This is a genomic window from Enterococcus sp. AZ071 (genome assembly GCF_050499065.1).
GTDB classification, from domain to species: Bacteria; Bacillota; Bacilli; order Lactobacillales; family Enterococcaceae; genus Enterococcus_A; species Enterococcus_A ferrettii.
The window spans coordinates 2,801,233-2,858,903 of sequence record NZ_JBIPAS010000001.1 but is presented as its reverse complement, the minus strand read 5'-3'; the positions used below and the strand labels follow the sequence as shown (position 1 = coordinate 2,858,903).

The 57,671-nt window shown below is 38.0% G+C and carries 52 protein-coding genes (2 of these 52 only partly in view); 30 read left to right on the top strand and 22 right to left on the bottom strand.

The window, feature by feature from the left end:
- On the top strand, positions 1 to 417 hold the final stretch of the coding sequence (locus IGI49_RS14165) for a sensor histidine kinase (protein WP_429964924.1). It extends 747 nt beyond the left edge of the window; only the last 417 of its 1,164 coding nucleotides appear in the window; the start codon falls outside the window, past its left edge; the stop codon is at positions 415 to 417.
- Between the two features lie 318 nt (positions 418 to 735).
- On the top strand, positions 736 to 2,007 hold the full coding sequence (serS, locus tag IGI49_RS14160) for a serine--tRNA ligase (protein WP_429962221.1): 1,272 nt from the start codon (positions 736 to 738) through the stop codon (positions 2,005 to 2,007).
- 110 nt (positions 2,008 to 2,117) lie between these two features.
- Here serS and guaB read toward each other — a convergent pair whose 3' ends face one another.
- The 7 genes from guaB to rsmG all read right to left on the bottom strand — a co-directional run bounded on the left by guaB (position 2,118) and on the right by rsmG (position 9,037).
- Positions 2,118 to 3,602: an IMP dehydrogenase gene (gene guaB, locus IGI49_RS14155; RefSeq protein WP_429962220.1), complete on the bottom strand. Its 1,485-nt coding sequence runs from the start codon at positions 3,600 to 3,602 to the stop codon at positions 2,118 to 2,120.
- A gap of 997 nt (positions 3,603 to 4,599) precedes the next feature.
- Entirely contained in the window at positions 4,600 to 5,307 is a 708-nt protein-coding gene (locus tag IGI49_RS14150; RefSeq protein WP_429962219.1) for a DUF1129 domain-containing protein, read from the bottom strand.
- Positions 5,308 to 5,325: 18 nt separating this feature from the next.
- Positions 5,326 to 6,426 (bottom strand): redox-regulated ATPase YchF, encoded by a 1,101-nt coding sequence (gene ychF / locus IGI49_RS14145; protein ID WP_429962218.1) that lies wholly within the window; start codon positions 6,424 to 6,426, stop codon positions 5,326 to 5,328.
- Between the two features lie 42 nt (positions 6,427 to 6,468).
- Positions 6,469 to 6,654, bottom strand: a complete 186-nt coding sequence (locus IGI49_RS14140) for a DUF951 domain-containing protein (protein WP_207705331.1) — start codon at positions 6,652 to 6,654, stop codon at positions 6,469 to 6,471.
- A gap of 10 nt (positions 6,655 to 6,664) precedes the next feature.
- Positions 6,665 to 7,555, bottom strand: a complete 891-nt coding sequence (locus IGI49_RS14135) for a ParB/RepB/Spo0J family partition protein (RefSeq protein ID WP_207705330.1) — start codon at positions 7,553 to 7,555, stop codon at positions 6,665 to 6,667.
- The gene (locus IGI49_RS14130; protein WP_207705329.1) at positions 7,542 to 8,309 is read right to left on the bottom strand and encodes a ParA family protein; all 768 of its coding nucleotides are present in this window, start codon (positions 8,307 to 8,309) and stop codon (positions 7,542 to 7,544) included. The genes IGI49_RS14135 and IGI49_RS14130 overlap by 14 nt, the downstream gene beginning before the upstream one ends.
- A gap of 11 nt (positions 8,310 to 8,320) precedes the next feature.
- A complete protein-coding gene (gene rsmG / locus IGI49_RS14125; protein WP_207705328.1) occupies positions 8,321 to 9,037 on the bottom strand; it encodes a 16S rRNA (guanine(527)-N(7))-methyltransferase RsmG in 717 nt (238 codons plus the stop codon).
- A 255-nt stretch (positions 9,038 to 9,292) separates the two neighbouring features.
- Here rsmG and IGI49_RS14120 point away from each other — a divergent pair, with 255 nt between their 5' ends.
- Positions 9,293 to 10,171: a shikimate dehydrogenase gene (locus tag IGI49_RS14120; protein WP_429962217.1), complete on the top strand. Its 879-nt coding sequence runs from the start codon at positions 9,293 to 9,295 to the stop codon at positions 10,169 to 10,171.
- Between the two features lie 1,308 nt (positions 10,172 to 11,479).
- Here IGI49_RS14120 and IGI49_RS14115 read toward each other — a convergent pair.
- From IGI49_RS14115 to rpmH, 8 genes are all read right to left on the bottom strand, one after another.
- On the bottom strand, positions 11,480 to 11,707 hold the full coding sequence (locus tag IGI49_RS14115; RefSeq protein ID WP_429962216.1) for a hypothetical protein: 228 nt from the start codon (positions 11,705 to 11,707) through the stop codon (positions 11,480 to 11,482).
- A 357-nt stretch (positions 11,708 to 12,064) separates the two neighbouring features.
- The gene (locus IGI49_RS14110) at positions 12,065 to 13,273 is read right to left on the bottom strand and encodes an MFS transporter (protein WP_429964923.1); all 1,209 of its coding nucleotides are present in this window, start codon (positions 13,271 to 13,273) and stop codon (positions 12,065 to 12,067) included.
- 1,515 nt (positions 13,274 to 14,788) lie between these two features.
- Positions 14,789 to 16,681, bottom strand: a complete 1,893-nt coding sequence (mnmG, locus tag IGI49_RS14105; RefSeq protein WP_429962215.1) for a tRNA uridine-5-carboxymethylaminomethyl(34) synthesis enzyme MnmG — start codon at positions 16,679 to 16,681, stop codon at positions 14,789 to 14,791.
- 11 nt (positions 16,682 to 16,692) lie between these two features.
- Complete coding sequence (gene mnmE, locus IGI49_RS14100) at positions 16,693 to 18,087, bottom strand: tRNA uridine-5-carboxymethylaminomethyl(34) synthesis GTPase MnmE (protein WP_429962214.1); 1,395 nt, start codon at positions 18,085 to 18,087, stop codon at positions 16,693 to 16,695.
- A 335-nt stretch (positions 18,088 to 18,422) separates the two neighbouring features.
- Complete coding sequence (jag, locus tag IGI49_RS14095; RefSeq protein ID WP_207702401.1) at positions 18,423 to 19,154, bottom strand: RNA-binding cell elongation regulator Jag/EloR; 732 nt, start codon at positions 19,152 to 19,154, stop codon at positions 18,423 to 18,425.
- Between the two features lie 63 nt (positions 19,155 to 19,217).
- A complete protein-coding gene (locus IGI49_RS14090; RefSeq protein WP_207702400.1) occupies positions 19,218 to 20,042 on the bottom strand; it encodes a membrane protein insertase YidC in 825 nt (274 codons plus the stop codon).
- On the bottom strand, positions 20,039 to 20,398 hold the full coding sequence (gene rnpA / locus IGI49_RS14085; protein ID WP_207702399.1) for a ribonuclease P protein component: 360 nt from the start codon (positions 20,396 to 20,398) through the stop codon (positions 20,039 to 20,041). Before rnpA ends, IGI49_RS14090 begins: the two co-directional genes overlap by 4 nt.
- A gap of 253 nt (positions 20,399 to 20,651) precedes the next feature.
- Entirely contained in the window at positions 20,652 to 20,786 is a 135-nt protein-coding gene (gene rpmH / locus IGI49_RS14080; RefSeq protein ID WP_002293121.1) for a 50S ribosomal protein L34, read from the bottom strand.
- Between the two features lie 519 nt (positions 20,787 to 21,305).
- On the opposite strand from rpmH, the gene dnaA reads away from it, so the two are divergent.
- From dnaA to dnaB, 12 genes are all read left to right on the top strand, one after another.
- Positions 21,306 to 22,613 (top strand): chromosomal replication initiator protein DnaA, encoded by a 1,308-nt coding sequence (gene dnaA, locus IGI49_RS14075; RefSeq protein ID WP_429964922.1) that lies wholly within the window; start codon positions 21,306 to 21,308, stop codon positions 22,611 to 22,613.
- Positions 22,614 to 22,777: 164 nt separating this feature from the next.
- Positions 22,778 to 23,908 (top strand): DNA polymerase III subunit beta, encoded by a 1,131-nt coding sequence (gene dnaN, locus IGI49_RS14070; protein ID WP_429962213.1) that lies wholly within the window; start codon positions 22,778 to 22,780, stop codon positions 23,906 to 23,908.
- 221 nt (positions 23,909 to 24,129) lie between these two features.
- Positions 24,130 to 24,372 carry a S4 domain-containing protein YaaA gene (gene yaaA, locus IGI49_RS14065; RefSeq protein ID WP_207702396.1) on the top strand — a complete coding sequence of 81 codons (243 nt, stop codon included), beginning with the start codon at positions 24,130 to 24,132 and terminating at the stop codon, positions 24,370 to 24,372.
- The gene (gene recF / locus IGI49_RS14060; RefSeq protein WP_429962212.1) at positions 24,359 to 25,477 is read left to right on the top strand and encodes a DNA replication/repair protein RecF; all 1,119 of its coding nucleotides are present in this window, start codon (positions 24,359 to 24,361) and stop codon (positions 25,475 to 25,477) included. The genes yaaA and recF overlap by 14 nt, the downstream gene beginning before the upstream one ends.
- Positions 25,478 to 27,427: a DNA topoisomerase (ATP-hydrolyzing) subunit B gene (gyrB, locus tag IGI49_RS14055; protein ID WP_429962211.1), complete on the top strand. Its 1,950-nt coding sequence runs from the start codon at positions 25,478 to 25,480 to the stop codon at positions 27,425 to 27,427.
- 14 nt (positions 27,428 to 27,441) lie between these two features.
- Entirely contained in the window at positions 27,442 to 29,934 is a 2,493-nt protein-coding gene (gene gyrA, locus IGI49_RS14050; RefSeq protein WP_429962210.1) for a DNA gyrase subunit A, read from the top strand.
- A 195-nt stretch (positions 29,935 to 30,129) separates the two neighbouring features.
- Positions 30,130 to 30,429: a 30S ribosomal protein S6 gene (rpsF, locus tag IGI49_RS14045; protein ID WP_429962209.1), complete on the top strand. Its 300-nt coding sequence runs from the start codon at positions 30,130 to 30,132 to the stop codon at positions 30,427 to 30,429.
- Between the two features lie 43 nt (positions 30,430 to 30,472).
- Positions 30,473 to 30,982, top strand: coding sequence for a single-stranded DNA-binding protein (ssb, locus tag IGI49_RS14040; RefSeq protein WP_207702392.1), 510 nt, complete (start codon positions 30,473 to 30,475; stop codon positions 30,980 to 30,982).
- Between the two features lie 22 nt (positions 30,983 to 31,004).
- Positions 31,005 to 31,241: a 30S ribosomal protein S18 gene (rpsR, locus tag IGI49_RS14035; RefSeq protein WP_429962208.1), complete on the top strand. Its 237-nt coding sequence runs from the start codon at positions 31,005 to 31,007 to the stop codon at positions 31,239 to 31,241.
- Between the two features lie 106 nt (positions 31,242 to 31,347).
- Positions 31,348 to 33,312 carry a DHH family phosphoesterase gene (locus IGI49_RS14030; RefSeq protein WP_429962207.1) on the top strand — a complete coding sequence of 655 codons (1,965 nt, stop codon included), beginning with the start codon at positions 31,348 to 31,350 and terminating at the stop codon, positions 33,310 to 33,312.
- Complete coding sequence (gene rplI / locus IGI49_RS14025) at positions 33,312 to 33,764, top strand: 50S ribosomal protein L9 (protein ID WP_207702389.1); 453 nt, start codon at positions 33,312 to 33,314, stop codon at positions 33,762 to 33,764. Before IGI49_RS14030 ends, rplI begins: the two co-directional genes overlap by 1 nt.
- Positions 33,765 to 33,856: 92 nt before the next feature.
- On the top strand, positions 33,857 to 35,218 hold the full coding sequence (dnaB, locus tag IGI49_RS14020; protein ID WP_429962206.1) for a replicative DNA helicase: 1,362 nt from the start codon (positions 33,857 to 33,859) through the stop codon (positions 35,216 to 35,218).
- 24 nt (positions 35,219 to 35,242) lie between these two features.
- Here the strand turns inward: dnaB and IGI49_RS14015 are convergent, their stop codons facing one another.
- Positions 35,243 to 35,824 carry an FUSC family protein gene (locus IGI49_RS14015; RefSeq protein WP_429962205.1) on the bottom strand — a complete coding sequence of 194 codons (582 nt, stop codon included), beginning with the start codon at positions 35,822 to 35,824 and terminating at the stop codon, positions 35,243 to 35,245.
- Positions 35,825 to 36,016: 192 nt separating this feature from the next.
- Here IGI49_RS14015 and IGI49_RS14010 point away from each other — a divergent pair, with 192 nt between their 5' ends.
- Complete coding sequence (locus IGI49_RS14010; protein ID WP_429962204.1) at positions 36,017 to 37,309, top strand: adenylosuccinate synthase; 1,293 nt, start codon at positions 36,017 to 36,019, stop codon at positions 37,307 to 37,309.
- A 71-nt stretch (positions 37,310 to 37,380) separates the two neighbouring features.
- Positions 37,381 to 38,247, top strand: a complete 867-nt coding sequence (locus IGI49_RS14005) for a DegV family protein (protein WP_429962203.1) — start codon at positions 37,381 to 37,383, stop codon at positions 38,245 to 38,247.
- A gap of 30 nt (positions 38,248 to 38,277) precedes the next feature.
- Here the strand turns inward: IGI49_RS14005 and IGI49_RS14000 are convergent, their stop codons facing one another.
- Positions 38,278 to 39,186, bottom strand: coding sequence for a LysR family transcriptional regulator (locus IGI49_RS14000; protein ID WP_429962202.1), 909 nt, complete (start codon positions 39,184 to 39,186; stop codon positions 38,278 to 38,280).
- A gap of 150 nt (positions 39,187 to 39,336) precedes the next feature.
- Between IGI49_RS14000 and IGI49_RS13995 the strand changes: the two genes are divergently transcribed.
- Both IGI49_RS13995 and IGI49_RS13990 read left to right on the top strand, forming a co-directional pair.
- On the top strand, positions 39,337 to 41,004 hold the full coding sequence (locus tag IGI49_RS13995) for a malolactic enzyme (RefSeq protein WP_429964921.1): 1,668 nt from the start codon (positions 39,337 to 39,339) through the stop codon (positions 41,002 to 41,004).
- Between the two features lie 22 nt (positions 41,005 to 41,026).
- Positions 41,027 to 41,992 (top strand): AEC family transporter, encoded by a 966-nt coding sequence (locus IGI49_RS13990; RefSeq protein WP_429962201.1) that lies wholly within the window; start codon positions 41,027 to 41,029, stop codon positions 41,990 to 41,992.
- Positions 41,993 to 42,028: 36 nt separating this feature from the next.
- Here IGI49_RS13990 and IGI49_RS13985 read toward each other — a convergent pair whose 3' ends face one another.
- On the bottom strand, positions 42,029 to 43,657 hold the full coding sequence (locus tag IGI49_RS13985) for an ABC-F family ATP-binding cassette domain-containing protein (protein WP_429962200.1): 1,629 nt from the start codon (positions 43,655 to 43,657) through the stop codon (positions 42,029 to 42,031).
- 139 nt (positions 43,658 to 43,796) lie between these two features.
- Between IGI49_RS13985 and IGI49_RS13980 the strand changes: the two genes are divergently transcribed.
- The 6 genes from IGI49_RS13980 to IGI49_RS13955 all read left to right on the top strand — a co-directional run bounded on the left by IGI49_RS13980 (position 43,797) and on the right by IGI49_RS13955 (position 48,118).
- Positions 43,797 to 44,174, top strand: a complete 378-nt coding sequence (locus IGI49_RS13980) for a PTS sugar transporter subunit IIA (RefSeq protein ID WP_207702380.1) — start codon at positions 43,797 to 43,799, stop codon at positions 44,172 to 44,174.
- Positions 44,175 to 44,475: 301 nt separating this feature from the next.
- Complete coding sequence (locus tag IGI49_RS13975; RefSeq protein ID WP_429962199.1) at positions 44,476 to 45,549, top strand: alcohol dehydrogenase catalytic domain-containing protein; 1,074 nt, start codon at positions 44,476 to 44,478, stop codon at positions 45,547 to 45,549.
- 24 nt (positions 45,550 to 45,573) lie between these two features.
- Entirely contained in the window at positions 45,574 to 46,005 is a 432-nt protein-coding gene (locus IGI49_RS13970) for a PTS sugar transporter subunit IIA (RefSeq protein ID WP_429962198.1), read from the top strand.
- Between the two features lie 2 nt (positions 46,006 to 46,007).
- On the top strand, positions 46,008 to 46,481 hold the full coding sequence (locus IGI49_RS13965) for a PTS sugar transporter subunit IIB (protein WP_429962197.1): 474 nt from the start codon (positions 46,008 to 46,010) through the stop codon (positions 46,479 to 46,481).
- Between the two features lie 15 nt (positions 46,482 to 46,496).
- Complete coding sequence (locus IGI49_RS13960) at positions 46,497 to 47,264, top strand: PTS mannose/fructose/sorbose/N-acetylgalactosamine transporter subunit IIC (RefSeq protein ID WP_429962196.1); 768 nt, start codon at positions 46,497 to 46,499, stop codon at positions 47,262 to 47,264.
- The gene (locus IGI49_RS13955) at positions 47,264 to 48,118 is read left to right on the top strand and encodes a PTS system mannose/fructose/sorbose family transporter subunit IID (RefSeq protein WP_429962195.1); all 855 of its coding nucleotides are present in this window, start codon (positions 47,264 to 47,266) and stop codon (positions 48,116 to 48,118) included. Before IGI49_RS13960 ends, IGI49_RS13955 begins: the two co-directional genes overlap by 1 nt.
- Positions 48,119 to 48,315: 197 nt before the next feature.
- Here the strand turns inward: IGI49_RS13955 and IGI49_RS13950 are convergent, their stop codons facing one another.
- Both IGI49_RS13950 and spxB read right to left on the bottom strand, forming a co-directional pair.
- The gene (locus IGI49_RS13950) at positions 48,316 to 49,317 is read right to left on the bottom strand and encodes a hypothetical protein (RefSeq protein ID WP_429962194.1); all 1,002 of its coding nucleotides are present in this window, start codon (positions 49,315 to 49,317) and stop codon (positions 48,316 to 48,318) included.
- A 524-nt stretch (positions 49,318 to 49,841) separates the two neighbouring features.
- A complete protein-coding gene (spxB, locus tag IGI49_RS13945) occupies positions 49,842 to 51,569 on the bottom strand; it encodes a pyruvate oxidase (RefSeq protein ID WP_429962193.1) in 1,728 nt (575 codons plus the stop codon).
- 151 nt (positions 51,570 to 51,720) lie between these two features.
- Here spxB and IGI49_RS13940 point away from each other — a divergent pair, with 151 nt between their 5' ends.
- From IGI49_RS13940 to IGI49_RS13930, 3 genes are all read left to right on the top strand, one after another.
- Positions 51,721 to 52,539 (top strand): ZIP family metal transporter, encoded by an 819-nt coding sequence (locus tag IGI49_RS13940; protein WP_207702372.1) that lies wholly within the window; start codon positions 51,721 to 51,723, stop codon positions 52,537 to 52,539.
- A 288-nt stretch (positions 52,540 to 52,827) separates the two neighbouring features.
- Positions 52,828 to 53,028 (top strand): cold-shock protein, encoded by a 201-nt coding sequence (locus IGI49_RS13935; protein WP_207702371.1) that lies wholly within the window; start codon positions 52,828 to 52,830, stop codon positions 53,026 to 53,028.
- A gap of 386 nt (positions 53,029 to 53,414) precedes the next feature.
- Positions 53,415 to 54,878, top strand: a complete 1,464-nt coding sequence (locus IGI49_RS13930; protein WP_429962192.1) for a helix-turn-helix domain-containing protein — start codon at positions 53,415 to 53,417, stop codon at positions 54,876 to 54,878.
- A gap of 92 nt (positions 54,879 to 54,970) precedes the next feature.
- Here IGI49_RS13930 and IGI49_RS13925 read toward each other — a convergent pair whose 3' ends face one another.
- Entirely contained in the window at positions 54,971 to 55,165 is a 195-nt protein-coding gene (locus IGI49_RS13925) for a hypothetical protein (protein WP_429962191.1), read from the bottom strand.
- Between the two features lie 191 nt (positions 55,166 to 55,356).
- Here IGI49_RS13925 and IGI49_RS13920 point away from each other — a divergent pair, with 191 nt between their 5' ends.
- A complete protein-coding gene (locus IGI49_RS13920) occupies positions 55,357 to 56,046 on the top strand; it encodes an HAD family hydrolase (RefSeq protein WP_429962190.1) in 690 nt (229 codons plus the stop codon).
- The gene (locus IGI49_RS13915) at positions 56,030 to 56,434 is read left to right on the top strand and encodes a DUF4809 family protein (RefSeq protein WP_429962189.1); all 405 of its coding nucleotides are present in this window, start codon (positions 56,030 to 56,032) and stop codon (positions 56,432 to 56,434) included. The genes IGI49_RS13920 and IGI49_RS13915 overlap by 17 nt, the downstream gene beginning before the upstream one ends.
- Positions 56,435 to 56,494: 60 nt before the next feature.
- Here the strand turns inward: IGI49_RS13915 and IGI49_RS13910 are convergent, their stop codons facing one another.
- A protein-coding gene (locus tag IGI49_RS13910; RefSeq protein WP_429962188.1) for a phosphoketolase family protein crosses the window boundary here: on the bottom strand, positions 56,495 to 57,671 show its end. 1,190 nt of this gene lie beyond the right edge of the window; 1,177 of the gene's 2,367 nt are visible here — the last part of the coding sequence; its start codon lies beyond the right edge, outside the window — the gene reads right to left on this strand; its stop codon occupies positions 56,495 to 56,497.

Sequence of the window (57,671 nt, the reverse complement as noted above, 5' to 3'; positions counted from 1 at the left end):
CTAGAAGCTAATAAAAAAAATATACAGATATCTGTAGAAACTTCAGAAAATAGTTTAATTATGGACGGTGATACTGAAAAACTCGTTCGCGTATTTAATAATCTTATCACTAATGCGCTTAAGTACGGTGGTCGTGCTACACGAATTGTAATGCAACTTGAAAAGGCAAATACCGAGGCTATTATAACAGTTAAAAACAATGGTATTCCTATTCCGCGTGAATCTTTGGATCAATTATTTGATCGGTTTTACCGTGTCGATGAGTCCCGATCACAAGAAATTAGTGGTACTGGTTTAGGGTTGGCTATTTCTCAAAATATTGTTAATTTGCATGGTGGTTACATTTATGCTCAATCTAATAAACAATGGACATCCTTCATTATTCATTTGCCTTTGAAAGCTAATCTAGCAAAATAACTTAAAAATTAAAGAACATTGACTTTAATTTTCTTTTTGCTTATACTGTTTATATTCATATCAATGCAGGAAACCAAGTACATAAGTTTGTCTTTTTAGAGAGTTGGTGGACGGTGTAAACCAACAGACAGCTTAAAGAAATCCAGTTTCGGAATCTGTGCTTTTTGAAAGAAAAGCCGGTAGACAGTCGATACTTGTCAAACTAAGGAGCAACCTTTTGGGTTGAACTCGGGTGGTACCGCGAAATAACACACTATTTCGTCCCAAGATTTATGGGATGGAATGGTGTTTTTTATTTTATCTAAGGAGGAAAAAAACATGTTAGATGTAAAAATGATTCGTCACAATTTTGAAGAAGTTAAAGAAAAATTGGCAACCCGCGGGGTAAAAAGTGATATACTGGAACGCTTTATTGATCTAGACGGACTTCGTCGCCAATTGTTAGTAAAAACTGAAGAATTGAAAAAGTATCGCAATGACGTATCTGGTGACATTGCCAAATTAAAACGTGAAAAATTAGATGCTGATAACAAAATTGCTGAAATGAAAGAAGTCGGCATTAAAATAAAAGAGCTAGATGAAGAAGTTGCAGAAATTGATGCACAATTAACTGAAATAGCCACTACATTGCCCAACTTACCACATACTTCTGTTCCAGTCGGAGAAGATGAAGATGATAATGTCGAAGTACGTCGTTGGAGTGTACCACGACAATTTGATTTTGAACCAAAGCCGCACTGGGAAGTTGCAGAAGGGTTAGATATACTAGATTTTGAGCGTGGTGCAAAAGTTTCTGGAAGTCGCTTTGTTTATTACAAGGGTTTAGGCGCACGATTAGAGCGTGCTGTTTATAATTTTATGTTGGATGAACATGTTTATGAACAAGGTTATACAGAGATGATTACGCCATACTTAGTCAATAGCGAGGCAATGTTTGGTACTGGTCAATTCCCTAAATTTAAAGAAGATGTCTTTCAGATTGAAGATCGTGACCTTACATTAATACCTACAGCGGAAGTGCCGTTGACAAATTATTACAGTCATGAAATTTTGGATGGTAAAGAGTTGCCTATTTATTTCACAGCATTATCTCCTTCATTTCGTTCAGAAGCCGGAAGTGCAGGCAGAGATACCCGTGGGTTAATTCGTTTGCATCAATTTCACAAAGTAGAGATGGTAAAATTCAGCGATAAAGAACATTCTTATGACGAGCTCGAAAAAATGACTCACGATGCCGAAATTCTTTTACAGAAACTAAATTTGCCGTATCGAGTGGTCGCACTTTCTACTGGTGATATGGGTTTTTCGGCTGCTAAAACTTATGATTTGGAAGTTTGGGTCCCTGCTCAAAATACGTACCGAGAAATTAGTTCATGTTCAAATTGTGAAGATTTCCAGGCAAGACGTGCAATGATCCGTTATCGTGATGAAGACGGAAAGGTTCAATATACACATACTTTAAATGGTTCTGGTTTAGCCGTTGGTCGTACTGTTACAGCCATCTTAGAAAATTATCAAAATGAAGATGGTTCTGTTACTATTCCTGAAGTTCTGGTACCATATATGGGAAATTTGGAAGCTATCAAGTAATAGACGCAACGAAGAAAATTTAGGATGGGAGCGGCGGCCATCTTTGAATTCATTTATATATAAAAAGAGGGAAGAATTCCAGGAATTCTTCCCTCTTTTTTTCACATTTTTTATTGTTCTACAGAGTAATTTGGTGCTTCTTTAGTAATTTGAACATCGTGAGGATGCGACTCTTTTAATCCGTTTCCACTCATCTGAACAAACTGCGCTTTATCTCTCAGTTCTTTCAAATTTGGTGCCCCAACGTATCCCATGCCTGATTTTAATCCACCAATCATTTGGAAAATAATATCAGAAACACTTCCTTTGTAAGCAACACGTCCCTCAATTCCTTCAGGAACCAACTTATTTGCTTCGTTTACACCACTCTGGAAATAGCGATCACTTGAGCCTTTTTCCATTGCCCCTAATGAGCCCATTCCACGATACGTTTTGAAACGACGTCCTTGATAGATTTCAAATTCCCCCGGGGATTCATCCGTACCAGCCAACATTGAACCTAGCATTACTGCATGTCCACCGGCAGCTAACGCTTTAGCAATATCTCCTGAATACTTGATACCACCGTCGGCAATAATCGCTTTTCCATACTGTCTAGCGACAGATGCAGCATCATAAATGGCCGTAAGTTGAGGAACTCCCACACCTGCTACCACACGTGTAGTACAAATAGAACCAGGACCTATCCCCACCTTTACTACATCCACACCAGCATCATAGAGTGCTTTGGCTCCTTCTGCAGTTGCAATGTTACCTGCAATTAATGTTGCATCTGGAAAATTTGATCGAATCTCTTCAATTTTGCGAAGAACACCCGCGCTATGCCCATGGGCAGTATCAATAACAATCCCATCTACTCCAGCTTCCAGTAAAGCTTCTGTACGTTCAAAGGTATCACTTGTTACACCAACCGCTGCCGCTACTAGCAAACGTCCGTGTTCATCTTTGGCTGCATTCGGAAACTCTATTACTTTTTCAATATCTTTAATAGTAATTAGTCCACTTAAACGACCTTCATCATCGACAATCGGTAATTTTTCAATTTTATGCTTTTGTAAGATTTTTTCTGCATCCTTTAGAGAAGTTCCGATCGGTGCAACCACTAAATTTTCTTTAGTCATAACTTCTGCAATTGACGTTTGAAAATTAGTAACAAAGCGCATATCCCGATTTGTAATAATTCCAACTAATTTCCGATTCTCTAAAGTTTCAACCACGGGTACACCACTAATGCGATAACGACTCATTAGGTCTTCTGCATCTTGAACTTTATGGTCAGGTGTTAAGAAAAATGGGTCAATAATTACGCCACTTTCTGAACGTTTTACCTTACGAACTTCATCTGCTTGGGCAGCAATACTCATGTTTTTGTGAACAACACCTAGTCCACCCTGACGTGCCATTGCAATTGCCATCTTACCATCTGTAACAGTGTCCATACTTGCACTCATCAAAGGAATATTCAATTTAATATTTTTTGCTAGTTGTACACTCATGTCTACTTCATTTGGCAGTACATGACTTTCCGCTGGAATTAATAGGACATCATCAAAGGTTAGACCTTTTTTTGCAAATTTCGTTTCCCAATTAGACATTGTTCGTAACCGCTCCTCTAAATTATTTTTACTGATTAAATTAACAGATGGCTTTAAGGAAGTCAACAACCTCTAGATAAATCCTCATCTAACCTTCACTTTTGGTCCATATAGCTAATTATTCTTACATCAAAATAGCTTCATGCGTCAACTTTTTAAACTACTGCTACTTACTTTCAATGTTACTAATTAAATAATGCCGTGCTTGGTTAGAAAAATCAGCTAAACGTAAATTGACAAAATGTTTACCTAGTTAATAAATACCTTTATCTACATATTTCATCATAAACTTAGGTTTATAAGTCCCAATTTTTTGTTTTTTTCAAGGGTTATCGTAAATATACAATTCTTCATCTGAATATAGCTTTTGACCATTTCTATTTTGATAACTATTAGGAGTCTATATTTTTGATTCCTTTTCCATTATCCTCATCTATAAATAGCATACCCTTCCCTAAAAAATAGTGCATACGATATTTTTATAAATTACTTACTTCTTCTAAAACAGTGATTAAAAGTACATGCATAATATTATTTTTTTACGCACATATGTTCTTTTATTTTAATTATTATTTTTTAACAACCTCTGTTGTGAACGATTTACTAAAAAATTTAGTTATTCATGTTACTGCCCTGAACAATACTTTTCAACAAGAAAAAAGCTCGTTTAAAATAGTCATTTTAATTAGTATGCTAAGTAATTTTACAAATATCGATGTTATTTGTGATTATCTAATCTCTTTTTAGTTAGTTTAGGTTTTTATCACTACAAATAACCATTATGAAGTATTTCTGAAAATTTTCATTTGTATAAAACAACTGATCAAGCTAAAAAAACTCAAACTGTGCACGAAATATACCTGTCACTCATCATTACTACTAATAGTATTATGCTCTGCTCCCCCAGACTGCGTTTGAATTTTAAAAATAGAATATAATGTAAATTATCAATTAAATAAAAAAACACGATCTCCCCAGTTTGGAAGATCGCATTCTTTTATTTTTGTGGTCTTGGTCCAGCTAAACTGCTGACAATACCAAAACGTTTTTTTAAGAAGTAGCGAGCAGCTAGAGCTATACCACCTAACACAGCTAATACAAGTGGATCGATAATCGGATTTAAAGATGACGGTAAGAAGACTGCTCCATTGAAAATTAAAAACCAGACTAATGTCATGGATCCTAAAATCAGAATAGTTTTCCATGTCTTAGGTTTTTTAGACTTATCTGCTCCAGGTTGTTCATATTGATAAACAAACAGATACATGAAATAAAATACTAACCCACCAGTTGCTGATGCGACAACTAGGGCTGTTAGACCGTAAGTAGCTGTTTGTGTTCCACGTGAAACAAACAGAGCCATAGCTCCTGATATAAGCGCCAATAGACCAAATAGAAACATAAAATTGTCTAACCACATTAAAACAGGTTTTGTTGCTAATTCATTTTTGACTGGTTTATTAACGATAGCCTCCAAGCGTTCTGAGACCGTGCCGAAAAGTTGGCGTGCTGTTTTTCCAGTTTTCTGTTCAGCAACTAGAGTTGGTAACATATCGTACAGTGCTTCCTCTTGTTGCTCTATTGTAAAATTTGCTGCTTCTAATGATTTTTTTAAATCAAAGATATATTGCTGATTGCGTTTCGTCAGATGTGATTCTAGCTCACGATTTTCTGTCGCTAGCTCCTGCAACTTTTCTGGTTCCATCTTCTTACCCCTTTCGGCTTAAACATTGAAACGGAATAACATAACGTCGCCATCCTGTACGACATAATCTTTTCCTTCTAATCGAACACGTCCGGCTTCCTTAGCAGTATTCATACTTCCGTATTTATCTAGGTCTTCAAAAGAGACCGTTTCAGCTCTTATGAACCCTCTTTCAAAATCAGTATGAATAATACCAGCTGCTTGTGGAGCTTTCATTCCCTTACGGAAAGTCCAAGCCCTGACTTCTTGCTCGCCAGCTGTGAAATAAGTTGCCAGTCCCAACAGATCGTAAGCAGTCCGAATTAGCTGATCCAAACCTGATTCTTCAACTCCCATTGCTTCTAAGAACTCTTCTTTGTCTTCATCATCTAATTCAGAAATCTGCTCCTCTGCTTCAGCACTAATTATAATTACTTGAGAATTTTCAGTTGTTGCAAAATTGCGTACTTCCTGAACGTAATGGTTTTTATCAGGATCTGCAACTGTTTCTTCATCAACATTCGCTACATACAAAACTGGTTTACTAGTTAGCAAAAACAGACCTTTAACAAGGTGCTGTTCTTCATCATTGAATTCAATCGTACGTGCTGATTTTCCTTCTTCTAAAACAGGTTTGATTTTATCCAGTATGGCTAGTTCAGCTACTGCATTTTTTTCTTTAGTTTTAGCAACCTTTGCAACTCGTGCATAACGTTTGTTTATAGAATCTAAATCAGCTAGCACAAGCTCCAAGTTGATTGTTTCAATATCCTCTATTGGATCTACCCGTCCTTCAACATGAGTGATGTTCTCATTGTCAAAACAGCGTACCACATGACATATCGCATCTACTTGACGAATATGGCTCAAAAACTGGTTGCCCAGCCCTTCTCCCTTGCTAGCACCTTTAACTATTCCAGCAATATCAGTAAATTCAAAAGTAGTTGGTACTGTTTTCTTAGGCTTTACTAGTTCTGTTAATCTTTCTAAACGCCAATCCGGTACTTCAACCATCCCTACGTTGGGGTCAATTGTTGCAAAGGGATAATTGGCTGCTTCAGCTCCTGCTTTCGTGATTGCATTAAATAAAGTTGACTTTCCAACATTGGGTAAGCCAACGATTCCGGCTGTTAAGGCCATTCTTTTCATCTCTTTCTATATAAGATAAGTATTGCTTTATTTCTAGCTTACTTTCTTTTCAAGTATTTTTTTCATTTTTTTCTCAAAATCACGACGAGTCATCATCACAACGTGACCACAATTAACACATTTAATTTTAATATCTGCTCCCATGCGCACAATTTCCCAACGATTAGTTTGGCAAGCATGCGGCTTTTTCATTTCAACAATATCACCTAAATCATACATAGTATTCCTCCTATGCTTCATCAAAATGAATACTTAAAATGTCTAAGATTCGTGTCAAATCATCCGGTGACAAGTACTCAATTTCAATTTTTCCCTTGCCATCCTTTTCAACGATTTCAACACTAGTTCCGAATTTATCCATTAAGCGATCTTCACTTTCTCTTAGATAATACGGTTTTTCCTTGGACAAACGAGGGCCCTTTTTCTTCTCTTTTGTTTTGCCCTCATTGTATTCTGTTACTATTTGTTCTAGTTGACGAACAGTTAAACTTTCTTTCACTGCACGATTAGCCAATTTCAATATTTGATCTTTTTTCTTTAATCCTAGAAGAGTTCTAGCTTGTCCCATTGAAAGGCGCTCATCCTGAACCATCTCTTTTACTAGTTTTGGCAGCGTCAATAAACGTAGATAATTGGCGATATAAGGACGACTCTTTCCTAATCGCACAGCAACATCTGCTTGTGTCAATTTTAAGTTCTTCATCAGCATATCGTAGGCTTCTGCTTCTTCTAAAGGATTCAGATCTTCACGTTGCAAATTTTCCAATACGGCAATTTGCATCATGGCCTCTTCATCAAATTCACGAACAATGGCTGGAATGTTTTCTTTACCTGCTAATTTTGAAGCACGAAAACGGCGTTCACCTGCAATTAATTCATAACCCTTTACTGCTGATTTTCTAACAATAATTGGTTGGAATACACCAGACTGCTCAATCGAATTAGCTAACTCCTGCAGTGATGTCTCATCAAATGACTTCCGCGGTTGATAAGGATTTGGACGTAATTCGCTGAGGGGAATTTCGATAATTTGATCATTTTTCATGTCAACCTCTTCAATTTCTGATAGGTCTTGAAATAACGCATCAATCCCTCGACCTAAACCTTTATTTTTGCTCACGATCTAACACTTCCTTTGCTAGCGTCTGATACACTTCCGCACCTTTTGAACGTGGGTCATAGTCAATAATCGGTTTGCCATGACTTGGTGCTTCAGACAACCGAACATTACGTGGGATAATCGTATCGTAAACTTTCTCTTGGAAATAGCGGCGAACCTCTTCCACTACCTCCGCACCTAAGTTAGTTCGAGCATCATACATGGTTAACAATACACCTTCAATCTCAAGTTCCGGATTAAAGTGTTTTTGAACAAGCCGAACTGTATTTAATAGTTGACTTAGTCCCTCTAATGCATAGTACTCACACTGAACTGGGATCAAAATTGCATCACTGGCTGTAAAAGCATTGATAGTTAAATGACCCAGCGACGGTGGACAGTCAATTAAGATAAAATCATAATCATCACTAACGTCTTTAAGTGCTCCTTTTAAGCGAGACTCTCTTGCCATCATGGAGGTCAATTCAATTTCTGCCCCAGCTAGTTGAAGAGTTGCCGGAACAATAGACAAGTTTTCTCTTTCAGTTTGGATGATTGTTTCCTTAATTGGAACTTCATTAACTAAGACATCGTAAATATCTTCTTTCACGTCTGGCTTTCTAATTCCCAGCCCGCTGGTTGCGTTACCTTGCGCATCGCTATCAATTAAAAGGACTTTTTTTCCAATGAAGGCTAAACAAGCTCCTAAATTAACAGTAGTAGTAGTCTTGCCGACACCGCCTTTTTGATTTGCGACAGAAATAATGCGTGCCATGTACTTTCCTCCTATTTCAATGGTTGCTTATTAGGCATTCCCGGTTTTCGCGGATACTTCTTGGGTGTTTCCTTTTTCTTTTGTATAGTCAAAATATAACGACTACCCCCATCTTTAGGCAAAGAAACATCTTGTTCATAAACTAATTTTCCACCTAAAACAGCAATTGCTTTTTTCGCTTCCTCAAGCTCTTCCTCGCTTTTGGCTGCTTTTAACGCAAAAAAATATCCCTGTTTTTTAACTAAAGGAAGACAAAGTTCAGCCAAGACATTTAGGCGTGCTACAGCACGAGCAGTGACAAAATCAAAAGATTCCCTCAACATCTCTTTTTGAGCAAATGTTTCCGCACGATCATGATATAAAAAAACATCCTCTAATCCAAGTTTCTCTACTAATTCGGTAAGGAAAGTGATTCTTTTATTTAAGGAATCTACGATAGTAACTTGCAATTGCGGACAAACAATTTTCAAAGGAATGCTTGGAAAACCCGCACCTGCTCCCACATCACATAATGATCCGTCAGCTTGAAATTCTTCAGAAAAAAGTAAAGTCAAAGAATCGTAAAAATGTTTTAAATACACTTCTTCTTTTTCCGTAATTGCTGTCAAATTCATTTTTTGATTCCACTCAACAAGGAGTCTATAATAAGCGGAAAATTGCTCCATTTGTGCACTGTTTACTTCCAGGCCATGTTTAGCTAATTCTGCTTGAAATTCTTCTGGCTTCATAGAAAATCCTCTCATATTGTGAAACAGATAAAATGTTTCACAGACTAACCTCTACTTTAACGCAAAATCCCTTTTGATGCAATGCCTTAGCTACGTTTCACAGATTGAATAAAGAAAGTTTTAACCACAAAACAACTAAGCTAGACTTATATAAAAATTCTTTATCTAACTTATCAAAATAAAGCATTAGTACTAATGTGTTCCCTACCGTAAAATGACTATGTAACTAAATATAAAGAAGTGAGGGTACTATTTATGACTGAACGATTAACCGGACACACATTATTGATTGGTTTAATGGCCTATCCAATTCGTCACAGCATGTCTCCTACAATGCATAATGAAGCATTTGCTAAACTAGGTCTTGACTATGCTTACTTAGCTTTTGAGGTTGAAAACGAGCAGCTAAAAGATGCTGTTCAAGGTATCCGTGCTTTAGGTTTGCGTGGTTCGAATGTCTCCATGCCTAACAAACAAGAAATTATCCAATATCTAGATGAAGTTTCTCCCGAAGCCCAACTAATTGGTGCAGTAAATACTGTAACTAATAAAGACGCCAAAGGGTACTTAGTAGGATATAATACTGATGGTATTGGTGCAATGGAAGCCTTGAAAGATGAAGACGTCGAAGTGAAAGATGCTATCATCACTTTGACAGGTGCTGGGGGAGCCGGAACTGCAGTAGCTGTCCAAGCCGCTTTTGAAGGAGCTAAAGAAGTTCGCATCTTCAATGTGAACGATGGTGTTTTTGAGAACGCTAAAGAAACAGCAAAGAAAATTAATGAACACACTCAATGTATTGCAACTGCAACTGACTTGGTCGATCAAGATGCATTCAAAAAGTCTATTGCCGAAAGCTCTATTTACATTGATGCAACTGGCGCCGGAATGAAACCGTTAGAGGACGTTAGCCTAATTGAAGATCCAACAATGATCAGACCAGATTTAGTAATTTTTGATGTGGTATACTCTCCAAGAGAAACAAAATTATTGAAATTTGCTAAAGAACATGGTGCTAAAAAAGCAATTAATGGTTTAGGAATGATGCTTTATCAAGGAGCTGCAGCCTTCAAATTGTTTACAGATGAAGATATGCCTGTCGCTTATATTAAAAACTTACTTTTTAATGAATAAATAACTCTAATTAGCTTTAAGTGCACAGGAATGATGATTCTTGTGTACTTTTTTATCTTTCGCAAAATAAAAATTTCCAACTTTTTTTGCATAAATATACATAATTATTTTAATGGTCAACCCCCTGTTGTATAACAAATCTTTCGAATTGAGTTTGCCATATCAAAGTTACATAATTTTATACTTACACTCTTTTTATTCCCCTAAAAAATTTCACGATATTATCAATCAAGTACCGACAAAAGACAATTAATATAGTAGTCTCTACTTTTTTATACAAAAAAAGCCTGTCTAGCGTTATTTTGTATAAGCAAATGTTTCACATGAAACACTTTCTAATCTATATTGTTTAATACAAAATTACTAAACAGAGAACTACAGTTCAATTTTGCGAATAATAAGGCATGTGGTATATTGTTGATTTTTACTACAAGATGCTTTTCTATTAAAAACGATAAATTTCCACATATCACAGGTACAAGGAAGAGTAATTAATTAAGTAAATTGGAATTTTAAAATACAAACACTCACTACAACTTTACTACTTGAATAGCTAACAGATAATCTTCATTCCTCATGAACCCGTTCGAAGATACCCGCAAATACCGATATATAATACTTTTTTACATATTTTAATCAATCATCGTCATCCTTTCTAAAGTTAGTCCAGAAGCACCTTTGAAAAACCGGTTTTAAAATAACTCCAAACATGCATTAACATGCATTTAAATAACATTAAAACACAATATTTTCTTTGTGCTAAACTACTGAAAAATTATTGCGATTTAAGTGTTTAATAAGGCCTTCACATAAAAATCAATAGTTTTTAATTAATACTCTCGTACCAATAATTCAAACGCGCAGTTCATAATGTTAATCTTTAGTCAACTCAAGCTTTTTGATTTGAAATAATGATTAGATTAAAATTCAACTAAACTTTTTCGCTTTTTACACAATTTTTGTTTAGTGATCCTATTTTCTTTCTAATTCAACAGAAGTCTTACTATTTCTTATAATAACAAAAGATTTTAGCCTCTGTAATATATAAAATTCAAAAGAAGAATTCCTGCACAAATAACTGCTAGCAAACTCAAGCTTTAGTAACAAATGAAAGAAAAAGGTATTGTGTAAAAAAAAAATTAAGCACAGCAATTTGCTGTTACCTGAATATTCGTACCAGTAAAACTTTATCTTTTTTTTAAAATTCATTTTTAATGTTTCATGTGAAACAATTGAAGGTTTAGATAAAAGTTTAAATAACGCACTAGTTAGTGTTAAAGAACAAAAAAGTTTTGAATCACTCTCGTTTTATTCAATGATTTTTTTTATTTTGAATGCATTAGTCGTTTCTTTTGATTCTTCTTGATCGGACAAATCAAATAATATATGTTCACCCTTGACAGGGTCTTCTACAATTACTAATTTACCTGCTGACTTACGCTGATCTTTTACAATTTGGGCCTCTTTAATCAGCTCTTTAGGATCTTTTTTAGCTGCTATTGCATTTCCTAAATTAAAAAAAACAGTCTCTTCCATACACTATTCCTCCTCTGTATACTTAACATTATCAAAATATCAGCTACCTTTTTACTTAATATTCATCTTCCTTAACAAAATAGTGTCCGCTCAATATATCTATTATAACCTTTTAATTTGTGCTGATGCCAATTCAAGTCTTACCAGTAAAAGATTTATTTTGATCACTTAAATTTACAGAATAGGCATCCTTATTGTTCTCAAAAAAACTTAAGAATCAATCTTAGGCTTTTATACAAAAATAGAAAAGCTAGAAACTTCGATAAAAGATTTCTAGCTTTAGATTTTAGCTGCCCTTACAGACCTCTCCATTTGAAAAAATCTCTTACAATAGAAAATCATGCATTAAAAATCTTCTTAATCAGAACCATCGAGCATACTTTCTCCTTGTAACTGTTTATCGTAATTTTTTGCTGGAACAATGAGCCAATTTATAATGGCACACAAGATAATACCGAGTCCTGCAATGACAAATACATTTTCTACACCAATGCGATCTGCTATTGGGCCTGTGAAAATTAAACCCAATGATGCTAATAAACTCAATAAAGCCATCACTACACCCATGATTCTTCCAATCTGATTGACTGGAAAGCTCTGCTGGATCATAGCCATTAATAAGGAATCAAAAAATGGAGCAGCTATACCTGTAAAAGCACTCAAAATCATAAACCAAACCAATCCCGATTGATTTGACGGCAACAGACCACCAGCTGCGAACGTGATACCAATCACTAGATAAGAAATTAGTAAAGGCTTCATTCGATCCTTCCAGTTTCCAAACACGCCAATAATTGATCCGCCCACCAACATGCCAACTGAATAAATCATTTGAACCAATCCTGCGTTGCTGACCGTCCCATCAAAATAGCCCATGGTCATTAAAGGATACATGCTGGCTGCTGGCATAATGAAAATGGAAGACAAAGCGCCAATCAGCACAATGATCCATAAGCCATTTTTACTTCGAAGGTCTTTGATCCCTTGTTTCGTCTCTTCAAGCGCAAGCGTATTCCCAGAATGCTCCGAGGTCTTCGGTATTTTTACAAAAATCAATAACAGCAGACCTAATAATGCACCTAAAACGTCCAAAAGTAACAATAGATGCAATGGCATGAGCGCAAAAAGAAACGCCCCAATTCCTGGAGCAATGATTCGATTGGCGGATTGAACCATGCCTAATTGCCCATTCACTTTTGTCAATTCTTTTCTTGGCGCAAGGGTTGGTAGAATGGCTAGAATCGTCGGTGTTTGAAACGTTTGAGTTACCGCTCGGACAAATAGAGAGATAAAAATCAGCCAAAATGGGAATGTTCCTGTAACGATTCCTGTAACAGATAGAATAATCGCAAATAAAGCCGCAATTAAATCCGGAATAATCAACAGTCCCTTTTTATTCAAGCGATCCACATAGGGGCCTACGAAAGGACTCAAGACAATCATAGGCAGCATACCTAATAATGTCGCAAAGCTTAGCATCGTTGCAGACCTGGTTTGTTCAGTTAGATACCAGATGATTGCATACTGAACGGTCATACTCGTGATACCCGTTAAAAATTGACTCATTAAAAATAAATGAATATTTAAGAGCCATTGACGCTTCGTGTTACTTTTTTTCAAGGTGAAACCCTCCTAAAATTAAAAATCGGATTCGCCTTCACGCAAGTGTTATCAACGGTTCGATTGAAACCGTTAGTTATGGATGTCTAAAAGAGAGTAGTCAAATAAAGCACACAAAAAGCTAGGATCTCTCCTAGCCCTCAATGGTATTATTCAACTGACACTCGATATAAGCAAGTTCATATGAATGATGATTGAGAATGTAAGAATATCTATAGACACGCCAAATAAACGCTTGCTTATCGGCTATTAAATTCATCTAGTTAGACATTGTTACGCTCAAAAATACAACCCCGTTCATCTAATAAACTTTGCTCAACTCTTAAATTCTTCTCAGTAAATATACTATATTTTCTTTATTAATGTCAAGGTGCGTTATTTAGACTCTCAACTTTCTATGATTTTTAAAGTTTCTCACCGATTTTTACTAGTATTCAACCAAACTTCTCTTTGAATATTTTAGTTATTTATTGAATCCCGTAATTTACTAAGAAAGAGAACGTATCCTCGCATTATTCTCACTCTTTCTAATTTAAAGCACATCATTTACTTTGAATTGAAACCTTTCATATTTTATAACAAATAATACCCTCAGAATTTGATACATAAAACTCTTCAATCGCATATTTCATTTTCAAATAAAAATAGATTTTCAATGTCGTTCCTTAACTAAAAGAAATATCCGTCATTCCATTAGCTTTCAGAAGGTATGACTTGCGATAAAAAATAAACAGAGAAAAAAACTAGAAACCTCGATAAAAGGCTTCTAGCTTTAGATTTTATTTTTATCCAATAGACCTTTTTATATACAACGATGTTATTTAATAGATCCAAGTAGGTATTTTTATCAAGCTATTTCAATCTTTATGCGGTTATAAAATCCAGATAAACGCACATAACTCCACCTAACATCACTGACCATCAACGCCAATATCCATGTCCTCTAATTGTCCTATCTTATAGTATTTTATGTGCCAATACTATCAAACTATTATGAACTCAAACAAAAAATGTAGTGATCTTGTCCAAAAAACATTGAAAATTGTATTCTTCATGAAAAGCTACGTTTAGGCATCCGAGATAAAAATTTTAGTAAAAGTATAGTCTTTGTAATGCTGTTTTGAAAAGTGAAACCCAATACTTGTATAAATCATATGCTAACAACGTGAGGAAGAAAGTAGCAAATCACTTTTCAGACATGAAGATTATCAAAGTACATGACTTTAGAAAAACGAATACATCGCTTCTTCTTGAAAGTGGTGCTACTATCAAAGACATATCTCAATGACTTGACCACGAGCCCACAAAAATAACGACCAACATCTACATTATAGTAACTCAGACCAAGCAAGATGAAATGTCCGCTAATCTTGCTAAATATATGGTTTTTTAAAACGTATGGCATTCAATCACTTTTGAGTGTTTCACATGGAACACAGGAATAGCTTGGTATCAAGTTATTCAGGCTTTTACTTTAGCTATTTTCCCTTGTTCAATGTAGACCATTAATATACTAATATCTGCGGGATTTACGCCACTTATTCGACTAGCTTGTGCTATTGTTCTAGGTTGAATTTTTTTCAATTTTTGACGAGCTTCTGTTGCTAGACCATTAATTGCTTCATAATCAATTCGGTCAGGAATTTTTTTGGCTTCCAGACGTTTTAACTTTTCTACCTTTTCCATTGCTTTTTTAATATAACCTTCGTATTTAATTTGAATTTCTACCTGCTCAACTTCTTTAGCAGTTAATCCATCGTTAGAAGGTATAAATTGCAGAACTTCATGATAAGTGATTTCTGGACGTTTCAAAAAATCAGCTGCTAGAACACCATCTTTTAATTCAGCACTACTCTTTCCGCGTAAAAAGCTTTGAACCTCTGGTGTTGGTTTAATACGAATCTTTTGCAAACGACTAATTTCTTTTTCAACATTTGCTTTTTTGACTAAATATCGTTGGTGTTGCTCCTCATTAACCAGTCCAAATTTATATCCAAATTCTGTTAAACGAAGGTCAGCATTATCATGCCGCAATATCAAACGATATTCTGCTCTTGATGTTAATAAACGGTAAGGTTCGTTCGTACCTTTGGTTACTAGATCATCGATCATTACGCCAATATACCCATCACTACGCTTCATGATAAATGGTTCTTTGCTTTGGATTTTTAAAGCTGCGTTAATTCCTGCAATCAATCCTTGTCCAGCAGCTTCCTCATAGCCGCTGGTACCATTAGTTTGTCCAGCAGTATAAAGGTTTGCAACAACTTTTGTTTCTAATGTTGGTCGCAATTGATGAGGTGCAACCATGTCGTATTCAATTGCATAACCTGTACGCATCATTTCAGCCTGTTCCAGGCCTTCAATTGAATGCAAGACATCATTTTGTACATCTTCAGGTAATGAAGTTGAAAGTCCTTGCACGTATACTTCTTCTGTATGCAATCCTTCTGGCTCTAAAAATAATTGGTGACGGTTTTTATCAGAAAAACGAACAATTTTATCCTCGATAGAAGGGCAATATCGAGCACCTACCCCTTCCACTATTCCTGTAAACATTGGTGCTCGATAAAGATTTGCTTGAATAATTTCATGACTTTTAGGATTAGTATAAGTTAACCAACAAGGTACTTGATCTTGGTTATATGATTCATCTGGCGTTTCATAACTAAAATGATTAGGCGCTTCGTCTCCTGGTTGTATTTCAGTTTTAGTGTAGTCAATGGAACCTGATTTCACCCGAGGAGGTGTCCCTGTTTTGAAACGATGAATTTCAAAACCTAATTCCTTTAAACTATCCGCTAGCTTAATTGACGGTTGTGAATTATTGGGTCCAGAAGAATATTTCAATTCACCAATAATAATTTCACCTCGCAGGGCTGTTCCAGCTGTAATAATGACTGCTTTAGCAGAATGTATTGCACCAGTGGCTGTCACTATTCCTTTACAAATTCCATCCTCCACTACTAAGCGATCAACCACACCTTGTTTCAGAGTTAAATTTTTTTCTTTTTCAATAGTATGTTTCATTTCTTCAGCATATGCATGTTTGTCTGCTTGAGCTCTTAAAGCACGCACTGCTGGACCTTTGCCAGTATTTAGCATGCGCATTTGAATGTATGTTTTATCAATGTTTTTACCCATTTCTCCGCCTAATGCATCAATTTCACGGACAACAACTCCTTTAGCAGGACCTCCAATAGATGGATTACAAGGCATAAAAGCTACCATTTCCAAATTAATTGTAATTAACAGAGTTTTTGATCCCATACGAGAAGCAGCTAATGCTGCTTCCGAGCCAGCATGACCAGCTCCTACTACTATTACATCATAAGCTTCTGCTTGATATTCCATATCTCTCTCCTTTATTTTCCTAAACAGAATTGACTAAACAATTGAGTAATTAACTCATCTTGAACACTATCTCCGACAATCTCACCTAAATAGTCCCAACAACGCGTCATATCAATTTGAATAAGATCGACGGGCATACCAGCCTCAATTCCACTTTGAACCTCTTTAAGAGCCTGTGAGGCGTTCTCCAGCAGTGCAATGTGCCGAGTATTAGAGACATATGTTGCGTCTTTCTCACCAGTTTTTCCACCAAAAAACAAGGCAGCAATTGCTTCTTCTAATTGATCCAAACCATCTTGCTTTAAAACAGATATTGCCAATAATTCATCTTCTTCAGTTAGCCGTTTTAATTCATCACGCTCCAATTTAGAAGGAATATCTGTTTTGTTCAACAATATAATCCGTTTTAAATCTTGAGTAGTCTCCAGCAGCTTGTAATCTTCTGATGTCAGATACTCACCTTGGTTTAATACCAGCAAGATCAAGTCTGCTTCGCTTAACGCTTTACGGCTTCGCTCCACTCCAATACGTTCAACAATATCTTCTGTTTCACGAATCCCCGCTGTATCAACTAATTTAAGCGGTACACCACGGACATTGACATATTCTTCGATCACATCCCTGGTAGTTCCTGCAACGTCGGTAACAATTGCTTTTTCCTCATGCAACAAGTAATTCAATAAACTTGATTTGCCCACATTTGGACGTCCAATGATCGCCGTGCTTAATCCTTCTCGTAATATTTTTCCTTGTTTAGCATTAAGCAGTAATGCATCAAGTTGCTGACCTACTTGAGCCGCTTTTTCTACTAATAATCGCGCAGTCAATTCTTCAACATCATCATATTCAGGATAATCTATATTTACTTCAACCTGAGCTAAGGTTTCAAGGATTTCTTGACGCAATTGACGAATTAATCTAGATAAATTACCATCTAATTGATTAATAGCAACATTCATCGCCCTATCTGTTTTTGCACGGATCAAGTCCATGACTGCCTCAGCTTGAGATAAGTCTACTCTTCCATTTAGAAATGCGCGTTTGGTAAATTCTCCTGGTTCCGCCAAACGAGCTCCTTCACGCAGCATTAACTGCAGCAATTCATTAACTACCACAATACCTCCATGACAGTTAATTTCTACAACGTCTTCTCTAGTGAAAGTTTTTGGGGCTCGCATAACACTAACCATAACTTCATCAATCAGTTGTTGATTATTCGGGTCCACAATATGTCCATAGTGGAGAGTATGACTAGCTACTTTCTTCAGTGTCTTTTTACCACTCTGAAATACTTTATCGGCAATCTCCACTGCTTGATCGCCACTTAAACGAACAATGCTGATAGCCCCTTCCCCAGGAGGGGTAGAAATAGCTGCAATTGTGTCAAATTCCAAGATCTCTGCCACAAAAAATCCTCCTTAAATACACAAAAAAAGTGCCCACTCCACCCCTTTATATAGGGGTGGACTTAGCACTTTGACTGCTGTCTCTTTATACTTGTGCTAGATTAGCACATTTTATTTTCTTTTTCAAGTTGAAAAAACCCCCGCCACGACGAGGGTCATATCAAAGTAGACACAATTCTGTCGTATACCTTGATAAGAATGATTTCTACCACAATATACTTGCTTTCCAGTTCTTTGTCAATCAGTTCTGAAGGATTTAAATGAGAAACTGTTGAAATCATCTCTTTTAAGTCACAAAAAAACCGTATCACAGGGACACGGTTATCTATTATTTATTAAAAGTATTTTTTTGCAGGTTCTACCACCAGATAGCGATAAGGCTCTTCACCTTCAGAATGTGTCTTGATGTACTCATCATAACTTAATGCTGAGTGGATCATCTTGCGTTCAAAAGCCGGCATTGGTTCTAAAAATACTGGTCGTCCCGTTTCTTTGACTTTTTCTGCAGTACGTTTAGCTAATCTAACAAGTACTTCTTCACGTTTTTGGCGGTAATTGCCTACATTAACTACCACTGATAGTTTATTTTTTGCTACTCGATGAACAAATACCTGTGCTAAATACTGCAAAGCATTTAATATTTTTCCATGTTTACCAATTAACATCCCTTGCTTATCTGTTTCCAAGTTTAAAATCATTAAGCCATTGTCTCCACGATCAACCTTGACTAAAGCAGGAACCCCCATTTCTTTAGTTACCTCAGTTAAGTAAACAGCTAATTGTTTTAAAGCTTCCTCATTATCTAATTCCGTTAGAGTATCAGATAAATCGACTTCAGCAATTTTTTCTCTCACTACTGTTTCTGTCACAACTTCTTCTACAGCTTCGCTGATTTCTTCAGAAACAGTTGGTTCAATAGAAACTTGCGCATTCTTTTTACCAATTCCTAAAAAACCTTTTTTTCCTTCACCCAAGATGTTGATCTCTACTTCATCTTTTGTTAACCCTAGAACATCTAATCCATGCTTGATTGCTTCGTCAATCGTTGCACCTTCATAAACAGGCATTCACCATTACCTCCTTGTTCTATTTCTTGGCCATGTATCAAACTATTTTCTGATATAAAGGCTCTATTTCTTACGTTTTTTCTTCTTAGGATTCTTTGCCCTTTCCAATGCTCGCTCACGCTGACGAATCCGTTGTGCTTCTTCTGCTCTTTCCTGACGAATTTTAAACGGGTTGTTTAAAAGTAGTGTCTGTACCGTTTGGAAAGCATTTGATACCACCCAATAAAGTGATAATCCACTAGCCAAATTCATTCCCATAACAAAAATCATTACTGGCATGAAGAAATTCATAATTTTAGTCGTCGGATTCGATTCCAGTTGACTCATACTTGACAAGTACGTACTAGCAAAAGTAAAAATAGCCGCTAAAATAGGCAAAATAAAGTATGGATCTGGACGGCTCAAATCTAACCACATAAACTGCCCTTGTCTTAGTGCTGGGATACGCAAGATTGATTGATATAAGGCAATCATTACTGGCATCTGAACTAACAGCGGTAGACACCCTGCATAAGGATTTACATTGTGTTCAGCGTACAGTTTTTTTGTTTCTGCTTGAAGTTTGGCTTGTGTCTCTTGATCACGAGATGCGTATTTTTGTTGAAGCGCTTTGATTTTTGGTTGCAAATCTTGCGTTTTACGCATGCTTTTAGTCTGGAAGTGCATCAATGGCATTAAGATAACCCGAATAATCAGAGTAAATAATATAATACCAATCCCGACATTGCCAAAGGATAACCCCTTAATCGCCTCACCAAAATAATAGATAATGTAACGACTCCAAATGCCGGTACTCGTTGAATCTACGTCACCGGTACCACAGGCAGATAGCAAAACTACCAGCGAAAGTAATCCTGCCATTAAAAGTATTCGATTGTATTTCTTCACTTAATTCTGTTCCCTTCCTCATTCAATATTTTTGCTAACTTTAGTACGTGTATCAAATTAGAGCGCACTTCTTCATAGGAAAGACTTTTTATTGCTGGGCGAGCAATGACTATAAAATCAAGTCTAGGATCAATTGTTGGCGATAATTCTTGCAGAACTGCTCGAATAAGCCGCTTTACACGATTCCTGTTCACAGCATTCCCTACTTTTTTACCTACAGAAAGTCCCACTCTAAAATGGGTTTGATCAGAAGGTTCTAATCGATAAACTACAAATTTGCGATTGGCAAAGGAAGTTCCCTCCTGAAAAACTCTTTGAAATTCTTTCTCTTTTTTTACACGGTATGCTTTTTTCATTCAGCTTCCTTCGTTTCTTTAAATCTATACTTATCAATAATACCATACTTCAAATTAAGGATTCACCTCATTTAAATGAAAAAAGAAAAATAGATCCTTTTGCATAAAAAAAGCTCCACGAACAAGTTCGGCTTTTTCGCTTAAGATCGATAAAGCTAGTTCGTGAAGCTAGACATCTTTAAACTTACTATGTATTTAGAAGTTTATTCGGCCATTTTCATTAAAAAGAAAAAACCACTGGACCGGCAGTGGTTTAAGCAGAAAGTACTTTTCTTCCTTTACGGCGACGGCTAGCTAAAACACGGCGGCCATTTTTTGTGCTCATACGTTTGCGGAAACCATGAACTTTCTGACGTTTACGTTTATTAGGTTGATAAGTTCTTTTCATCTATTCCACCTCCATTACCAACGATACATAGACATACTTTAGTAGTATAACGACTTACATAGTAGTTTGTCAATCAGAAAAAAATAAAAAAATATTTAGTTTATCCACATTTTTTGGGGATAAGTTCTCATTGGTTGGGGATAATTTTTTCTCAAAAATATACCCTCCAGTTTTTTCTCGAATTTTTCCCCAGAATATTAAATGATGAATAAGTTTTCCACACGGTGGATAAGTGTTGTGCATAACTCCTTTAAACTTTATAAAATCAGCCTTTGTTTTCTATTCATTTTGTGGAAATACTCGTGGATAATTTTGAAATCTTTGCCTTATCCACATTCCTGTGGATATTTTTTTTCAACAAAGAGGATATCTTTTCTATTAGTTATACACGTTGTGGAAAATGAGAAGAAAAAAACGCCACAGTTTTTGCCTGTGGAAAACTTTCGTAAAAAATGATAAAGTAAGACTATCTGAATTTTATTAAAGTAGGAGGCGAATTATTTGACCTCATTAGAAGATATCTGGCAGGAATTAAAAGATAGCTACAAGAAAGAATTAAATCCTGCTAGCTACGATGCTTGGGTCGACACTGCCAAGCCTTTGTCTTTTAACAACAATCAAATAACCATTGAAGTCACCAGTGATTTGCATAAAAAGTACTGGGAAAAACATTTAGCTGCAAGAATTGTTGAAATCGGCTTTAAATTAACAGGGGATGAGATTATGCCGGCATTTGTCACTCCAGACGAAGCTCCGGTCTTTATACCTGTGACAAAACCGGCCACACCCGCAGTTGAAGTAACAAAAAAGGCCATGCTCAATCCTAAATATACCTTTGACACCTTCGTAATTGGTAAAGGAAACCAGATGGCTCATGCCGCTGCACTTGTAGTTGCTGAAGAACCAGGATCTATTTATAATCCTTTGTTCTTCTATGGAGGGGTTGGATTAGGAAAAACTCATTTGATGCATGCGATTGGTCATCAAATGCTCTCCATTAATCCACAGGCAAAGGTTAAGTATGTCTCAAGCGAAACCTTCGCTAATGATTTCATTAACTCAATCAAAAACAAAATTTCTGAAGAATTTCGGCAAGAATATCGAAATGTTGATTTGTTGCTAGTTGATGACATTCAGTTTTTTGCGGAAAAAGAAGCTACTCAAGAGGAATTCTTTCATACCTTTGAGAATTTATACAATGATAATAAACAAATCGTTTTAACTAGCGATCGTTTACCGAATGAGATACCAAAACTCCAAGAACGTTTGGTGTCGCGTTTTGCTTGGGGATTGTCAGTTGACATTACTCCACCAGACCTCGAAACACGAACAGCCATTTTACGGAAAAAGGCACAAGCAGAAAATCTTGAGATTCCTGATGATACGTTGAGCTATATTGCAGGACAAATTGATTCGAATATTCGTGAGTTAGAAGGGGCACTTGTTCGCGTACAAGCTTTTGCGACCATGAATAATGCAGATATAACTACAAGCATAGCAGCTGACGCACTGAAAAGCTTAAAAGGTACTGGCAACACGCAGTTGTCCATCACGCAAATCCAAGAAGAAGTTGCTAAATACTACCATATTCAAGTAAAAGATCTAAAAGGAAAAAAACGAGTAAAAGCCATTGTTGTACCTCGACAAATAGCTATGTATCTTTCGCGAGAAATGACCGATAGTTCGCTACCTAAAATTGGTGCAGAATTTGGCGGGAAAGATCATACGACTGTCATCCATGCTCATGAAAAAATTGCTCAATTAATAAAAAATGATACCAGTATTCAGCAAGAAGTAGCTGAAATCAAAAATTTGTTATTGAACTAGTCTGTGGAAAAACCTTGTAAAAAAAGAGAGAGTTTTCCACACCTTTTCCACAAGCAAGAAAGCCAGAAATAAAAGCTTTTCGTCTGTTTTCCACAAGATCCACAGCACCTACTACTTTTATTACTTAGTACTATAAATAAATATATATAAAAAGGAGTTTCCTTATGAAATTTACAATTAATCGCTCACGCTTTATACAAGAACTAGCAACTGTCCAAAGAGCCATTTCTACCAAAACAACTATTCCTATTTTAACTGGTGTAAAAATTGTTTTAACTGATGAAGGTTTGAACTTAACAGGGAGCAATGCAGATATCTCTATTGAAACCTTTTTAGCAGCCGATGATGAAAAAGCTCAGATTCAGATTGAATCGACGGGAATGATTGTTTTACAAGCGCGTTTCTTCAGTGAAATTATCCGTCGTTTACCTGAAAATACATTTACTTTAGAAGTGTTGGACAACTACCAGGTATCTATTACTTCTGGAGCAGCTGAATTTACGGTCAACGGATTGGATGCAGATAATTATCCACATTTGCCGATTGTGGAAGAACAAAATCAATTAAAATTACCTGTCCACATGTTAACAAAATTAATTGGCGAAACGGTCTTTGCTGTTTCTCAACATGAAAGCCGTCCGATTTTAACCGGTGTTCATTTCATGTTAGCTAATAATCAATTATTATCTGTTGCAACAGACTCGCATCGAATGAGTCAAAGAATTGTACCTGTTGAAAATGCAACTAGTGATTTTGATATCGTTATTCCTGGTAAAAGTTTAGTCGAACTTTCACGCTCATTAACGGACGAGGAAGCAGAAGTGGAAATTAGTATTATGGAAAATCAAGTACTTTTCAAAACGCCGACTATGTATTTTTACTCTCGTTTGTTAGAAGGAAACTATCCGGATACTAACCGTTTAATTCCGACCAGTTTTAATACAGAAATTACTTTTTCAGTTCCAACGCTATTAGCTGCTATCGAACGAGCATCTTTATTGTCACACGAAGGAAGAAATAATATTGTTCGTTTAGCGATTGAATCTGATTCTGTAATTCTCTATGGGAATTCACCAGAGATTGGTAAGGTAGAAGAAGAGCTTGCTTATGAGAAGGTAACAGGAGATCCATTAGAAATATCCTTCAATCCTGATTATATGAAAGACGCGTTGCGAGCGTTTGGTGACATGAGTATGACTATTCGGTTTATTTCACCAATTCGACCATTTACTTTAGAACCAAGTGAAGGCGAAGTATCATTTATTCAATTAATTACTCCTGTACGTACAAACTAAATTGAAAAGTTTCATAATTCTTTTTGAAAAATTTAGAAAGAACTAAAATGAGTGTAAAAGGTCTTAAAATCGATTTTAAGACCTTTTTTTCTTTTTGGACTAAAACTTTAAAATTAGAACAAAGCTTCTTAAAACGGAAAATACAACGAGTTCATTTGTTTTCTGACTAAAAAAAGAGTATAATATAGTAGTGTCTCTGAAATGAAAATGAGGGATGAAATGTGAAACAACAAATAGTTTTAAAAACTGAGTATATGACGCTCGGCCAGTTACTTAAAGAGATAAACTTAATCTCTAGTGGTGGGCAAGCTAAATGGTATTTAGCGGAGCAAACTGTATTCGTAGATGGTGAACCGGAGAATCGCCGTGGACGGAAACTCTATCCAGGCATGATGGTCGAGATACCTGAGATGGGTACTTTTTTTATGGCTAAAAATGGGAATACTGAAGATGAAATTGAATAAGCTTCAGCTAAAAAATTATCGGAATTATCAAGAGTTATTTTTGGAATTTCCTAATAGTCTAAATGTTTTTTTAGGCGAAAATGCACAGGGAAAGACCAATTTGTTAGAGAGTATCTATGTACTAGCCTTAACAAGGAGTCACCGTACCAACACCGAAAACGAGTTGATTGGCTGGCACGAAGAGTTTGCACAGATAAAAGGTCGTATATCTAAGGGAACTAGTGAGACAGAATTAGAGCTGTTGCTAACAAAAAAAGGTAGGAAATCAAAAGTCAATCACATTGAACAGAAACGATTAAGCAGCTACATAGGCCAACTGAATGTCATCTTATTTGCACCTGAAGACCTTTCACTAGTGAAGGGAAGTCCCCAACAAAGACGCCGTTTTATCGATATGGAATTAGGTCAGATTAGTCCGCTCTATCTTTATGACTTAGCACAATATCAAAAGACGTTGAAACAGCGAAATCTCTATCTTAAACAATTAGCCGAAAAGAAACAGAAGGATGAAATATATCTTGATGTACTGACTGAACAGTTGGTTGAATTTGGAAGCAAGGTGTTAACTAATCGTTTGCAATTTATTAAACGATTGGAACGTTGGTCGAATGAATTGCATACGCGAATAACTAATCAAAGAGAACATTTAGAGATTGAGTATGTAAGCAGCTTCTTACTTGAAAGTGGGCAATCAGACGACATCCAAAAGATATTTTACGGTGAATTGCAGAGAAACCGCAAGCGAGAAATTTTTAGAGGGACAACCTTAATTGGTCCTCATCGAGATGACTTGCGCTTTTTAGTTAACGGACAGAATGTTCAGACTTATGGTTCACAAGGACAACAGCGGACAACTGCTTTAAGTGTTAAATTAGCAGAGATAGACTTAATGAAAGAAGAAACGGGAGAATATCCTTTGTTGCTTTTGGATGATGTGATGAGCGAATTGGATGATAATCGTCAAATACACTTATTAGAAACGATTGAAGACAAGGTTCAAACTTTTTTGACAACCACCACCTTAGAACACGTAAAAGGAAAGATGACGGTACATCCGGATATCTTTTATGTCCAGCAAGGACAGATAGAAAGGAAAGAAACCTAAATGACAGAAGAAGAAAAGAGTTTACGAGAACGAGCTCAGGAATATGATGCTAGTCAAATTCAAGTACTCGAAGGTTTAGAAGCCGTTCGTAAACGTCCTGGGATGTACATTGGTTCCACAAGTACAGAAGGATTGCATCACTTAGTTTGGGAAATTGTTGATAATTCAATCGACGAAGCATTAGCTGGATTTGCTACTAGCATTTGTGTAATGGTTGAAAAGGACAATAGTATCACTGTTAGTGATGATGGACGAGGAATCCCGGTAGATATTCAAGCTAAAACAGGACGTCCAGCTCTCGAAACCGTGTATACAGTTTTGCATGCCGGAGGAAAATTTGGCGGCGGCGGGTACAAGGTTTCTGGTGGTCTGCATGGTGTAGGGGCTTCGGTGGTTAATGCCTTGTCCAGCAGTTTGGATGTACGAGTTTTCAAGAATGGTAAAATTTATTACCAAGAATATCGTCGTGGTGCTGTAGTGGATGATTTAAAAATTATCGGCGACACAGAAAAGCATGGAACGACTGTTCACTTTGTACCAGATACAGAAATCTTTACAGAAGATACGGAATTTAATTTTGAAAAATTGGCAACAAGAGTACGCGAGTTGGCGTTTCTAAATCGTGGATTAAAAATTTCAATTGAAGATTTGCGTCCAGAAAAGCCAATTTTAAGAGAATATTTTTACGAAGGCGGAATCAAGAGCTACGTTGAGCACTTGAATGCCAACAAAGCTGTTTTATTTGAAGAACCAGTTTTTGTTGAAGGAGAACAGCAAGATATTACTGTAGAAGTTGCTATGCAGTATACCGATGGCTACCACACGAATATCTTGAGTTTTGCGAACAATATTCACACGTACGAAGGCGGAACGCATGAATTTGGGTTCAAAACAGCTTTGACCCGTGTAATTAATGACTATGCTCGGAAACAAAAAATTATGAAAGATAACGATGAAAATCTTTCTGGTGAAGATGTTCGTGAAGGATTAACGGCAGTTATTTCAATCAAGCACCCAGAACCGCAGTTTGAAGGACAAACCAAGACAAAATTAGGAAACTCAGAGGTACGTACGGTAACAGATCGTTTATTCTCAGAAAGTCTATCAAAGTTCTTAATGGAGAATCCATCCGTAGGCCGTCAAATTGTTGAAAAGGGAATGCTGGCTGCTAAAGCAAGATTGGCTGCTAAACGCGCTCGAGAGGTAACACGTCGAAAAGGTGCGCTAGAGATCAGCAATCTTCCAGGTAAATTAGCCGATTGTTCTAGTAATGATCCAGAACGCTGTGAATTATTCATCGTTGAGGGGGATTCTGCTGGAGGATCTGCAAAACAAGGGCGAAGCCGAGAGTTCCAAGCAATTTTACCAATCCGTGGGAAAATCCTAAATGTCGAAAAAGCTTCGATGGATAAGATCCTAGCCAATGAAGAGATCCGTTCGTTATTTACAGCAATGGGGACAGGATTTGGTGCTGATTTTGATGTATCGAAAGCCCGCTATCACAAGTTAGTTATTATGACTGATGCCGATGTCGATGGTGCTCACATTCGTACGTTATTGTTAACTCTGTTCTATCGTTACATGCGTCCAATTGTTGAAGCAGGTTATGTGTATATTGCTCAACCACCGTTATACGGAATTAAGCAAGGTAAGAACATTACGTATATTCAACCAGGAAAAAATGCTGAGGAAGAGCTGCAGCTAAAATTATCTGAACTTCCTGCTTCGCCAAAAGCGAATATTCAACGTTACAAAGGGTTAGGTGAAATGGATGATCATCAATTGTGGGAAACAACAATGGATCCAGATAATCGTTTAATGTTGCGGGTTAGTGTAGATGATGCAATTGAAGCAGACCAAGTATTTGAAATGCTTATGGGTGATCGTGTAGAACCACGTCGAGCATTTATTGAAGAAAACGCTCATTACGTTAAGAACTTAGATATTTAGTGAGGAGGATCGATTTGGAAGATAGAAGAGAAAATATCCATGATGTCAATCTGACCAGTGAAATGCGAGAATCCTTCATCGACTACGCCATGAGTGTTATTGTGGCTCGGGCTTTGCCGGACGTTCGTGATGGCTTAAAACCTGTTCACCGAAGAATTTTATATGGAATGAATGAACTGGGGGTAACTCCAGATAAACCTCATAAAAAATCCGCTCGTATTGTAGGGGATGTGATGGGTAAATATCATCCTCATGGTGATAGTGCGATTTATGAATCAATGGTTCGGATGGCACAACCTTTCAGCTATCGTAATATGCTGGTAGATGGTCACGGGAACTTTGGTTCGGTCGATGGTGACGGTGCCGCGGCAATGCGGTATACAGAAGCAAGACTTAGCAAAATTGCTATGGAAATGCTACGGGATATTAATAAGGATACAGTAGATTATCACGGAAACTATGATGATAGTGAACAAGAACCAGATGTTTTGCCTGCTCGTTTCCCTAATTTACTTGTTAACGGTGCTACTGGTATCGCAGTTGGTATGGCGACTAATATTCCTCCACACAATTTAAGAGAAGTAATCGAGGCAATTGGCTTATTGATGGATAATCCTGATGTAACTACTCAAGAATTGATGGAAGCTATTCCTGGACCTGACTTCCCAACCGGTGGTTTAGTTATGGGTAAATCGGGTATCCGTCGAGCATATGAAACTGGAAAAGGTTCGATTACGGTTCGAGCTAAGATCGAAATTGAAGAGCAAAAAAATGGAAAAGAACGCATCATTGTGACTGAGTTGCCATACATGGTTAACAAAGCTAAATTAATTGAGCGTATTTCCGAACTTCACCGTGATAAGCGAATTGAAGGAATTACTGATTTACGAGACGAAACTTCTCGGGAAGGCATGCGGGTAGTTATCGAGGTCCGTCGTGATGTTAGTGCGTCAGTTATTTTGAATAACTTATACAAATTGACTTCATTGCAAACGTCTTTTAGTTTCAACATGCTGGCAATAGAAAATGGTGTCCCACGTATTCTGAATTTGAAACAAATTTTAGAAAACTATGTGGCGCATCAAAAAATTGTCATTACCAGACGAACTAAATTCGAGAAACGTAAAGCAGAAGCTCGTGCGCACATTTTGGAAGGTTTACGGATAGCTTTAGATCACATTGATGAAATCATTGCGATCATCCGAGGATCAGAATCCGATGAGATAGCCAAGAGCACGTTAATCGAGCGTTTTGAATTATCCGATCGACAAGCACAAGCAATCTTAGACATGCGTCTACGTCGTCTGACAGGCTTAGAGCGAGAGAAAATTGAAAATGAATACCAAGAGCTTCTAAAATTTATAGAGGACTTAGATGACATCCTAGCACGTCCTGAGCGAGTGATAGAAATCATTCGAACTGAATTAGAAGAAGTATCTTCTAAATTCGGTGATCCTCGTAGAACAGAACTACTGGTAGGTGAGGTGTTAAGCCTAGAAGATGAAGATCTAATTGAAGAAGAGGATATTGTTATCACTTTAACGAATAACGGCTATATTAAGCGAGTGGTCTCTAGCGAATTTAGAGCACAACGTCGTGGTGGTCGGGGCGTTCAAGGAATGGGAATTCACGATGATGATTTCGTTAAAAATCTGATTTCATGTTCGACGCACGATACATTGCTATTCTTTACTAACACAGGAAGAGTTTATCGTGCTAAAGGTTACGAAATTCCAGAATACGGTCGAACAGCTAAGGGAATTCCGATTATTAATCTGCTGGGCATTGATTCTAGTGAAACAATCCAAGCAGTCATTGCGGTTACTGGAGAAGCATCGGATGGACAATTTTTATTCTTCGTTACGAAGAATGGAATTGTTAAGCGAACAACTGTTACAGCTTTCTCTAATATTCGCAGTAATGGTTTAATTGCTATTGGTCTGAAGGAAAATGACGAGTTAGTTAATGTTCTATTCACAGAAGGCGAGGAAACAATTATTTTGGGAACTCACAATGGCTATTCAGTTACTTTTGCTGAAAAAGCTGTTCGTGACATGGGCCGTACAGCTAGCGGAGTACGAGGTGTACGTTTGCGAGAAGACGACTATGTCATTGGATCCGCTGTGTTGAAAGAAGATCAAGAAGTTCTAGTAATTACTGAAAAAGGCTACGGTAAACGAACTAAAGCAGCGGACTATCCTGTGAAAGGCCGAGGCGGTAAGGGTATTAAGACGGCTAATATCACTAATAAAAATGGTCAGCTTGCTGGTCTTGCTACGGTTAATGGTGATGAAGATATCCTGTTGATTACTGACAAAGGTGTCATTATTCGATTTAACGTGGCAAGTGTCTCTCAAACAGGCCGGGCAACTTTAGGTGTCCGCTTAATGAAGATGGAAGATAATACTAAGGTTGTTACTATGGCAGTTGTTGAAAATGAAGCTGAAGAAGCTGAGGACGAAACAGTTGATGTTGTAGAAACAAATACCGAAGAAACAAATGAATAAATTTCGAAAGACTGAGAATTTTCTCAGTCTTTTTACGTACTTTATGGTAAGTAACAAAGAGATTAAAAGAAACAATTGATTTTTGCTGGACGATTATGTATAATGATTATTTGTGAGTAGTCTATATTTTTTAGATCGCTCTCCTTGCTCTTAGCAAACTAAGAGCCTTATAGTCCATAGGGAGGTGAAAAATCAATGGAAAATACGAAGTATGAAATCACATACATCATTCGTCCCAACATTGATGAAGAAGCAAAATCTGCTTTAGTAGAACGTTTCGATACAATTTTGAAAGATAATGGTGCAGAAATTATCGATTCAAAAGATTGGGAAAAACGCCGTTTCGCATATGAAATGAACGGATTCCGTGAAGGTGTCTACCATATCGTCAATGCAACTGCTCCAGCATCAGCCGGTGCAATCAACGAATTTGATCGTCTAGCAAAAATCAACGACGATATCGTTCGTCACATGATCGTAAAGATTGAGGAGTAATTGTTTCACGTGAAACAATTGACGAGAAAGGAGCTGGCTTTACTTGATTAACAATGTTGTATTAGTTGGTCGCTTAACAAAAGATCCAGATTTACGTTATACTGCAAGTGGTACTGCAGTTGCTACTTTTACTTTGGCGGTGAATCGTAATTTTACCAATCAAAGTGGAAATCGCGAAGCAGATTTTATCAATTGTGTTATTTGGCGTAAATCAGCAGAAACACTAGCAAACTATGCTCGCAAAGGAACTCTATTAGGTGTTACTGGACGTATCCAGACACGTAATTATGAAAACCAGCAAGGGCAAAGAGTATACGTTACTGAAGTAGTTGCGGATAATTTCCAACTGCTTGAATCACGTAATGCAAGTGAACAGCGTCAACAAAGTCCTAACTTTGAGGGCGGTGGAGCGCAAGGATCCAATAATAGCTTTGACAACAACTTTGAACAATCTTCTCCGTCAGCTAAAAACACGATGCCTGACTTCGATCGTGATTCGGATCCATTTAGTGGATCTTCGATCGACATTTCAGATGATGATTTACCATTCTAACAATTGATAGGAGGGAAACGGAATGGCACAACAAAGAAGAGGTCGTAAACGTCGCAAAGTAGATTACATTGCAGCAAACCATATTGAATATATTGATTATAAAGATATCGAATTACTGAAACGCTTCATCAGTGAACGTGGTAAAATTTTACCTCGTCGTGTAACAGGTACAAGCGCTAAAAACCAACGCAAAATCACTGTAGCAGTTAAACGCGCACGTATCATGGGATTATTACCATTTGTTTCAGAAGAATCATAATTTAAAGACTTCCTTTGGGAGTCTTTTTTTGTTTCACGTGAAACATTCAGGAATTCGCTTGCTGGCAGTGATTGTGATAAAATTAAGTCTGTCAGGAGGAACATAGATGAGAAAGAACACGAAGTTTACGTTGTCTCTTTTCTTCTTTTTTTTATTATTGTTGATTCAACTAATGGCAATCTTTTTCTTGCCTCTTAATTATGTATCTGCTGCTATTGTTGTTTTTATCGATTTGCTATTGCTGGTTCAAATAGTATTGCAGCATCGTCGGTTACAAATTAGCAATCATCAGAAAATTATGCAAGCTTCCAGAGTAGCAGAAAAAGCTCTGGATTACGTATCAGAGGATATGCCCGTGGGGGTTGTGTCCTGGGGGACGGATTATCAGTTTGTTTGGATGAATCCTTACATTACGGATAAGGTTAAGAATCTCTCCTTTGCGGATCAACAAGACATGATTAATGAGTTAATTCAGCGAGATGAAAGAGGGAAGAATGTTTATAAGATTAAGGATACCTTGTATCATTTTCAACTGAATAAAGAGAAGCAGTTGGTTTATCTAATCGACATTACGAAAGAAGTCGAACTTGAAACGAAAGAACAAAATCTGCAAGCAGCCGTAGGACTTTTGTCAGTAGATAATTATGATGATGTAATTGATCGAAAGGATGACAAGGAAATCTCTTACTTGGATTCATTTATCACAACAGTCATTTCAGACTGGATGGATTCGTATCAAATATTTTACAAACGTATCAATGCGGAACGTTTTTTCTTTTTAGCCCGCTATGAGGACTTGGAAACGATGATTGATAATAACTTTGACTTGTTGGAAAAAATTCGTGTAGCTGCTGAAAAAGAAGGTGTTTTGATCACTATAAGCATGGGAATTAGTTATGGTAATCAATCATTGGAAGTTATTGGTGATACGGCACAGAATAATTTGGATATTGCATTAGTACGTGGTGGAGACCAAGTTGTCTTGAAAGATGCTGAGGAAAATGCGAAACCAGTATTCTACGGTGGAAATTCAACAAGTGCTGCTAAACGCACTCGAGTACGCTCTCGAGCCATGTCGACAGCATTAAGAAATGTTTTCAATGAAACGGGCAATGTATATGTGATGGGCCATCGTTTTCCAGACATGGATGCTATCGGAGCATCTTTTGGTGTTTCTTGTTTAGCTCGTTTCCATAATAAGAAGGTTCGAGTGGTTATTGATGAACAGGAGACCATTCCTGATGTAGATCGTTGTTTAGAAGAGATTCACAAAGATGGTGAATTAGAGGATTTGCTAATTTCACCTGCTGAGGCGATTAAACAGCGCAAAGCGGGTGATTTACTAGTAATGGTGGACTATCATCGTCCCTCTTTATCCATCTCACAAGATCTGTATGAGCAATTTGATAATGTTGTAATTATTGATCATCATCGACGTGGGGAAGAGTTTCCCAGTAAGCCATTACTAACTTACATTGAGTCTTCGGCTTCTTCAGCATCAGAGTTAGTTGCGGAATTGGTTCAATTTGAAAGTAAAGAAAATCGAAAAATGACAAAGATGGAAGCAACTCTATTATTAGCAGGAATAACCGTGGATACGAAGAATTTTTCTATTCGAACAACGTCACGTACTTTCGATGTTGCCAGCTATTTGAAGACTTGTGGAGCCGATGCTTCTTTAGTACAATATATTTTAAGTACAGATATTAAGTCTTATCTTGAAATTAGTCAGCTGGTTGGCGAAAGTGAATATGTGCGGGAAGACATTGTAATAACTGCTGGAAGTGAGACCAAAAAATATGATAGTGTGACTGCTGCCAAAACGGCGGATACTTTATTATCGATGGTAGATATAACTGCTGCTTTTGTTATTATCAAACGAAATGATGGTGTAATTGCTATCAGTGCTCGTAGTACTGGGACTATAAACGTCCAAAGGATTATGGAAGCAATGGGTGGTGGCGGTCATTTCACTAATGCAGCTGTTCAGTTAACGGATACAACAGTGGCTAAAGCGAGACAGCAGCTTTTAGCAACAATTAATGAACAATTGTCGGGAGGAGAAGAATAATGAAAGTAATTTTCTTAGAAGATGTAAAAGGAAAAGGAAAAAAAGGGGAAGTAAAAGAAGTTCCCACAGGTTATGCTCAAAACTATCTGCTTAAAAATAATTTGGCTAAAGAAGCGAATAAAAGCAGTATCTCGGCATTGTCAGCTCAAAAGAAAGCCCAAGCAAAGAAAGATGCTGAAGTATTAGCTGAGGCAGAAAAGTTGAAAGAATTTTTAGCTAAAGAGGATACAGTGGTGGAGTTGAAGGCCAAAGCTGGTGAAGATAGTCGCCTATTTGGTTCCATCCCATCAAAACAAATTGCTGAAGGCTTGAAAAAACAATATGACTTGAAATTGGATAAACGAAAAATTGAATTAGACAATCCGATCCGAACATTAGGATATACTAAGGTTCCTGTAAAGCTTCATACTGAGGTAAATGGAATAATCAAAGTTCACGTTAGTGAGGAATAGATGAGGCTGAGACGTATTTGTCTCAGCCTTTATTGTATTTCTCAGTTTTATTTTGTAAAATAGGTGGACGAAGAATTTTAGGAGCGAAAAACATGAGTGAAATGTTACAAGATCGGATCCCGCCACAAAGTGTTGAGGCAGAACAAGCAACATTAGGCTCGATATTTTTAGATACAGATGCATTAATTACTGCGATGGAATTTATACAACCAGAGGATTTCTATCGCCGTGGTCATCAGGTTATCTTCCAAACGATGATAAAATTGAACGACCGCAATGAAGCAATTGACGTAGTGACGGTCAAAGAGCTTTTGGAACAAGAGCATCTATTAGAAGATGCAGGTGGTTTAAGCTATTTGTCTGAATTGGCTTTAAGCGTACCAACGGCGGCTAACGTTGGCTATTATGCGAAGATTGTTGAAGAGAAATCTTTGTTGCGCAATTTAATTCAGGCCGCTACCAACATTGTTACTGAAGGTTTTGAACAGGGAGATGATGTTCAAAATATCTTAGATACCGCTGAGCGTAGTATTATGGAAGTTTCTGAGCGACGAAATAAGAGTGGTTTTTTGTCGATTGCTGAAGTGTTAAATACCGCAATCGAAAACATTGATCAGCTGGCCCGGAACGATGAAGAGATTACTGGAATTCCCACAGGTTATGCGGCATTAGATAAAATGACTGCTGGATTACAGGCAGAAGAACTAATTATCTTAGCGGCTCGCCCTGCGGTGGGTAAGACTGCCTTTGCTCTAAATATCGCCCAAAATATTGGTACGAAAACGGATCGTTCTGTTGCTATTTTCAGTTTGGAAATGGGAGCTGAGTCACTGGTTAATCGGATGCTTTGTGCAGAAGGGTCAATCGAAGCTAGTCATTTGCGAACGGGCCAATTATCAGAAGAAGAATGGCAAAATTTGATTGTAGCGATGGGCAGCTTGTCTCGAGCAAATATTTTTATTGATGATACACCAGGTATTAAGATATCGGAAATACGCGCGAAATGTCACAAGTTGGCAAAAGAGAAGGGGAACTTAGGATTAATTCTAATCGACTACCTGCAGCTGATTGAAGGAACTGGACGAGAAAATCGGCAACAAGAAGTTTCGGAAATTTCCCGACAATTGAAAAAGCTGGCCAAAGAATTGAAAGTACCAATCATTGCTTTATCACAGCTTTCCCGTGGTGTTGAGCAACGTCAAGATAAGCGACCAGTACTAAGTGATATCCGGGAATCTGGTTCGATTGAACAGGATGCGGATATTGTGGCTTTCCTGTATCGTGATGACTACTATGAACGTGAAGGTGACGAGGAAGAGGATATGAGCGCCAATCGTAATGTGATTGAGGTTATTATTGAAAAAAACCGGAGTGGAGCTCGTGGTACTGTGGAACTGCTGTTTATCAAAGAATACAATAAATTTTCGTCGCTTTCACCAAGAGATGAATTTTAAAGCACCTGTCGAAAAACAGGTGCTTTATTTTTTATGTTCTTCTAATTCGTTAGATAAATTATCCAATTCGGACTGCTTTTGTGAAAGGACTTTTTGATCTTCACGAATCATAGCTTTAATCTCTGATTTGGTTGGTTTAAAAAGAGTGTTAATCCCAACAGCTATCGTAGTGCCAATAAAGGTATCAATGATTCGACTGAGAGCAAAACCAAAGGATTCACCATAAGAAACGCTGAGTGAAATGAGTATAGTGGCTGATATGGCCGCAACTATTCCACTGTGCTCATGCAGCAACTCGCAAATCAGTACCACCAAAACAATGAAAAATGGCAGTAAAAAAATTTCGATATCGAAATTTGCATGATCAATTTCGGTAATAAAAAAATAGAGAAGAGCCATTCCCCCTCCAATTATATTACCAGCGATGGTGTTTCTTCCTGTTTTAATTGTAGCATGCAAATCGCTAGACATTAAAGGAGCCACTGCGGATAATGAGGCCACAATGGGAGCACCGCGGTCACTGAAATGAAAGATAAGAATACATATGGCAACGGAGACAGCGATCTTAACTGCTCGAATCAAGGTATATTTATGAATAGTTTTCATGTTTGTTTTCCTCCCTTGTTATTGTGACAAGGTTAAGAAAAATTGGCAAGTAAAGCCCTTTATCCAAAATAATGTTCGTGATTTGACGATAAATAATAAAATAAGAATTTGAATATTCGAATTTACATTGAAAAACGGACCGTTTATTGGTACAATGGTTCAGGATTAAAAAAATTAAAACGAGGTGTTCAGATGTCATCTGTAGTAGTGGTAGGCACGCAATGGGGCGATGAAGGAAAAGGAAAGATTACTGATTTCTTAAGTGAAAATGCTGAAGTCATTGCTCGCTATCAAGGTGGAGACAACGCAGGACATACCATCAAATTTGATAATGAAACATACAAATTGCACTTGATTCCTTCTGGTATTTTCTACAAAGAAAAAATCAGCGTAATCGGTAATGGTGTGGTAGTCAATCCAAAATCTTTGGTTGAAGAATTGGCTTACTTACATGAACGGGGAGTAACCACAGAAAATTTACGTATCTCTGACCGTGCGCATGTGATTTTGCCTTACCATATTAAGTTAGACCAATTGCAAGAGGATGCTAAGGGCGAGAACAAGATCGGTACAACCATTAAAGGGATTGGACCAGCTTACATGGATAAAGCTGCTCGTGTAGGAATTCGGATCGCTGATCTGTTAGATAAAGAGATTTTTGAAGATCGCTTAACCATTAACTTAGAAGAGAAAAATCGTCAGTTCGTGAAGATGTTTGATTCGGAACCAATCGACTTCGATTCTATCTTTGAAGAATACTATGAATATGGTCAACAAATTAAACAATATGTAACGGATACCTCAGTTATCTTAAATGATGCACTTGATCAAGGCAAACGTGTTCTCTTTGAAGGAGCACAAGGGGTTATGCTGGATATTGACCAAGGAACCTATCCTTTTGTTACATCATCTAATCCCGTGGCCGGTGGTGTAACCATAGGAAGCGGTGTTGGACCAGCAAAAATTGATAAAGTCGTGGGTGTATGCAAAGCTTATACTTCTCGTGTAGGTGATGGACCGTTCCCGACTGAATTATTTGACGAAGTTGGGGGACAAATCCGTGAGGTCGGCCGTGAGTACGGGACAACGACTGGACGACCTAGACGTGTCGGCTGGTTCGATTCAGTTGTTATGCGTCATTCGAAACGAGTTTCAGGAATTACTAATCTATCTTTGAATTCAATCGATGTTTTGAGCGGATTGGAAACTGTAAAGATTTGTACAGCATACGAACTGGATGGTGAATTAATTTATCATTATCCTGCAAGCTTGAAGGAATTGAATCGCTGCAAACCCGTCTATGAAGAGTTGCCAGGCTGGAGCGAAGATATTACAGGCTGCCGCGATTTGGCTGAATTGCCAGAGAACGCTCGCAATTATGTTCGTCGTGTTTCAGAATTAGTTGGTGTTCGTATTTCTACGTTCTCTGTGGGACCAGATCGTACACAAACCAATATTCTTGAGAGTGTTTGGGCGCAAATTTAAGGGTTCTATTGGAACAAACAACTAGTTATTTAGTATAATAAAACTTACTAAAGGTGTTAGGAGGATAAATAATGTATCAGATTCTAACCGATTCCTGTTGTGATGTTCCTTATAAGTTATTGAAGGAATTAAATGTTGATTTTATTTCAATGTATATTGATGTTAATGGACAAGAGATCGCTGATGACTTAGGTAAAAGTTTTGATATCAATGCCTTTTATCAGGAAATTGCAGAAGGTGCATTGCCTACAACCTCTCAGGTAAATGTAGGAAGGTATACTGAATTTTTTAAACAGTATGCACAGCAGAATATTCCAGTTTTGTATGTTTGCTTTTCATCAGGATTGAGCGGTTCTTATCAAAGTGCTCTACAGGCTGTTGAAATTGTTAAAGAAGATTTTCCTGAAGCTGAAATTCATGTGTTTGATTCCTTGGCTGCCAGTGGTGGTGAAGGTCTGATGGTATATGAAGCTGCTCAGAAGCAGCAGGAAGGCCTGTCTCTAGCAGAATTATTAGCTTGGCTTGAAAAAAATCGTCTGACTTATCAGCATTGGGTAACCGTAAATGATTTAAATCATTTACAACGGGGAGGAAGACTTTCCAAAACTAGTGCAGCAATTGGCGGCTTGATGAATATCAAACCAATTATTGGCGTGGATACACAAGGCAAACTGCGAACGCTGGAAAAAATTCGAGGACGCAAAAAAGCTTTGCAGCACATTGCTGACAAAATTGTTGAGAATACAGGTACTCCCAATGAGCAGGTTATTTTCATCAATTCCAGTGGTGATTATGATAGTGCTAAGGAAGTGAAACGGCGAATTGAAGAGCAAATTCAGCCTAAAGCAATTGAAATTTTTCCATTGGGTCCAACAATTACCAGCCATACTGGTCTAGGGTGTATCGTTGCATTCACTAGAGGGCCGCTTCGACAATAGTTAATAACTTTGGCTTCACAAATGTCTTGATTACTCAAGAATTTGTGAAGCTTTTTCTACGTTTGAAAATTCGCGAATGATTCGGCTGATTTGATTGCGGTAATTACTTTGCAGTAGATTGTCGCGTTGAACTAAAGAAATCAAAAAATCTGGCTGCGGCTGATCTTCAATCGGTATGCTAATTAAATGATCATCGGTATTAATCGCTAATTCAACTAAAAAACCAATTCCCACTTGTTCTCGGATCATCCCTTTCAGAATATTCAAATTACTGCTTTGGTAGATAATTTTTGGTTCAAAATGTGCTTGCTGACTGAATTTTTCAAAAGCGACTGGGTGGACATAGTGTTCATTCAATAGAACAAAAGACTCGTGTTCCAATTCGCTAAAGGCAACACTTTTGCGCTGAGCTAACGGATGCTCAGGACTAACGATAATTGTGAAATTCTTTTTAATCAGCAATTCGCTGAAAAGCTCGGGATCACGAATCGGTTCGGTGGAACCTAGCAGGGCCATGTCAATCTTTCCTCGCTTCAGCAACATATATAAATCCTTCGATCCGCCATCAATTAAATTCACATGTTCCATCAAATCATTTTTGAAGAGAAAGGATGAAAGCTTAGGAAAGTAATAATTGCCAATAATCGGCGGTAAACCAAATGCTACTGTTTCCTCTTTCAACCGATCAATTTCTCGAATCGCTACAGAGAGTTCCTTTAACATATTGCTGACATGTTTCGATAAAACCATTCCAGCTTTAGTAATGATTATGGAGCGGTGGGATTGATCTCGCAGGATTAATTCTGTACCTAGTTCCTTTTCTAATCGTTTAACGGCATAGGTGACTGTTGGCTGACTTACATGGAATGCTTTAGCAACTTTGGTAAAGCTTTTGTCATGGACTAAACGTTGGAAGTATTCTAAGTCTTTAAGATTCATCGTAAACTCCTTTAGTCATATAAATAATATTTATCATAATCCTAATTTTTGACTATGACAAGCCAGAGGGTGTACCTTGTTAATGTAATCAATAAGGATGTCGCTTTGAGTTAGTTAATAGCTTTTAAGTAAGAAGTGAAACGGCATAGGATACAAACTACAAGGAGGAATTCAAGTATGAAAGGGATCGAAGTTTTAAATAACCCATTTTTAAATAAAGGAACGGCCTTTACCAAAGAAGAAAGAAAACAATATAGTCTAGAAGGTATGCTGCCTTCACAAGTTCAAACACTAGAACAACAATCTGTGCAAGCATATGGCCAATATTTGAGTAAAACAACTGATCTTGAAAAACGTATTTTCTTAATGAATATCTTCAATACAAATCGCACATTGTTTTACAAATTAATGAGTCAACACGTGGTTGAATTTATGCCAATTGTATATGACCCAACAGTGGCAGATTCAATTGAACAATACAATGAACTGTTTGTAGAACCTCAAGATGCTGCATTCTTATCTATCGATGATCCTGACGCAATTAAAGCAAGCTTACAAAACGCAGCAGCTGGACGTGACATTCGTTTGATCGTCGCTACTGATGCGGAAGGTATTCTAGGTATCGGTGACTGGGGTGTTAATGGTGTTGATATCGCAATTGGTAAATTGATGGTTTACACAGCAGCAGCTGGGATTGACCCATCACAAGTATTGCCAGTATCAATTGATGCTGGTACGAATAACCAAGAATTAATTAATGATCCATTGTACCTAGGCAACCGCCATGAACGTATAAGAGGCGACCGTTACTATGATTTCATTGATCAATTTGTGAATGCAACTCAAGAATTATTCCCTAAAGTATTGCTGCACTGGGAAGATTTTGGTCGTTCAAATGCTGCTAATATTTTGGAAAAATACGAAGACAAGATCACTACTTTCAATGATGACATCCAAGGAACAGGTATTGTGGTATTGGCTGGTGTGCTAGGTGCCTTGAATATTTCAGGTGAAGATTTAACTAAGCAAACCGTTATGACCTTTGGTGCTGGTACTGCGGGTGTGGGTATTGCTAACCAATTGCTAGATGAAATGACTCGTCAGGGATTATCAGAAGAAGAAGCTCGTAAACATTTCTACATGGTAGATAAGCAAGGAGTCTTGTTTGAAGATACCGAAGAATTGACTAACGGACAAAAACCATTTACTCATCAACGTAGTGAATTTGACAATGCTGATGAATTAACTAATTTAGCAGCAGCAGTGAAAGCTATTCATCCAACAATTATCATTGGAACCTCAACACAACCAGGTGCTTTTACTGAAGAAATCGTGAAAGAAATTGCGGCTCATACTGAACGCCCAATTATTTTCCCATTGTCTAACCCAACTAAATTGGCTGAAGCAACTGCAGAAGATTTGATTCATTGGACGGATGGTAAAGTCTTAGTTGGTACTGGTATCCCAGCAGCTGATGTAGAATACAACGGAGTAACTTACCAAATTGGTCAAGCCAACAATGCGTTAATGTATCCAGGCTTAGGACTTGGGATCATCGCTTCTACTGCATCTCGTTTAACTGGTGAAGTATTATCACAAGCTAGTCATGCGCTAGGCGGAATTGTTGATACAACTAAACTAGGGGCTGCAGTCTTGCCTCCAGTATCTAAGTTAACTGAGTTCTCACAAACAATTGCTGAAGTAGTGGGACAAAGTATCTTGGATCAAAAATTAAATAAAGAAGAAATCAAAGATATTAAACAAGCAGTCGAAGACATGAAATGGTACCCAGAATACCACTCACTAGACGCTGAATAATCATTAAGAGGGGGAACCAAAGATGATCTTCTTTCAATCGATTCAAAGCGTTATTAGTATCATTCTGATGATTGCTTTGGGGTATATCTTGAAAGGCCAGGGATGGTTTGACGAAAAATTTAGCGGAAGTATTTCATCCTTAATTACGAAGGTTGCTTTACCAGCTTCGATTTTCGTTTCAGTTTTGAAAAATTTGACAAAGGGAACATTGTTTCAATTGTCTGGAAGTTTGATTTATCCAGTGGGTGGAGTCGTGATTTCCTATATCATTGCTTATCTATTAGTGAAGATATTGAAGATTCGCCCTGGTCGACGCGGGATTTTTATGAATGCTGTGGTTAATGCCAATACAATCTTTATTGGTCTGCCATTAAACATTGCCTTGTTTGGTGACAAAGCGTTGCCTTACTTCTTGGTATATTATGTAACTAATACAGTATCTACTTGGGCTTTCGGAGTATTCCTAATCTCCAACGATGACCCAACTAAGGTAAAAGGAGAAAACAAAGCCAAGTTAAATTGGAAAAAATTGTTGCCACCGCCATTACTTGGTTTTATTGTTGCCATCATCTTCTTGCTAGTGGGGATTCCAGTACCAACATTTGTTAATTCTACGTTGACTTATGTGGGGAGTATCGTGACACCATTGTCATTGATCTATATTGGGATTGTATTGTATGATGCTGGACTAAAAAGTATTCGCTTCGACCGCGATACTGTGGTAGCTTTACTGGGTAGGTTTGTCTTATCACCAGCAATTTTGATTGGGTTATTGGTTGTCGGTCAAAATGTTTTCGGTGCAAACTTAAATCCATTATTGCAACAAACCTTAATCGTTCAATCGGCCACTCCAATGCTGGCTGTTTTGCCTATCTTGGCTAATGAAGCTCATGGTGACGTTAAATACGCAACCAACTTGGTTACGACAAGTACGCTTCTTTTCGTGATTGTCGTACCAATCTTGATGCAGATTGTACAATTTATTTAACACAAAAAAGGAAAGCTCAAGGCGAGCTTTCCTTTTTTAGTTACCTGTAAACAGGTGTTTTAATTTTTCTTGTACATCTTTGTTTTCCAAGAATTCGTCGTAAGTAGTTTCGCTGCGATCAACTACGCCGTTCTCAGAAATAGCAATGATGCGATTAGCAATTGTTTGAATAAATTGATGGTCATGAGAGGCAAACAGCATGGCACCCTTATAAGCCACCAAGCCTTCATTCAAGGCTGAAATAGATTCCAAGTCTAAATGATTAGTAGGATCATCTAAAACTAAGACGTTGGCTTTAGACAGCATCAGTTTAGACAGCATACAACGGACCTTTTCGCCACCGGAGAGTACATTAACAGGTTTCATTACTTCGTCACCTGAAAACAGCATACGGCCTAGGAAACTGCGCAGGAAGGTATTGTCATCTTCTTCTTTGCTGGCATATTGACGCAGCCAGTCCAAAATTGGCAATTCACTGTCGAATTCTTTGCTGGTGTCTTTTGGCAGGTAAGCCTGACTAGTAGTGACACCCCAGCGAACCGTACCGGTATCTGGCTTCAGATCACCCATAATTACGCGGAATAAAGTAGTCGTAACAATGTCGTTTTCAGCAATGAAGGCTACTTTGTCTTCGCGATTTAAGATGAAAGAGATATCATCTAGTATTTTTTTGCCATCAATCGTTACACTAACGTTTTCCACCTGCAGCAGGTCGTTGCCGATTTCGCGATCCGGTTTGAATTGCACGAATGGGTAACGGCGAGAAGAAGGCTGAATATCATCCAAAGTGATTTTATCCAACATTTTCTTCCGGGAAGTTGCTTGCTTAGATTTTGATGCATTCGCACTAAAACGGGCAATAAAGTCTTGCAGCTCTTTGATCTTTTCTTCTTTTTTAGCATTTGAGTCAGATTTTAGCCTAGAAGCCAATTGACTGGATTCCAACCAGAAATCATAATTGCCGACATACAGTTTAATTTTTCCAAAATCCAGATCGGCCATATGCGTACACACCTTGTTTAAGAAGTGGCGGTCATGGGAAACAACGATCACGGTATTGTCAAAATTAATCAGGAACTCTTCCAGCCAGTTAATTGATTGGATGTCCAAGCCGTTGGTAGGCTCATCTAACAGCAATACATCTGGTTTGCCGAAGAGTGATTGGGCCAACAGGACTTTAATTTTTTGGCCGGCAGTTAATTCACTCATTTTTTGCTGATGCAGTTCTTCCGGAATATTCAGTCCCTGGAGCAATACTGCAGCTTCAGGTTCTGCTTCCCAGCCACCTAGCTCAGCAAATTCACCTTCTAGTTCAGCTGCTCGGATACCATCTTCATCTGAAAAATCTTCCTTCATATAGACAGCATCTTTTTCTTTCATTACTTGATACAAACGTTCGTGGCCCATAATGACTGTTTCAATGACTGGAACATCTTCATAGTCAAAGTGATTTTGCTTTAACACAGCTAAGCGCTCGTTAGGGCCTAGAATGATTGAACCAGTGGACGGTTGGATTTCACCAGACAAAATCTTTAAGAAGGTCGATTTGCCGGCACCGTTCGCACCGATCAATCCGTAACAGTTGCCAGGGGTAAATTTAATATTTACGTCATCAAATAGTTTACGGTCAGAAAAATGTAAACTAACATCACTTACAGTAATCAATAGTATTCCTCGCTTTTCTTTATTGGCGTAAGCCTCTTTTGCATTATAACGAGGGGTTAAGGAAGTTTCAAGTTAATAACTGTTAATTTACTTGTGTTTTAAAATACGTTAGACTTAGATGGGAAGGAGTGAGGGTGAAATGATTGGGATAATTGTCGTTGCGCATGATCATTTAGCAGAAGGTTTGGTAGAGACAGCACAAGCAATTATGGGACAACAACAGTACGTAGATACCATCGCTGTGGAGGCTCAAGCAAAAAATCTCCAAGAGGTGTTTAATTATAAAGCGAAACAAATGCTAAAGGAAGTCGATGAAATTGTTTGGCTGGTGGACATCTTTGGTGGTACACCATTTCGCCATTCAAGCCAATGTGTTGTCAACAATGAGAACCAGCATTTAGTAACCGGTATGAATCTCCCCATGCTGCTGCAGGCGTTAACTAATCGAAATCTGCCAGCTAAAATTCTGACTAAGCAGTTAGAAGATGAAAGTAAGGAAGCAATTCGACGGATGTAAAAGCTTTGGCTGTTCGCCAAGGCTTTTTTGCTGCATATAATCAAAAAAACATGCATTTATTTTTCTATAAAGGAAAAGTAAAAGGCATGTTTTTTTATAGAAGTAAAAGGCTGATACAAAAGAAAATACGCCCTAACTATTCGATCACTACTGATTATTAAAATTGCTTATTCGAGCATAAAAGAGTATATAGATAGAAAAAATAAAATAAATAGCGTTTACAAGCTCGTTATCGCGTGATATACTCATTTACGAGTAGAAATGAGTTTTATATCGTGCTCGAATATGAGGAGGTCGAACGATGACTGTGTTGCTTGAATCGAGAGTCTTAAGTTTAGTCAAGCCTGAAGTGATTGAAGAGGTTACGAAGGAAAGAGAAGTGAAAGAGGGCTGGGTGGCAATTGAGCCGACCTACGCTAGTATCTGCCATGCGGATTTGAGATATTTTGCCGGCTTGCGGCGACCAGAGGCATTAGCTAAGAAATTGCCAATGGCTTTATTGCATGAAGGAATTGGTGTGGTAAAGGAATCAGGTTCACCAGATTTCAAAAAAGGTGATCGGGTTGTGGTAGTGCCGAATATTCCTGGTACAGTTCTTCATTCAGAAGTGAAACAAAAAGCGAATGTTCCGCCAAACTATTCCAAAGGTAATGCTTTTTTAGGCAGCGGCTATGATGGAATGGCTCAAAGTATCTTAGTTCACCCAGCAGAGTGTCTGGTTCGGATACCTGATGAAATTCCAGCAGAAATTGCTGTGCTCTCTGAATTATCTTCTGTTTCTCACCACGCAATTAGTCATGTGAAGGACAAGTTGGTAAAAGAGGACACTCGAGTTGCCCTATTTGGAGATGGCCCCGTGGGTTACTTCACAGCGGTTATGTTGAGATATTTATATTGTGTTAAAGCAGATCGTTTCATGGTGTTTGGTGCTGCGGAAGATAAGCTGGCAAACTTTGATTTTGCCCGAACAGCCAATGTTTTAACCTATGATTTTGAGAACGAGCCAGAGAAATTTGATGTGGTGATTGAATGTACCGGTGGACGATTTAGTGAAAGTGCCATCAATCAAGCCATTATAATTGCAGATTCGTTAGCAGATATCATTATTATGGGTGTAACCGAGGAATTGGTTCCGATTAATACCCGTGACATTTTAGAAAAAGGAATTACTATTCATGGCAGCAGTCGTTCATCAACGGTAGACTTTGCGGCGGTAGTTGAAGGCATGAGAAATTCGGACTATCGGGAAGCCTTGAGAAAAATCTTACCACAAAAAATTATCGAGGTTTCTAATGGCGAGGATTTCCGTCAATTGATGGAGAAATTTGTTGAAAACCCAGGATGGAATAAAACAGTCATGCATTTTAATTGGTAGGTATAAAAGGAAAGGCGGGAAACGATGGCAGGAATTTTATTAGTCACACATGGAGAAATGGCCAACGGCATTATGGATAGCTTATCACTCATTATGGGGGAGCAGGAAAATTATTTGACCATGGGCTTGAAGCATGGCGACGACATTGGCGAGTTCAATGAGCAAATTCAAAAGGGAATTGTTCAATTAGATCAAGGCAATGGGGTACTAGTACTAGTGGATCTTTTTTCTGCCAGTCCATATAATCAAGCAGCGATGTGTTACAGTCAACTGCAAGGAGCACATCAATATCGCTTGATTTCTGGTGTAAATCTGCCCATGGTGGTGGAGGCTTTCAATCAGCGCTTGATTGGTTCAGATCTGGAAACGATGTACCAAGCAGCGATGCAAACGGGACAAGAGGGCATCAAAGAGTTTTTTGAAGAAATGGAAAAAATCAATCAGAGGAGCGTTTAAAAATGGGAGAAATTGTATTAGCAAGAATCGATGATCGTTTAATTCATGGACAGGTAATGACGGCCTGGCTGCAGTTTACCGGCGGCAATCATATTGTGATCGTAGATGATGCCACAGCAGGCGATGAATTTACGAAATCAATTATGTCGATGGCTGTTCCAAACGGCATCAAGCTATCTATTTTAGGAATTGCTGACGGATCAGCATTATTAAAGAATGTTCCAGATAATGAAAAAATTATTATTTTAGCTAAAGAGCCACAAACGTATTTACAATTGATCGAAAATGGTGTGGAACTGAATGAAGTTATTATCGGCGGTATGGGTGCTAGAAAAGACCGCAAAAGCTTCTACAAAAATATTTCAGCCACTGAAGAAGAAAAAGAAACCTTTAGAAAAATCGTTGCAAACGGTGTCAAAATGAAAATTCATGTAATTCCAGATCAAGGTTCACAAGCAATTGATAATCTATTATAAGAAGGAAGTGGAAAAATGAAAATTAACTTAGTTCAGGCGATTTTAATTGGGGTTGTTTATTATTTGGGTATTAATGGAACACCTTGGCTTTCGCTTGTGGGTACGCATGGTTGGATGCGGCCTTTAGTAAATGGAACGGTTGTTGGACTTATTTTAGGCGATCCAGTTCAAGGGTGTATCATTGGTGCGGCAATTAACCTGCCGTATTTAGCTTTTATCTCTGCCGGCGGAACAGTAGCAATGGACCCGGCTTTGGCAGGAACACTGGGAACCGCTTTGGCAATGGCTGCTAATGTTGAACCCTCTGTAGCAACAACACTTGCTGTGCCGTTAGGTTTGTTGGGTACGTTGGTATGGGTAGCTCATATGACTGTCGATATTACATTCGTCCACATGGCGGATAAAGCAGCAGAAGAAGGAAAAATTGATCGAATCAACTGGCTGCATATTGTTCCACCGCAATTGTTCTTAGTATTAATTACTGTAGTACCTGTTGCTGCAGCCGCGTATTTAGGTGCAGATGCAGTAGAAGGTGTTGTTGATGCTTTAGGTGGTAAACCATTAGCTGTCTTATCAGCAATTGGCGGAATCTTACCAGCTCTAGGGATTGCCATGAACCTGCGGGCAATGAATGGTAAAGGAACTTTGTTGTTCTTTGTATTCGGCTTTATGTTAGCTGTTTATTCAGGCTTACCATCTGTTCCAATTGCCATTTTCGCTTTAGTAATTGGCTATGTATTTACTGAGTTGTATCTAAAAGATAAAAATGGAGGTATGGCTTGATGGAACAAACTACAGTTGAACAACCAAAATTACTTTCTAAAAAGGATGTTGTAAAAGCCTTTTGGCGTTGGACCTTTTTCTCTCATGCCAACTATAACTATGAACGTTTGCAGGCGACAGGGGTCGTTCATGCTTTTAGCCCTATTCTGAAAAAGCTGTATGGCAAAGACGAAGATGAAATGAAAGCTGCGTTAGATCGTCACATGCAATTCTTTAATACAGAGCCTTCCTTTGGCGGACCAGTTTTATCAATGGTTATTGCCATGGAAGAAGAGCGGGCAAGTGGTGCGGATATCAGTGACCAAACTATCAACGGCTTGAAAACAGGCTTGATGGGACCCTTAGCTGGGATTGGCGATACCTTATGGCAAGGTACTTTGATTCCCATTTTACTTTCCTTCACTTTACCTTTTGGAGCACAAGGAAATATCTTCATGGGCCCAGTTCTTTTCTTCGCCTTGCATTGGATCATTATGACCGTACTGGCTTACTTCCTATGGATTCAAGGCTATGAACAAGGAAAAGAAGGGATTCAGAAACTAATGGCTGGCGGACGATTGTCCTATATCATGACCCTTTCGCAAACCTTGGGAGCCATCGTAATTGGCTCATTAGCAGCCAACTTTGTTAAAATTGCTACACCATTGCAGGTTCATTTGAGCGGCAAAGAATCTTTATCCATTCAAACAGATGTATTGGACAGTCTAGTAAAGGGAATCTTGCCTTTAGGTGTAACTCTGTTGACTTACTATCTGTTAAAGGTTAAAAAGTTTACACCAACGAAGGTTTTAGTGATTCAAATTGTTGGCGGAGCTATCTTAGCAGCGCTAGGCTTAGTGGTTAACTCTCTTTAATCTTAATATTTAGTTATCAATGAGCAGTAACAAAGGGAATCGTAGGAACAAGCGACTTTAACCGATTCGTTGCACATTCCTCCTTAGTATCAGCGAAGAAGCTAACATGCGAATAGTTAAAACTACTGGAGTCGGCAGATTTTTATCTGTCGGCTTTATTTGTTTAGTAGTCTAGAGAGTGCTTACGAAACGTCTGACTATTTTCGTTTATTTCTCTTTCGATTCTTTTTCCCTTTGCTGCCTTTACTGGCCTTTCTTACGGCCTTTTCCACCTCAAGATTACGGTCATTTTTCGACTGGTTGTTGAGAAAATTGTCGTTTTTTAATTTTTTCATTCGATCCATTGGTTGTTTTACTGGCTTATTCTTCAGTTTAATTGGATCATTTTCTTGTGCTTGTTCCTCAACCGGATATTGACGGATGTCGTTTGGTGAAGACTCATTTCTTTTTTTATTCGATCCGGTAGATTTGACCAGTGTATCAATATTACTAAGGATATTTGCTGATTTTTCTGGAGCATTTTTTTTAGATTTGTGCTGAAAATCTTCATCATTTCGAATATCAAAATCACGAGAACGTTCATCAATGGCAAAATCTAGCCAAACCACTTTGGTAAACTGACGCAAGCCATCTTTTTGAAAAACAGTCAACTCACCTAAGATGTTTAGAAGAGCCATATGTTTTTTAGGCGAATGCAGACAGACGACATTGCTCAAGCTCCAATTGTGCATCTTACCTGTTTCATCCAAGAAGGAGGCCTTCAAATTCCGCTTTCTATCGACTGCTTGCTCGCCAGAAATCAAAGCCGGACGTAAAGGCTTTATGAGCAAGCGAGCTTCTTCGGTAAGCTGGTCAAATTCTTGTTGGTTTTTGTATAGGTGATTGATGACAGTAGTCCATTCTTCTTCTGTTTCAAAATAGTCTTGGAAGTAAATACATAAATGACGAACGGAGGCAGGAACTTTGCCAGTTAAAAATAATTCACGAATTTGCTTTTTCGCAATAAAGGATAGATTAAGAGGACTAAAAGCGTTGCGTATCATGATCGCAATGGCATATTGAATAAATTCAGCGGTTTTGTTTGTTTCAAATAAAAAACTTTCTAACCGTTTTGTGAGCGTATCGTGTTTTTTTAGAGTGAAAACCTGTCTCTTTCCGAAAGGTTGTGCTAGTTTGGTCATATGTGATTTTTCTGTCATGTGTACATCTCCTTATGATTGTTCAATGAATTTACTTTTCAGTGTATTGAATAATTGATCGAATAATTCATTTGCTTAATCGATCGTAAGCGCTTTGATGATTAATTTTATTAAATAATACCGTAAATAAACCAGCTTTTCAACAATTTATTTTATTTAATAATTGTTCTATTTTGTTGTGAATATAAAAATTACTATGAGTGTTAAAATATTTTAATAGCTGAATAGCCAAGTGTTTTTTCGGATAAAACCTAGTAAGATGCTTGTAACTAGAAAAAAGCGAAATATAAATGTCGTTATTTTAAAAAATTAATTTTGGGATTTTGAATTGAAATATTGTTTCGTTGAAGAGGATTTTTTTAGTTTGGAATGTGGAATATTGGGCTAATTTGTGCAGAATTTATATGAGAGGAGTGTCGAGAGGAAAAGGAGCAACATGAAAACAATAAAAGTATTAATTTTTCGAGAAATTAATTTTATAATACAAAAAACCTGGCCAGTTTAACTAGCCAGGTTTGATTATTCTATTGTTCCCGCAAGAGTTCACTTAAAGCAGGCATATCGTGAACTTGATATTTTTCTTGGAAAGCTTGGATTTCTTCTGCTGAAAATTTATCAGGATCCAGCTGTAATTCCTCTACTGGCAAGGGACGAGCATTTTTGATTTTTACATCGATAACGACAGGTCGTTTACTGTCTTTAGCTGCATCAAAGGCATTTTGCAATTGACTGTATTCAGTAACGGTAAAACCGTCAGCTCCCATAGCTTCAGCAGCTTTACCAAAGTCAGCGCCACCCAAGAAAACACCAAATTTCTTTTGTTCTGTATCCTCTTGTTCCGCTTCAATAAAACCAAATGATTCATTGGAGAAGACCACGTTAATGATTGGTAGCTCGTATTTTACTTGGGTCATAATGTCTTGCATCACCATTGCAAAACCACCATCACCACTAAAAGTAAAGACTTGGCGTTCTGGAAAGCTTAATTTTGCTGCAATCCCGCCAGGTACACCATTACCCATGGTAGCGAACCAGCCTGAAGTAGTGTGTAATTGTTTTCCTGTCGTTTCTAAATGACGAATAGCGTTAATAGTAGTATTGCCAACATCTGTAACGAATACAGCATCTTCTTCCGCAATTCGGTTAATCTCTTTAAAGACGGGTTCTGGACGCAAAGGCGTTTGTTCATCAGTATAGAAACTTCTGCGCCAGTTGTGCCAATTTTGACTGTTGGTTTGATTGGCTTCTAACCAATGGTCAGCTGGGCGACTCTGGCCCAGTTCCACCATTCTGCGCAAAGCAGTGTTTGCATCACCTAAAATGGCTACATCTGTATGATGGCGACGACCTAACTTAGCCATATCGATATCCACTTGAATGAATTTAGCTTCTGGGTTAAAGAAGGAAGCTGCAAATGGAAAATCACTGCCGACGAAAACAATTAAATCGGCCACAGCCAAAGCTTCATTTGCTGGCTTAGTGGCTACACGAGCCGCAAAACCTAAAAAATTTTCATAAGTATCAGGAATGATCCCTTTGGCTAAAACAGCTGCTGCAACCGGCATAGAGAAATGTTCAGCAAAGGCTTTGATTTCTTCAAAACCGCCGCGGGTTCCTTGACCCACATAAAGAACAGGTTGTTTCGCCGCTTCAATAAGAGGAATAGCAGCTTGTAAATCTTCCTCTGCTGGCATAATAACTCCTGTGCGATGATTCTTAGCAGTTGCGATTTCTTGTTCTTCAATTTCGGCAAAGCCAAAATCAACAGGAATAGTTACAACTGCAACTCCTTTATGTTCATAAGCTGCCTTAATTGCTTCATCGACTAAATGAGGCAAGCTTTCAGGAGTCATCGCAGTCCGGTTGTAAATGCTGACATCAGCAAACATCGGATTTTCGTTTAATTCTTGAAAAACGTCATAGTTCATAACAGTAGACGCAACTTGACCTAGTAAGGCAACTACGGGAACATGATCCATTTTCGCATCATATAGACCGTTGATTAGATGGCTTGCTCCAGGACCAGCTGAACCGAATACGGCACCCACTTTACCTGTCAATTTTGCATCTGCAGCAGCAGCCAGTGCGCCAACTTCTTCGTGGCGAACTTGAATATATTTGACACTTTCTTTTTCTTTGTATAAGGCATCCATAGTTGAGTTGAAAGAACCGCCAGGGATTCCATAAATATGATCGACACCCCAAGCTTCGAACACTTTGACCATTGCAGTAGCAGCATTAATTTTTGTCATGATTCTCACTCGCTTTCATAATAACTAACAAGACAAGTATAACGCTTTTAACAAAACCAACCAAAGAATGTGTTTGGCCAAAGCCTTAATTTGAGGGCAGGTTTATCTTGTGATAAACTGAAAGGGCATAAAAACGCTCTAGGAGGTTACTATGACAGAATGGTTGGTGTCTTTGTCTGCTTGGCAGCAGGCATTGGTTGGGACATTGTTTACTTGGGGAATGACTGCTTTAGGGGCAGCCATGGTTTTTTTCTTTAAAAATATTAATCGTAATGTGCTAAATACCATGTTGGGTTTTGCTTCAGGTGTCATGATTGCGGCCAGTTTTTGGTCGTTACTAGATCCGGCGATTGAAGCGGCTGAGGAGAATGGCTCGATTCCTTGGCTAGTAGTGAGCGTTGGCTTTGGCCTAGGCGGTCTTTTTTTATACATTGCTGATAAAACGATTCCACACATGCACTTTGGTCCAAATAAGGAAAAAGAAGGCTTACCCAGCCACTTGAAACGGACAATTTTGCTCGTATTTTCGATTACCTTACATAATATTCCAGAAGGATTAGCAGTTGGCGTAGCCTTCGGCGCAGCCAGCGAGGCAGCTAATCCAACAGCAGCAGTTTTGGCTGCTATCTCTGTATCTTTAGGGATTGGTATTCAAAATTTTCCCGAAGGTGCAGCAGTTTCCATCCCCTTGCGGCAAGAGGGGCTGAGCCGTTGGAAATCCTTTGTTTATGGACAGGCTTCAGGGATTGTCGAGCCGATTGCAGCAGTGATTGGCGCACTTTTAGTGATGCGGGTTCAGCCGTTACTGCCTTATGCACTCGCTTTTGCAGCAGGGGCAATGATCTATGTTGTTATTGAAGAGTTGATTCCGGAAGCGCAGGCGACAACAGACAGTAAACATCATTTTGGAGTTTTTGGAGCAATGTCAGGCTTTATTATTATGATGATTTTGGATGTTGCATTAGGTTAAACAGGAATGAACCTTATTTTATAAATGTTCTTGTTTAGCAAGGATATCAAGAATAGAAAGTTCTTTACTTCTTAAGAAAGCAGGGTGTTTCTTAATTATTATCGGATAATTTCTTGAAAATGTTCATCTTTTGTTGCAATAGATCACGGGAAGTGTTATGATAACTCTTGTAATACTTTTGATATGTGACTATTTGTTTATCTATAATTTTTTGATACAACACTTCTTTCTACACATCATTTTTTATTACAAATAAACACACTTGATGTGTATTTGGAGGTACTTAATATGAATAACGGTACAGTAAAATGGTTTAACGCAGACAAAGGTTTTGGATTTATCACTAGCGAAGATGGAAATGACGTATTTGCTCATTTTTCAGCTATCCAAGGCGACGGCTTCAAAACTTTAGAAGAAGGCCAAGCAGTTTCTTTCGACATTGAAGAAGGACAACGTGGACCTCAAGCAACTAACATTGTTAAAGCTTAATCACTTATAACAGTCAAGAGTATAGGCAGAATGCCTGTACTCTTTTTTTTGTTTTTTAAAACCAGTTTAACTATATGTAAACGGCGACCTTTAAACATCTTGTGTATTCACTACGGCTTTTGATTGAAAAATACTGGTTTAATATCTGTAAGAATGATGTGAATAAATAGGAGATGCGTTATAATCTACTTAATAAGACTTTCACATGCAAGGTTCTTTTTCCCTGCTTTTAAAGACCTGCAGCCTCGAATAAGCAAAATTCCTTTTTTACATAATCGATTTTAATGTTTTCTGCTATACATAAATGGACTTACAGAGCGTTGTCTAGCCGAGACAATTGTCTGTCAGAGTAAAACTACTTCTAATATAGATAGGAGCAAAGAGTCTTGAAAACATTGTTGTCAAACTCCGCAAATCGTCAGGTTTTGATTATTGAACAGCTTAAATATTCCGATGAATGGGTACCTGTTAAGCAGATCGTAGAAAGTATCGATGCCAGTCCGAAAACAATTATTAGAGACTGTGAAGATATCGAAGAACGCTGGGGACATATTGTTAGTATCCAGAGAAGTGCTTCTTCCGCTCTTCATCTAACGGAGAAAAAAGGACATACAGTATCGGAAATCTTTTCTGAAATGATTCAAGAATCAGTAGCTTTCCAACTATTGGAGAAGATCATTTTTTTTCCTGGAAAAAGTCGTCTAGAATTACAGGAAGAGCTGTTTATCAGTTCAGCTAATTTGTACCGCCAGATTATCAAAATGAATGAAGTGCTTGCCTCGTTTGGTGTGTATATTGATCGGACCAAGGTTTGTTTAACAGGAGAAAATGAGATTCAAACGCGCATTTTTTTAGCTATTTATTTTTCAGAAGCCTATGATTACAATAATTGGCCGTTTCCAATGGTTGAACGAGCAAAGGTGGAACAGCTGGTTGAGAAGATGACCTCCATCTACCCACAAGAATTGAGTCTGCCTTTTCTGATTGGCGCAACCATCTTGAGACAAAATCAAGGGTTTGTGGTTTCTGATTCGCACATGAAAAAGAAGGAATACCACTTGGATGTTTATCATTTTTTTCTCCTGAATATCCAAGAAGTCCTACCAGAATTGGTTCAAAAGGAGTTGTATTTAGACTTTGCCAGCACTATTTTATGGCGTGATTTTTCATGGGATAATCGAGAAGAGGAGCTTCGGATTGAAAAGTTCTGTAAAGAGTCAATCCAACTGGTAGCTGAGGTATTGAATTTAAAAAATTCAGAAGCCAATCAGCAAAAGTGTATCTATGTGCTCAAAAGTTTTTATTGTTTGTTCAAAACTTATCCGCACAAGAATTATTTGATTTATAATCGTTGCTGGAGCGCCAGTAAAACGATCCATAAACGTTTTGCTGTATTCAACAAAGTATTGGAAAAAAATTTAAGAGATCTTGAAACCCATACGAAGATTCCCTGGTATTCTGTCTATTATGTATTTATTCTTTTTGAATTATTTATCGCTTGGGAAAACCTCCCTCAACAGCTTTATGCCTTGAGACAACCGGTTTCAGTTGAAATAGCTAGTAATCGTGGACTGGATCATGCACATTTACTCGGCTATTGTGTGGAGCGAAATTTGAACGATAAAGTACTGGTGAATATTAACCCTACGCTGATTAAGAGTGAAATAAGAGAGAGTCATCACGCTGATTTTGATCTTTGTGTAACGAATTTTTTGGCAAAAAGTGTCCCTAAGGAAAAATTGTTTATTGTAGAGGATATTCCTTCGGCTAAAAATTTAACCTCTTTGCAAGACTTAATTGAGAAGCATCGAATGGAAATGGTAATTGAACAACTCGCTTATCTAGAATAACAACGAAAAGAAGCCAACTCACCTGTTCCTGTTTTTAGGTGGGTTGACTTCTTTTTTTAAGGATATGTTAAAGTGTGTCTGTCTCGGGATTTTTAAGATCTGCGCCGATTACTGCGCTTAGTTAACCAGTTAACAATAAAATATGCAATTGCTAAAGGAATCCCAATGCGAAAGACTAAAGACAATACTCCAGAAATCAGTGGGCCGATAATTTGCAATGCCAGACTAGCGACTAGAAAAAAGCCGATGACCATTAAAATACGTACAGGAGTTGAATATGTTTTCATAAGTTCTTCCTTCTTCCTTTGTGTTCTTGATTATGTACAAAGTATAACAAAGGTTTTTATTGAAAACGTCCAACTTAAGACGTATTTATCGATTGGCTATTAGTAGGAGAAATTTATGGGAACGAAGCTATCCTAAGACAGATAAATATGCTAGAGTGTTAATTGAATGAATAAATGATGAGGTGAAAAGTATGTTAGAGGCAATCATTTTTGATATGGATGGGGTATTGGTAGATTCTGAATATACCTATTTTGAAAGTAAATCGACGATCTTAGAGGAAGCTGGGCATCCGGTAGAAGAGAGTTATCATTATCAGTTCATGGGAACAACCGGTGAATACATGTGGCAAAAGATGAAGGAAGAGTTCTCTTTGCCGTTAACTGCGAGTGACTACGTTGGAAAAATGAATCAATTGCGTGAAAAAATGGTTGCGACGGATGGCGTACGTCCGATTGAGGGAGCACCAGCCTTTGTTAAAAGACTGCATGAAGCAGGGTTACCTCTGGGTGTAGCCTCTTCATCGACTTTAAAGGAAATCAAAACCAACCTGCAAGCTTTAGGAATCGCGGACTGCTTCCAAATCGTTATGAGCAGCGAAGAAGTTCCAAATTCCAAACCAGCTCCTGATGTCTATTTAGAAGTTGCTCATCGCATGGGCGTAGAACCGAATAATTGTTTGGGAATTGAAGATACTAAAAATGGCAGTACAGCGGTTCACCGGGCAGGAATGGTCTGTCTAGGCTTCCACAATCCGATCTATCCGAAGCAGGACTTGCAAAAAGCGGATCGAATTGTTGAAACCTTTGAAGGACTAGATCGGGAAGCTTTGGAAAAAATCTATCAGGAAGTAAAAGGGGAGAAAGATGCAGGCAGTCATTAATCAGCAGGAATTTATTACCGAGGGCGGCTGTAATGCTTGTGGGTTTCAAAGCTGCGTCACGTACACGCTGCGATTAGAAAACGAAAAGACTCTTTTATTGGATGAGTACGACAATCCTTCGTTGATTACAGCATTAGCTCTGGAAAATGGCTGGCGGCAAGAGTATGTAACAATAGGTATTGGTGAGGATGTTTTGGTTTTCAAAAAGTCGGATCAGCAGGTTGAGGTTCATGAGACAGGCTCCATGATCACCTATCAAAAGGCTGGACACCGCTGTTCGATTCCGAAATGTGCAGCAGTTAAAGAAGAAGGATTTCAACAGGTGAATCAAGTGCTGCTGGAAATCTTCTCACTGGAAGCTTATGAATTTTTAGAAGCAGTCAACTAGAAAAGGCCGAAACCTTTGACGAATAATCAAGGGTTTCGGCCTTATTTTTGTGTCTTCAGTTTATCTTTGCAAATCTTCCCAAGTCCAGTCAGTTACATCAATTAGGTCTTTTCCTTCCGCTCGGATGTAATCATGATGACGTTGCAAAATTTCATCCATTTCTTCTGAGAAGTCGGCAGCTTTTTCGCCATAAGCGGCATTAGCTGCGGCTTGTGCTAAGTGGAAACGGTCCATTTCGCTGTAAACGCGCATGTCAAATGGTGTAGTAATGTCACCATTTTCACGATAGCCATGAATATACAAATGATGATTATGACGATCAAAGAAGAAATCACGAATCATGTTTTCATAGCCATGGAAAGCAAAGACGATCGGTTTATCCTTAGTAAACAAGTCATCGAATTCTTCATCACTTAACCCACGAGGGTCATTATCAGGATGACGCAATTTCAAAATGTCGACCACATTGATAAAACGAATCTTCATTTCTGGATAATGCTTATTTAGAATGCTGACAGCAGCTAAAGCTTCCAGATTTGGTTCAGTTCCGGCAGCAGCAATAACGATGTCTGGTTCGCTGTCACCGTCTGTGCTGGCCCAGTCAATTACTTTTAAGCCTTTATCCACTAATTCCTCTGCTTCTTCAACCGAATAGAACTGAGGACGCGGATGCTTACTAGAAACGATTAAGTTAATCACTTGTTCTTCCTGCAAGGCTTTATCCATCACTGCCATTAAAGTATTGGCATCAGCAGGCAAATATTCACGAATAAATTCGGGCTTTTTCTCAGCCAAGTGAGACAAAACACCCGGATCTTGGTGAGTGTAGCCATTATGGTCTTGCTGGAAGACCGTGGATGTTGAAATCAGATTCAAAGATGGATAATGCTTACGCCAAGGCTGATCGCTGGCTTTGCGCATCCATTTGAAATGCTGCGTCAGCATGGAATCTACTACCCGCAGGAAGGATTCGTAGCTGGCGAAGAATCCGTGACGACCAGTTAATACGTAGCCTTCCAAGAAACCTTCGGCCTGATGTTCTGATAATTGACCATCAATTACCCGACCAACAGAAGACTGCCATTCGTCTGAGCTCAACTTAGGTTCCAGCCATTGACGATTGGTTACTTCAAACACTTTGTTCAAGCGGTTGGATTTGGTTTCGTCTGGTCCAAAAATTCGGAAGTTGTCAGGGTTGTTTTTTATGATATCCCTAGCGTGACCACCGAAGACGATC

Coding starts and splice junctions, on each gene's coding strand:
- serS (WP_429962221.1), top strand. CDS start 736: ATGTTAGATGTAAAAATGATTCGTCACAATTTTGAAGAAGTTAAAGAA.
- guaB (WP_429962220.1), bottom strand. CDS start 3,602: ATGTCTAATTGGGAAACGAAATTTGCAAAAAAAGGTCTAACCTTTGAT.
- IGI49_RS14150 (WP_429962219.1), bottom strand. CDS start 5,307: ATGGAACCAGAAAAGTTGCAGGAGCTAGCGACAGAAAATCGTGAGCTA.
- ychF (WP_429962218.1), bottom strand. CDS start 6,426: ATGGCCTTAACAGCCGGAATCGTTGGCTTACCCAATGTTGGAAAGTCA.
- IGI49_RS14140 (WP_207705331.1), bottom strand. CDS start 6,654: ATGTATGATTTAGGTGATATTGTTGAAATGAAAAAGCCGCATGCTTGC.
- IGI49_RS14130 (WP_207705329.1), bottom strand. CDS start 8,309: ATGGCACGCATTATTTCTGTCGCAAATCAAAAAGGCGGTGTCGGCAAG.
- rsmG (WP_207705328.1), bottom strand. CDS start 9,037: ATGAAGCCAGAAGAATTTCAAGCAGAATTAGCTAAACATGGCCTGGAA.
- IGI49_RS14120 (WP_429962217.1), top strand. CDS start 9,293: ATGACTGAACGATTAACCGGACACACATTATTGATTGGTTTAATGGCC.
- IGI49_RS14115 (WP_429962216.1), bottom strand. CDS start 11,707: ATGGAAGAGACTGTTTTTTTTAATTTAGGAAATGCAATAGCAGCTAAA.
- IGI49_RS14110 (WP_429964923.1), bottom strand. CDS start 13,273: ATGAGTCAATTTTTAACGGGTATCACGAGTATGACCGTTCAGTATGCA.
- mnmG (WP_429962215.1), bottom strand. CDS start 16,681: ATGGAATATCAAGCAGAAGCTTATGATGTAATAGTAGTAGGAGCTGGT.
- jag (WP_207702401.1), bottom strand. CDS start 19,154: ATGCCTGTTTATGAAGGTGCAACGATTGACGAAGCAATCAAGCATGGA.
- rnpA (WP_207702399.1), bottom strand. CDS start 20,398: ATGAAAAAAGCATACCGTGTAAAAAAAGAGAAAGAATTTCAAAGAGTT.
- rpmH (WP_002293121.1), bottom strand. CDS start 20,786: ATGAAAAGAACTTATCAACCTAATAAACGTAAACGTCAGAAAGTTCAT.
- dnaN (WP_429962213.1), top strand. CDS start 22,778: ATGAAATTTACAATTAATCGCTCACGCTTTATACAAGAACTAGCAACT.
- recF (WP_429962212.1), top strand. CDS start 24,359: ATGAAATTGAATAAGCTTCAGCTAAAAAATTATCGGAATTATCAAGAG.
- gyrB (WP_429962211.1), top strand. CDS start 25,478: ATGACAGAAGAAGAAAAGAGTTTACGAGAACGAGCTCAGGAATATGAT.
- rpsF (WP_429962209.1), top strand. CDS start 30,130: ATGGAAAATACGAAGTATGAAATCACATACATCATTCGTCCCAACATT.
- rpsR (WP_429962208.1), top strand. CDS start 31,005: ATGGCACAACAAAGAAGAGGTCGTAAACGTCGCAAAGTAGATTACATT.
- IGI49_RS14030 (WP_429962207.1), top strand. CDS start 31,348: ATGAGAAAGAACACGAAGTTTACGTTGTCTCTTTTCTTCTTTTTTTTA.
- rplI (WP_207702389.1), top strand. CDS start 33,312: ATGAAAGTAATTTTCTTAGAAGATGTAAAAGGAAAAGGAAAAAAAGGG.
- dnaB (WP_429962206.1), top strand. CDS start 33,857: ATGAGTGAAATGTTACAAGATCGGATCCCGCCACAAAGTGTTGAGGCA.
- IGI49_RS14015 (WP_429962205.1), bottom strand. CDS start 35,824: ATGAAAACTATTCATAAATATACCTTGATTCGAGCAGTTAAGATCGCT.
- IGI49_RS14010 (WP_429962204.1), top strand. CDS start 36,017: ATGTCATCTGTAGTAGTGGTAGGCACGCAATGGGGCGATGAAGGAAAA.
- IGI49_RS14005 (WP_429962203.1), top strand. CDS start 37,381: ATGTATCAGATTCTAACCGATTCCTGTTGTGATGTTCCTTATAAGTTA.
- IGI49_RS14000 (WP_429962202.1), bottom strand. CDS start 39,186: ATGAATCTTAAAGACTTAGAATACTTCCAACGTTTAGTCCATGACAAA.
- IGI49_RS13990 (WP_429962201.1), top strand. CDS start 41,027: ATGATCTTCTTTCAATCGATTCAAAGCGTTATTAGTATCATTCTGATG.
- IGI49_RS13980 (WP_207702380.1), top strand. CDS start 43,797: ATGATTGGGATAATTGTCGTTGCGCATGATCATTTAGCAGAAGGTTTG.
- IGI49_RS13975 (WP_429962199.1), top strand. CDS start 44,476: ATGACTGTGTTGCTTGAATCGAGAGTCTTAAGTTTAGTCAAGCCTGAA.
- IGI49_RS13970 (WP_429962198.1), top strand. CDS start 45,574: ATGGCAGGAATTTTATTAGTCACACATGGAGAAATGGCCAACGGCATT.
- IGI49_RS13965 (WP_429962197.1), top strand. CDS start 46,008: ATGGGAGAAATTGTATTAGCAAGAATCGATGATCGTTTAATTCATGGA.
- IGI49_RS13960 (WP_429962196.1), top strand. CDS start 46,497: ATGAAAATTAACTTAGTTCAGGCGATTTTAATTGGGGTTGTTTATTAT.
- IGI49_RS13955 (WP_429962195.1), top strand. CDS start 47,264: ATGGAACAAACTACAGTTGAACAACCAAAATTACTTTCTAAAAAGGAT.
- IGI49_RS13950 (WP_429962194.1), bottom strand. CDS start 49,317: ATGACAGAAAAATCACATATGACCAAACTAGCACAACCTTTCGGAAAG.
- spxB (WP_429962193.1), bottom strand. CDS start 51,569: ATGACAAAAATTAATGCTGCTACTGCAATGGTCAAAGTGTTCGAAGCT.
- IGI49_RS13940 (WP_207702372.1), top strand. CDS start 51,721: ATGACAGAATGGTTGGTGTCTTTGTCTGCTTGGCAGCAGGCATTGGTT.
- IGI49_RS13935 (WP_207702371.1), top strand. CDS start 52,828: ATGAATAACGGTACAGTAAAATGGTTTAACGCAGACAAAGGTTTTGGA.
- IGI49_RS13925 (WP_429962191.1), bottom strand. CDS start 55,165: ATGAAAACATATTCAACTCCTGTACGTATTTTAATGGTCATCGGCTTT.
- IGI49_RS13920 (WP_429962190.1), top strand. CDS start 55,357: ATGTTAGAGGCAATCATTTTTGATATGGATGGGGTATTGGTAGATTCT.
- IGI49_RS13915 (WP_429962189.1), top strand. CDS start 56,030: ATGCAGGCAGTCATTAATCAGCAGGAATTTATTACCGAGGGCGGCTGT.